A 55,033-nucleotide genomic window follows, 5' to 3' on the forward strand; every position below is an offset into this window, starting at 1 on the left:
ACCGGCTCCTGTAGTGTCAGGGGGCATCGTTCGACATTTCTACAGTCACAGTGGAGGCCCCCGGGTGGAGGTCCAGGAGACTCGGGTTCAGACTGACCGAATTTTCACCATTCCGAACATCCTGAGCATGGCGCGTCTCGCCGGCGTGCCGCTGTTCCTGTGGCTGATCCTGGCCGAGCACGACGGCTGGGCTCTTGCCGTCCTCATGCTCAGCGGGGTCAGCGACTACCTGGACGGGAAGCTCGCACGGCGCTGGAATCAGATCAGCAGCCTCGGTCGGCTGCTGGATCCCGCCGCGGACCGGCTCTACATCCTGTCCACCCTGTTCGGTCTCACGTACCGCGAGATTCTGCCGCTCTGGCTCACCGGAGCGCTTCTCGCGCGTGAGCTGATGCTGCTGGTCATGGTCTGGATCCTGCGCCGGCACGGCTATCCGCCGCCCCAGGTCAACTTCCTCGGGAAGGCCGCGACCTTCAACTTGATGTACGCGTTCCCCTTCCTCCTGGTGAGCACGTGGTCGGGTTGGTTGGCCTGGACGGGGTCAGTTTTCGGATGGGCGTTCGCGGGATGGGGTACAACGCTCTATTGGTGGGCAGGAGTCCTTTACGTGGTGCAAGTCCGCCGGCTGGTGAAGGCGGACGCCACGGCCGATTGAGCTCGCTCGGCGCCTGACTGACGCGGAGGAGTGTTCCAGTCACCGTCGGGACGGGTGAGATCGGCGATTACGCCGTCTCTCAAGGAGGACTCTTCCGACATGAAGGCCGTCGTGATGGCCGGTGGCGAAGGCACTCGGCTTCGTCCCATGACCTCAAGCATGCCCAAGCCGCTCCTGCCGGTGGCGAACCGGCCGATCATGGAGCACGTGCTCAGGCTGCTCAAGCGGCATGGGCTCAGCGAGACCGTGGTCACCGTGCAGTTCCTGGCATCACTCGTCAGGAACTATTTCGGTGACGGCGAGGAGCTCGGGATGGAGCTCACCTATGCCAACGAAGAGAAGCCGCTCGGTACCGCCGGCAGCGTGAAGAACGCCGAGGAGGCTCTGAAGGACGACACGTTCCTCGTCATCTCCGGTGACGCGCTCACCGACTTCGACCTGACCGACCTGATCCGTTTCCACAAGGAGAAGGGCGGTCTCGTCACGGTGTGCCTCACCCGGGTGCCGAATCCGCTGGAATTCGGCATCACCATCGTGGACGAGGAAGGCAAGGTCGAGCGTTTCCTGGAGAAGCCGACCTGGGGCCAGGTGTTCTCGGACACCATCAACACCGGCATCTACGTCATGGAGCCGGAGATCTTCGACTACGTGGACGCGGACGTCTCGGTGGACTGGTCCGGTGACGTCTTCCCCCAGTTGATGAAGGAAGGCCGGCCCATCTACGGCTACGTCGCCGAGGGCTACTGGGAGGACGTCGGCACCCACGAGAGCTACGTCAAGGCCCAGGCCGACGTACTCGAGGGCAAGGTCCAGGTCGACATGGACGGCTTCGAGATCTCCCCGGGCGTGTGGATCGCCGAAGGGGCCGAGGTGAGTCCGGACGCGGTGCTGCGCGGACCGCTGTACATCGGGGACTACGCCAAGGTCGAGGCCGGCGTGGAGATCCGCGAGCACACCGTCGTCGGATCGAACGTCGTCGTGAAGAGCGGTGCGTTCCTGCACAAGGCCGTCGTGCACGACAACGTGTACATCGGGCCGCACAGCAATCTCCGCGGCTGCGTCATCGGCAAGAACACCGACATCATGCGGGCGGCCCGGATCGAGGACGGGGCCGTCATCGGCGACGAGTGCCTCGTCGGCGAGGAATCGATCATCCAGGGGAACGTGCGCGTCTACCCCTTCAAGACGATCGAGGCGGGCGCCTTCGTCAACACCTCGGTCATCTGGGAGTCGCGGGGGCAGGCACATCTGTTCGGCGCGCGCGGCGTCACCGGGATCCTGAACGTGGAGATCACCCCGGAGCTGGTGGTCCGGCTGGCCGGTGCCTATGCGACGACCCTGAAGAAGGGGGCGACGGTCACCACGGCCCGCGACCACTCCCGAGGCGCGAGAGCGCTGAAGCGGGCCGTGATCTCGGCGCTCCAGGCCAGTGCCATCAACGTCCGGGACCTGGAGAACGTACCGCTGCCCGTGGCGCGGCAGCAGACCGCGCGCGGCAGTGCCGGCGGGATCGTGCTGCGGACCTCGCCGGGAGTTCCGGACTCTGTCGACATCATGTTCCTCGACGAGCGGGGGGCGGACCTCTCCCTCCAGCAGCAGCGCAAGCTCGACCGGGTCTACGCACGCCAGGAGTACCGGCGCGCGTTTCCCGGCGAGATCGGTGACCTGCAGTTCCCGGGAAGCGTCTTCGACGCCTACACCGGTTCGCTGCTGCGCCGGGTGGACACCACCGGAGTCGCGGACTCGGGGCTCAAGGTGGTCGTGGACGCTTCCAACGGCAGCGCCGGTCTGGTGCTGCCGAGCCTGCTGGGCCGGCTCGGAGTGGACGCCCTGACGGTGAACCCGGGGCTCGACGAGTCCCGGCCCACGGAGACCGCCGAATCCCGCCGGGCGGGACTGGTGCGGCTCGGGGAGATCGTGGCGTCCTCGCGGGCCGCCTTCGGAGTGCGCTTCGACCCGGTGGGCGAGCGGATCTCCCTGGTGGACGAGCGCGGCCGGATCATCGAGGACGACCGGGCGCTGCTGGTGCTGCTCGACCTGGTGGCCGCCGAGAAGCGCAGCGGCAAGGTGGCGCTGCCCGTGACCACGACCCGGATCGCCGAGCAGGTGGCGGCGTACCACGGCACCCAGGTGGAGTGGACGACGACCTCGCCCGACGATCTGACCCGGGTGGGCCGGGCGGAGAACACCATCTTCGGCGGGGACGGGCGGGGCGGATTCATCGTCCCCGAGTTCAGCAGCGTCTTCGACGGATCGGCCGCCTTCGTGCAGCTGATCGGGCTGGTGGCGCGGACGCAGCTCACGCTGAGCCAGATCGACGCCCGGATCCCGCGGGCGCACGTGCTCAAGCGGGACGTGCCGACCCCGTGGGCGGTGAAGGGGCTCGTCATGCGGCGGGTCGTGGAGGCGGCCGGGGACCGTCAGGTGGACACCACCGACGGGGTGCGGGTCGTGGAGGCCGACGGGCGGTGGGCCCTGGTGCTGCCGGACCCGGCGGAGGCGGTCACGCACCTGTGGGCCGAGGGTCCCGACGACGCGTCCGCGCAGGCGCTGCTGGACGGCTGGGCAGCGGTGGTGGACGGCGCCGGGCACTGAGGCACCCGTACGGGACGGCGTAGGCCGGACCGGGACGGCGTAGGGCCGGAAGTCCGGTGGAGCGGGCGGGGCGAAGGTCCCGGCCGGTCCGCCGGACGTCCGCATTCGGTGGGAGCGGGCGGGGCGAAGGTCCTGGCCGGTCCGCCGGGCGTCCGCATTCGGTGGGAGCGGCGCCGACATGCGACGATGTGCGGCATGTCGCAGCCGCCCCACAACCGCAGTTCGGCACCTCCGGCGCGGCCGGACGCCTCCATGTCGCTGCTGACGCACGTGATGGACCACTCCCTCGACGAGGGCTACGCGGAGGCTTCGGCCCGGCGCGAGGCCGAGGGAACGTCCGGCCTGCCGAGGACCCTCAAGGCCAAACTGGGTCTCGCCGCCGGGCTCGTGCTCGCCGCCATGGTCGTCACCCTGGGTGCAGCGCAGGCGCGGGCGACCGCTCCGGTGCTGGCCAAGGAGCGTCAGGAACTCATCGACCGGGTCGAGCGGGCCGACGCGCACGCGGACGGTCTGGAGCGGGACATCGACGGGTTGCGGGACACCGTCGCCGACCGGCAGCGCGAGGCGCTGAAGCAGCACGGTGGCGAACAGGGCCAGCTCGTGGAGCTGCTGTCCGGGGCCACCGAGGTGCACGGGCCCGGGATCAAGCTGACGGTGGACGACGCGAAGGGCTCGACGACCGGAAACGGCTCCAATCCGCGCGAGAGCGCCGGTTTCTCGGACACCGGGCGGCTCCGCGACCGCGATATGCAGAAGATCGTCAACGGGCTGTGGCAGTCGGGGGCGGAAGCGATCTCGATCAACGGGCAGCGGCTGACGTCGCTGTCGGCGATCCGGGCCGCGGGTGACGCGATACTGGTCGACAACAGGCCGCTGGTGCCCCCGTACGAAGTACTGGCGATCGGCGACAAGAAGCGTCTGGGGACCGCGTTCCAGGACTCGGCGGACGGCCAGTACCTGCACGTGCTGCAGGAGAACTACGGCATCCGCTACTCCTTGTCGTCCGAGGCCGAGGTGCGCCTTCCGGCCGCGTCGAGCCTGACCGTGCGTACGGCTACAGCAGCAGAGCAGCAGAAAGGTGCATCGTGATCGCGGTACTGGGCCTCGTGGTCGGAGTGGTGGTCGGACTTCTCGTCCGGCCCGAAGTGCCGGCCGTGGTGGAGCCTTATCTGCCGATCGCCGTGGTCGCGGCGCTGGACGCGGTGTTCGGAGGCCTGCGCGCGATGCTGGACGGCATCTTCGTGGACAAGGTCTTCGTGGTGTCGTTCCTGTCGAACGTGGTCGTGGCGGCGTTGATCGTCTTCCTCGGCGACAAGCTCGGGGTCGGCTCGCAGCTGTCCACGGGTGTGGTCGTCGTCCTCGGCATCCGCATCTTCTCCAACGCCGCGGCCATCCGCCGGCACGTGTTCCGGGCGTGAGGCCGATGAGTACGAACGACACCCCGCCCGAGGAGCCCGGCGCCGCGGCCCAGCGGCCGAAGGCGCAGCCTCCGCTGGAGCCGCCGGCCGCGCCCGTGGGCCACGAGCCCGGTGCCGGGGCCGAGGAGGGGGACCGGGAAGAGACCGGCGTCGCGCCGAGCGGGCCTGCGCCGGCCGGAGCGGCCCCGGCCGGCCCCGAACAGACCGGCCGGCAGCGGCTGGCGGCCGGACTGTGGCCGCCGCGGGTGAGCCGTGCCCAACTCATCGTCGCGGTGCTGCTGTTCGTGCTGGGGCTCGGCCTGGCCATCCAGGTACGGTCGAACAGCGACTCCAGCGCGCTGCGAGGTGCCCGTCAGGAGGACCTCGTACGGATCCTCGACGAGCTGGACGGCCGGACCAAGCGGCTGGAGGACGAGAAGCAGACGCTCGACGACCAGCGCCGGGAACTCGAGAGCAGCTCCAACCAGGCCGAGGAGGCCCGGAAGCAGACCGTGGAGAAGGAACGCCAACTCGGGATCCTGGCCGGTACGGTGGCCGCTCAAGGGCCGGGGATCGTGCTGAAGATCACGGACCCCAAGGGTCAGGTGCTGTCGGACAAGCTGCTGGACACGCTCCAGGAGCTGCGGGCGGCCGGGGCCGAGGCGATCCAGATCAACGGGGTGCGGATCGTGGCGGACTCGTACTTCTCGGACGAGGAGAACGGGGTCGCGATCGACGGTAGGAAGATCACACAGCCCTACGAGTTCAAGGTGATCGGCAAGCCGCAGGACCTGGAGCCGGCGCTCAACATTCCCGGTGGCGTCGTCCAGTCGCTGGAGAAGGAGCAGGCGGTCGTCAGCGTCACACGTCCGGCGAAGATCGTTGTGGATGCCTTGCGGGCTGCGAAGCAGCCTGACTACGCTCGGTCGTCATCGTCGTGATGCGGGAGGCGGGGGAGACCGGCTCACGCGGGCGAATGCCTGCGGGGGGTCGACGCACCGAAGTCGCGGTGCGTGGTGGAAACTGTCTGATGGTTACGGACGTTGTAGGTATGTCCGGGTCGGCAGGTGTTGCATTCGGAGTTCGTCCTGCCCCACGGGCGGGTCTGTTTCGGTCAAGGGGAATCGCCCGTGAAGTTGTTTGAGAAGTTGTTCGGCAAGAAGAACCGCGAGGAAAGCGGTGCGGCCAGGCACCGTGCGGGGCATGGAGACGTGGAAGGGCAGGGCGACCGGCCGCTCTTCCGCGACGAGGTCGCGGGGGCGGGTGACATTTCGGGCGCGCACGGCGCGTCGACTGTTGACCCTGCCGGTACCGGACGCATAGGTTTCGGTGAACCATCAACCTCAAGTACGGGTGGAGGGTTTGCCCCCGACCCGTATGCCACCAATGCCTCCGCGGGGCAGCCGCGGCGCGAGGAGCCGTCCATGTCGGCCGAGCAGATTTGCAGCAGGTGCGGGCACCGCAGCGATGCGGCGAGCCGGTTCTGCTCCAACTGCGGGGCGCCGCTGCGGGCGGGTCTGACGCCGGAGCGTGCCTCGGAGACCACGTCCACCATCTCGATCTCGGGCCTGGAGGCCTACGAGGCCGAGGTGTCGGGACAGACGCACGTGTCGTCCTCGCTGTCCCCCGAGGCCCAGGCCGCGGTGGAAGCGCTGCCTCCGGGCTCCGCACTGCTGATCGTGCGGCGCGGCCCGAACTCCGGCAGCCGGTTCCTCCTGGACGGTGAGCTGACGACGGCCGGCCGGCACCCGCAGAGCGACATCTTCCTGGACGACGTCACCGTCTCCCGGCGCCATGTCGAGTTCCGCAGGAGCCACGACGGTTTCACCGTCGCCGACGTCGGCAGCCTCAACGGCACGTACGTGAACCGTGAACCGATCGACTCCGTCTCCCTGCACAACGGCGACGAAGTGCAGATCGGCAAGTACCGGCTGGTCTTCTACGCGAGCCTGCGGGGGCACTGACCCTTCAAGGGAAGGTCCCATGCTGCGTATCCCGGCAGGCGGTGCCGCCAAGAGCGGCACCGCCGGCACCGCCTCCTCGGGCGTGCGGCTGGTGAGCATCGGCACGGTGCTCACGATGCTGCGTGACGAGTTCCCCGAAGTCACGATCTCGAAGATCCGTTTCCTGGAAGCGGAGGGGCTCGTCGAGCCCCGGCGCACACCTTCCGGATATCGCAAGTTCAGCACCGACGACGTGGAGCGCCTCGCCCACGTCCTGCGGCTCCAGCGCGACCACTACCTTCCGTTGAAGGTCATCCGCGATCAGCTCGACGCTCTCGCGCGCGGTGAGCAGATCCGCATCCCGTCGCCCACCGCGCACGGGGAGTCCGTCGACCCCACGAGCCCCGCCGCCCTCTACGGCGAGGTGGGCCGGGAGCGGCCGACCGTGGCCCGGGTCGGCCGGGACGAGCTGATCGCCGCCGCGGAGGTCGACGAGGTCCAGCTCGTGGAGTGGGAGTCGTACGGGCTCATCGCGGAGGCGCCCGGCGGCGGTTTCGACGCCGAGGCGGTCACTGTGGCCCGTCTGGTGGCCGATCTCGGCCGATTCGGTCTGGAGCCGCGTCACCTGCGCGCGATGAAGGCCGCCGCCGACCGGGAGGCCGGTCTGGTGGAGCAGGTCGTCTCGCCGCTGCGCCGGCACCGCAATCCGCAGACCAGGGCCCATGCGGAGGCCACCCTGAAGGAGCTTGCGGGGCTCTCCGTACGGCTGCACGAGGCCCTCGTACAGACGGCTCTCGGGGTGCGGCTGCACTGACCCGGACGGGTTTTCGGGCCGCCTCGGGCGACTGTCGGGGGGGCTTCGGGGCAGGCTTGGGGGAGCCCGACTACCCAAACCTGCCGGGCAGGTCCTAGGGTTGCTGTGTGAACGAGCTCGACGTTGTGGGTGTCCGGGTGGAAATGCCCTCGAACCAACCGATCGTGCTCCTGCGTGAAGTGGGAGGCGACCGGTACCTCCCCATCTGGATCGGACCAGGGGAGGCGACCGCCATTGCCTTCGCGCAGCAGGGGATGGCCCCTGCCCGGCCGCTGACGCACGACCTTTTCAAGGACGTGCTGGAGGCGATCGGCGAGGAGCTCACCGAAGTCCGGATCACGGATCTGCGGGAGGGCGTTTTCTACGCGGAGCTCGTCTTCGCCAGCGGAGTCGAGGTGAGCGCGCGGCCCTCCGACGCCATAGCGCTCGCCCTGCGGACCGGGACGCCGATCTACGGCAGCGACGGCGTGCTCGACGACGCCGGAATCGCGATCCCGGACGAGCAGGAGGACGAGGTGGAGAAGTTCCGCGAGTTCCTCGACCAGATCTCGCCAGAGGACTTCGGTACCGGCCCGCAGTGAGGCGCGGGTCGCGCCGTCCTCCCGGATATTTCAGCCCATTCGAGTAGCCTTTCCCCGCAATGGGGTACGGGAAACCACTCTCAGGGTGATTATCACTCGGCGTGCCGAGTGTGGCGATCGTTGACGCACCCCTGGTGACTGCCTACCTTCGAGGTGGCAGGTCAAGGACGGAGGGTCGGCGTGAGAGTCACGGGCGACGGTATGACCGGGGGCATCCCCGCACGGAGTGACGGTGGGCCGTACCCGCTGCACGGTGGTGCGGTGAACTCCGCGCGCCGTCAGCCGGAGCCCGCGCCGGTCGGTTCGGTGGGGCCGGTGGGGCCCCAGGGCGGTGAGTCCGCACCCGAGCAGGTCGGATACCGAGGGCCGACGGCGTGTGCCGCGGCCGGCATCACGTACCGGCAGCTCGACTACTGGGCGCGGACCGGGCTGGTGGAGCCCACGGTGCGTCCGGCGTACGGGTCGGGCACGCAACGGCTTTACAGCTTTCGGGACGTGGTCGTCCTCAAGATCGTGAAGCGCTTCCTGGACACCGGGGTGGCGCTGCAGAACATCCGCACCGCCGTGCAGCACCTGCGCGACCGGGGGTTCTCGGACCTGGAGCGGATGACGCTGATGAGCGACGGCGCCACCGTGTACGAGTGCACCTCGCCGGATCAGGTCGTGAGCCTGCTCCAGGGCGGCCAGGGCGTCTTCGGCATCGCCGTGGGCGTGGTCTGGCGCGATGTCGAGAATGCGCTCTCGCAACTGCACGGCGAGCGCGTGGACACCGGCGAGACGGTGGTCGGCCACAACCCGGCCGATGAGCTGGCCGCCCGGAGGAACCGGGCCGTCTGAGACGGATGGCTGGGGCGGGGCGGGGCTGGGCTGGCTGGCAGCGGAGGACGGGCCGGTGGTCCGGTCCTGGTGCCGGTCCCGGCCCCCGTCACGGTCCGGTCTGGTCTCTGCCCGGTCCCGGGCGGGGCTGCGGTCGTTGTCGGCGGGTCGCTCGGCTCGCCTGCTTCGGGTCGGGCCGATTGTCAGTGGCGTAGGGCAGCATCGGAGCTGTGAGAGCCGCGCCGACCATCCTGCACTTGGACATGGACGCCTTCTACGCTTCCGTGGAGCAGGCGTCGAAGCCGAGCCTGCGCGGCAAGGCCGTCATCGTCGGCGGGCTCGGGCCGCGCGGGGTCGTCGCCACCGCCTCGTACGAGGCCAGGCGCTTCGGGGTGCATTCGGCCATGCCGATGGCCCAGGCGCGGCGGCTCTGCCCGAACGGCGCGTGCCTGATTCCGCGCTTCAGCCTGTACCGCGAGGTCAGTGACACCGTCATGGGCATGCTCCGGGAGCTGTCTCCCCTCGTGGAGCCGCTGAGCCTGGACGAGGCCTTCGTGGACCTGGAGGCGGGCGGCGTCGCCTTCGACGCGGAGGCCGCGCGGGCCGTCGGGGAGCAGCTGAGGGCCGACATCGCCGCCGCGACCGGGCTGAGCGGGTCGGTGGGGCTCGCGGGATCCAAGATGCTGGCCAAGGTCGCCTCCGAGGAGGCCAAGCCGGCCGGGCTGCTGCTGATCGACGTCGGCACGGAGCGGGCGCACCTCGCACCGATGTCGGTACGGACCCTGCCCGGCGTGGGGCCCGCCACGGGGGAGCACCTGCGGCGGGCCGGGATCACCACGGTGGGGGAGCTGGCGGAGGCCGGCGAGGACGAGCTGGTCCGGATGGTGGGGCGCTCGCACGGGGTCGGGCTGTACCGGATGGCGCTGGGCGTGGACGAGCGGCCGGTGGTCGCGGAGCGCGATGCGAAGTCCGTGTCGGTGGAGGACACCTTCGACGTGGACCTGCACGACCGGGTGCGGATCAGGAACGAGGTGCAGCGGCTCGCGGACCGGTGCGTGGAGCGGCTGCGCGGATCGGGGCACTCGGGGCGGACCATCGTGCTCAAGGTCCGGCGCTACGACTTCTCCACGCTGACCCGGTCGGAAACCCTGCGGGGGCCCACGGACAACCCCGCGGTGGTGCGGGAGGCGGCGGCGCGGCTGCTGGAGGCCGTGGACACCACGGGTGGGGTGCGGCTGCTGGGGGTGGGTGTGACGGGGCTGGCGGACTACACGCAGGAGGACCTCTTCGCCTTCGCCGAGGCGATGGCCGGTGTATCCGGGGGCGGGGAGGCGGGGGGTCCGGGTGCCGGTGCCGGTGCCGGTGCCCGTGCGGGGGCTGGTTCGGATCAGGCCGACGGGGCTGCGTTGTCCGGTGGGGGCCCGGGGCGAGAGGTTGTCGGCGCTGAGGGGGGCCAGGAGGTCCCGGTCCGCGTCCAGGGCCAGGCCCTGGGGGAAGGTGCCGGTCGGGGGCCTGGGTCGGGTCAGGGACGGGATGCTCTGCGGGAGCGGGAGCGGGAGCGGGAGCGGGAGCGGGAGCGGGAGCGGGAGCAGGCGGAGGCCGGGGGGCAGGGCGCAGGGTCGGGGCAGGGGCAGAGCTTCGGGCAGGGGCAGGGCCGGGGCGCCCAGCAGGGCCCGGCCGCGGGGCGCGGGAAGGGTGAAGTCGCCGGGGTCGGCCCGAGTGCCGGATCGGGGCAAGAGGAGGGCGTCGTGCCGGGCCAGGCCGACCAGCAGGGTGAAGCTGCCGTGCAGGGTGCCGGGCGAGGGCAGGGTGAGGCTGCCGGGTCCGGCCAGGGGGAGAGTGTCGGGCAGGGTCAGGGGCGGGAGCCTGGCCAGGGCCAGGGCCAGGGCCAGGGCAAGGGCCAGGGCGAGGGCGAGGGGCGTGGGCCTGAGCACGCGCAGGGGCCTGGGCAGGGGGAGGGGCAGGGCGAGGGGCGTGGGCCTGAGCGAGCGCAGGGGCCTGGGCAGGGCGAGGGACAGGGTCAGTGGCACAGCGAGGGGCTGGAGCCTGGCGAGGGCGAGGGCGAGGGCGAGGGCGAGGGGAAGAGCGAGGGGCGTGGGCCTCGGCCTGAGCAAGCGCAGGGGCCTGGGCGAGCGCACGGGCAGCTTGGGCAGGGTCAAGGTGCCGGCTCGGGGGGAGGGGACAGTGCCGGGCACGGCCGGGCAGACCAGCAGGGGCAGGGGGCTGGGCAGGGTCGTGGGGACGGAGTGGGGCCGGGTGGTGCTGAAACTGTGCTTGAGCGGCGGTGGCCGGCCGGGAGCGATGTGCGGCATGCCGTGTACGGGCCCGGGTGGGTGCAGGGCAGCGGGGTCGGGCGGGTGACCGTACGGTTCGAGCAGCCGGGATCCGAACCGGGCCGGGTCCGGACGTTTCGGGTGGACGACCCGGAGCTGGAGCCGTCCGATCCGATGCCGCTGGTCGGGGACCGGGCCGTGGGGGTACGGGGCTCGAAGGCTCCGGAGCGAGCCTGAGCGGTGATTTCGCCGTGCAAGCTTGCCTGGCGCGCCCCGGGGCTGTTCGCTGCCCGGGTCCCGTGCGGGCCGGCAGCGCTTCGCTGCCGCCTGCCGCCGAGCGCCGAGTGCCGGCCGTCAGCCGCGGGGGTGCCGAGCGCCGAGTTGTCGGCCGGGGCCGTCATCCGCGTGGTGCCCGCCGTCAGCCGTCAGCCGTCAGCCGTCAGCCGCCGAGCGTCGAGTGCCAGCGGTCGCTGTGGAGGCGCCGAGCAACGAGTTGCCAGCCGCGGCCGTCACCGCGAGGTGTCGCGTGCCGGCCGTCAGCCTTCGGCCGCCTGCTGTGGGATGCCGGGTGTCGGGCTGGCCAGTGCCTGAGCGCCCGAGTGCGCCGGCTCGCTGTTCGAGTGCCGCTGTCTGCAACGCAGCCGGCAGGGAAGTGGTCCCTGCCCTTTGCCGGGTAGCGAGTGGACCTCCCACCCGTCGGGCGGCTGACTAGCCCCCGCCCGCAGCCGCTGGGGCTCTGCTGTCGCGGGTGCTCAAATGGCTGTTTCCCGGGCCCAGGTGTGGGGTCTGGTGGGGTTGGTCGGCGGGGCCGGTGTGGTCCTTCGTGGGGGGAGGTGGGGAGGGGGGCCGCTGCCCCGGTTCGGGGGGTGGGGCAGCGGGGGTGGTGGGTTAGGGGGCTTCGGGGGTTCTGGGGCCGAAGTCGTGTTGGAAGTCGGTCGGAAGTGCCAGGTCCAGGCCGTAGTGATGGTAGAGCTGCAGCTCCTGTTCGGGGGAGAGGTGGCGGCCGACGCCGAAGTCGGGGGCGTCCTTGATGAGGGAGCGTTCGAAGGGCACGCGCAGGGTGTCGCCCACCATCTCGCTGGGCTCCAGCGGGACGAAGGCGTCCCGGCTGAAGAGTCCGGTGCGTACGGCGGCCCATTCCGGGACGCCCGTGGCGTCGTCGAGGTAGACCTCGTCGACGGTGCCGATCTTGGTGCCATTGCGGTCGAACGCCTTGCGGCCGATCAGACTGCGGGGATCGATGTCGGTCTGCACGGTCCGGTCCCTCCGTTGGGGCGCAACTCCTCCGTAATGACTACAAAAGTGCATTTCCGGGGAGGGGGCCACTCGAGGGAGGCCCCCAGATCCTCGCTGGTAGGCTGGGTGATGGCTGTCGACCCTGTGCGGGAGAGTCCTCCGAGTGAGTGAGACGGAGGCGCCGAAGGAGCAAATCCTCCCCGGAATCTCTCAGGCATACGTACCGCACGTGGTGAGGCCACTCTGGAAAGTAGGGGCGGGTACCGGGCGCGCAGTGCCGGTCCCTCTCCTCACCGACGGTGAAAGCCGGACCTCGTGGGTGATCCCCGCGCGGCCCGGTGAAGCTCTCAGGTTGTGATGACAGAGGGGGAGGCCGTCCGGGTGCCCGCGCCGTGGTGCCCCTCGCAGGTCGTACGACCAGGAGGCCTCCGTACATGACCGCCAACCGCATTTCGCTCTCCCAGCTGGAGCGAGGCATCCCCTTCGAGCAGCGCCACATCGGCCCGGATGCCGAGGCGCAGGCGAAGATGCTCGCTCAGGTGGGCTACGGCTCCCTCGACGAGCTCACCGCCGCCGCGGTGCCGGATGTGATCAAGACCACCGCCGCGCTGAACCTGCCCGAGGCGCGGACCGAGGCCGAGGTGCTCGCCGAGCTGCGTCAGCTCGCCGACCGCAACCAGGTCCTCTCGTCGATGATCGGGCTGGGTTACTACGGCACGTTCACGCCGCCGGTGATCCTGCGCAACGTCATGGAGAACCCGTCCTGGTACACGGCCTACACGCCGTACCAGCCGGAGATCTCCCAGGGCCGCCTCGAAGCCCTGCTGAACTTCCAGACCGTCGTCGCCGAGCTGACGGGCCTGCCGACCTCCGGCGCCTCCCTGCTCGACGAGGGCACCGCCGCCGCCGAGGCCATGACGCTGGCCCGCCGGGTGGGCAAGGCCAAGGGCGACGTCTTCCTCGTCGACGCCGACGCGCTGCCGCAGACCATCGCGGTGATCGAGACGCGTGCCGAGCCGATCGGCATCGAGGTCGTGGTCGCGGACCTGTCGGACGGGATTCCGGCCGAGATCGCCGAGCGCGGCGTCTACGGCGTGCTCCTGCAGTACCCGGGTGCTTCCGGTGCCGTGCGGGAGATCAAGCCGGTCATCGAGCAGGCGCACGCGCTCGGCGCCATCGTCGCCGTCTCCGCCGACCTGCTCGCCCTGACCCTGCTGACCTCGCCGGGCGAGCTGGGCGCCGACATCGCGGTCGGCACCACCCAGCGCTTCGGCGTCCCGATGGGCTTCGGCGGACCGCACGCCGGCTACATGGCCGTCCAGGCCAAGCACGCCCGCTCGCTGCCCGGCCGCCTCGTCGGCGTCTCCGTGGACGCGGACGGCAACAAGGCGTACCGCCTGGCGCTGCAGACCCGTGAGCAGCACATCCGCCGCGAGAAGGCCACCAGCAACATCTGCACCGCGCAGGTGCTGCTCGCAGTCATGGCCGGCATGTACGCCGTCTACCACGGCCCGGACGGCCTGCGGACGATCGCCCGCCGCACCCACCGCTACGCCGCCCTGCTCGCCGCTGGCCTGCGGGCCGGCGGGGTCGAGATCGTGCACGGCGCCTACTTCGACACCGTCACCGCGCGCGTCCCCGGCCGGGCCGCAGAGGTAGTGGCCGCGGCCCGCGAGGGTGGGGTCAACCTGTACCAGGTCGACGCCGACCTGGTCTCCGCCGCCTGTGACGAGACCACCCTGCGCGCCGACGTGGAAGCGGTGTGGGCGGCCTTCGGGGTCACCACGGATCTGGAGGTGCTCGACGCCACCACGGCCGACGCGCTTCCCGAGGGCCTGCTGCGCGAGGACGCGTACCTGACCCACCCGGTCTTCCACCAGCACCGTTCCGAGACGGCGATGCTGCGCTACCTGCGCAAGCTCTCGGACAAGGACTACGCGCTGGACCGCGGCATGATCCCGCTGGGCTCTTGCACCATGAAGCTCAACGCGACCACCGAAATGGAGTCGGTCACCTGGCCCGAGTTCGGCCAGGTGCACCCGTTCGCCCCGGTCGAGCAGGCCGAGGGGTACCTCACGCTCATCACCGAGCTGGAGGAACGTCTCTGCGAGGTCACCGGCTACGACAAGGTCTCCATTCAGCCGAACGCCGGCTCCCAGGGTGAGCTCGCCGGCCTGCTGGCCGTCCGTGCGTACCACCGGGCGAACGGCAACGAGCAGCGCACCGTCTGCCTCATCCCGTCCTCCGCGCACGGCACCAACGCCGCCAGCGCCGTGATGGCCGGCATGAAGGTCGTCGTCGTCAAGACCGCCGACGACGGCGAGGTGGACGCGGACGACCTGCGCGCCAAGATCGAGCAGTACCGCGAAGAGCTCGCCGTGCTGATGATCACGTACCCCTCCACGCACGGTGTGTTCGAGGAGCACGTCGCCGACATCTGTGCCCAGGTGCACGACGCCGGCGGTCAGGTCTACGTGGACGGCGCCAACCTCAACGCCCTGGTGGGCCTGGCCAAGCCGGGTCACTTCGGCGGCGACGTCTCGCACCTGAACCTGCACAAGACCTTCTGCATCCCGCACGGCGGCGGCGGCCCGGGCGTCGGCCCGGTCGGTGTCCGGGCGCACCTGGCGCCGTACCTGCCCAACCATCCGCTCCAGCCGACCGCCGGCCCGGAGACGGGCGTCGGCCCGATCTCGGCCGCGCCGTGGGGCTCGGCGGGCATCCTGCCGATCTCCTGGTCGTACGTGCGCCTGATGGGCGGCGAGGGCCTCAAGCGCGCCACCCAGGTGGCGGTGCTCGGCGCGAACTACATCGCCAAGCGCCTCGAGCCGCACTACCCGGTGCTCTACACCGGCCCGGGCAACCTGGTCGCGCACGAGTGCATCATCGACATGCGCCCGCTGTCGAAGGCGACGGGCGTGAGCATCGACGACATCGCCAAGCGCCTGATCGACTACGGGTTCCACGCGCCGACCATGTCCTTCCCGGTCGCCGGCACCCTCATGATCGAGCCGACGGAGTCCGAGGACCTCGCCGAGATCGACCGCTTCTGCGACGCGATGATCGCCATCCGTGCCGAGATCGAGCGGGTCGCGGGCGGCGAGTGGCCGGTGGACGACAACCCGCTGGCCAACTCCCCGCACACGGCGGCGGCGCTGGGCGGCGAGTGGAACCACCCGTACACCCGCGACGAGGCCGTCTTCCCGGGCGGGGTGTCGGCCGCGGAGAAGTACTGGCCGCCGGTGCGCCGCATCGACGGCGCCTTCGGCGACCGGAACCTGGTGTGCTCCTGCCCGCCGCTGGACGAGTACGACAACTGATGAAGTGACCTGACGAATCGGCATGCCGAAGGGGCCGGTCCGGGAGTTCTCTCCTGGGCCGGCCCCCTTCGTTTCCGGCGACGGCTAGGCCGCCTTCATCACCTGCGTCGCCGCGAGCGGGCGGTGCGGGGCGATGATCTGGCCGTCCGGCAGCAGCTCACCGGTGTCCTCGAACAGCAGGACGCCGTTGCACAGCAGGCTCCAGCCCTGTTCCGGGTGAACGGCCACGGGGTGCGCGGCCTCCCGGTCGGCGGAGTCGGCGGACGGGCATGCTGGCTTGTGCTGGCACATGGATGCGTTCTTTCGCTGCGGTGTGGTCTGTGTGCTGCGGCTCGATGCGTTGTTCATGGCCGCCCCCCGTATCAACGACTTGGCTCGGTCAGGGTCCCCAGTCTTCCCCCACGGCACCGTGTCCGCAGGGATTTCCCGGCAGCTGTCCTCATAGATTGATGACGCATCACCCGTGCGGGCGGTTCAGGTCAACTCCCCTGTCATTTCGGATGGTTCGCTAGGGGCCCGAGTGGGCTAGGCCGAATGGGCAGATCCGGCCACGGGCCGGGTCAGGCGGCCGGGGCGGCCATGGAGGGCGGGACCGGGGGAGCCGTCGGCGTGAGCCGATGGGTCAGCACGGGCAGCAGTTCGGACACGGGGTGCGGGCGGTAGGCGGCGATGCCGGGCGGGGCGGGCGCCAGCGGGACCAGGAGGTCGGCGGCGGCCGGCAGCCCGGCGGAGGCGTCGGCGCCCACCGATCCGTGCAGCCACAGGGTCAGCATGTACAGCTCGGGTACGGAGAGCAGGCGCGGCTGGTAGTTCTTGCCGAGCGATTCGGCCTGGCGCAGCGCGCGTTCGGTGGCGGCGACGTAGGGGCCCTCGAAGAAGTGGGAGAAGGTCCACCCGTCCGCCGTCAGCCGGGTGTCGGCCGCCGCGACGTAGCGGTCCCCGCTGCGGATCAGGAACCGCCAGCCGGTCAGTCGGGTGCGCGGCGGCCTGCCGTCGGCGGTCAGGCCTGAGATGTGCAGCCGGTCCAAGACGTGCACGGGCAGCGGCAGTTCGGCGGTCATCGGCCCCTGGAGGGCGCGCAGGGCCGGGGTGTGCGCCTCATGGACGGCGGTGGGGGAACCGAGGGCCGCGAGGACACTGCGCAGGGCGGGCGCGGGAGCCGGAGGGACGTGCAGCGGCATGGTGGGTCGCCTCTCGCTTGGGAGACCTGTGGGACGGGGCGGGTGCGGGGGTGCGGACGACGCTGTCGCATTCTGGGGTCAGAGGGGGGCTGAGGGGCAATGGCCGCGCGCCCACTCTCTGCCTCGCATACGGAGTTTATCCGACATGTGTTCACGCAGTGTTTCGGCTAGCTGTCCCGTCTATTGCCGACAAGGCGCTTACCGGTCCCGCTGACGTGGCATTCATGCCGGGTGCGCGCAAATTTTCCGCGCTGACCTCGGAGGTTACCGGATGAGGGCTCGGCTGAAAAGCGTCGGTTATCGATAACCGGCAAGGTCTACGCTGTATTTGCGTTCGGGTGCTTGCCAGGTGAATGTGCCAAAGCGCCTGTCGGCCAAACCGGCGCGCGCTCCCCGCCAGTCACGCCCCTTCCGCGTTATCGATCACGCCGCCGGGGCATCATCGACCGTAACGCGCGCCCGGGTGGCGGATCCATTGAAACGCCGGCCGGGCCCAGTCGAGGAGGGACGCTCCGATGGGGGAGAAGGTCGTGGCGGGCGGATTCGACCTGTCCGATCGGCAACGGTACCGGAGGAAGCTTCACGAGTGCCTGGAGGTACTGGAGCGACTTCTGGAAGAGAAGAGGTTCGATCGCCCCAAGAACATGATGGGGCTGGAGATCGAGTTGAATCTCGCGGGTGCCGACGGGTTGCCGAGAATGGTGAATGCCCAGGTCCTCGAGCGTATTGCGAGCACCGATTTCCAGACCGAACTGGGAATGTTCAACCTGGAGGTGAACGTCCTCCCGCACCGGCTCGGCGGCCGGGTATTCGACCAGCTCGCCGAGGAACTGAGCGCGGGCCTCGGATATGCCCACCGGCAGGCGCAGGAGGTCGGCGCCGGGGTGGTCATGATCGGAATTCTGCCGACGATCTCCCGCACCGACCTGGTCACCGCCAACCTCTCGGCGGTGGACCGCTACTCCCTGCTCAACGAGCAGATCCTGACGATGCGGGGCGAGGACTTCGCGCTCGACATCGACGGGGTCGAGCGGCTGACCTGGACCTCCGGGTCGATCGTGCCGGAGGCCGCATGCACCTCCGTACAGCTGCACCTGCAGGTGACCCCGGCCCGGTTCGCGGACGTGTGGAACGCGGCCCAGGCGGTGGCGGCCGTACAGATAGCCGTCGGCGCCAACTCGCCCTTCCTCTTCGGGCGGGAGCTGTGGCGGGAGTCGCGGCCCCCGCTCTTCCAGCAGGCCACCGACACCCGGCCGCCCGAGCTCCAGGCACAAGGGGTGCGCCCGCGCACCTGGTTCGGCGAGCGGTGGGTGGACTCGCCGTACGAGCTCTTCGCCGAGAACGTCCGCTACTTCCCGGCCCTGCTGCCGATCTGCGACGAGGAGGAGCCGCTGCGGGTGCTCGCCGAGGGCGGGGTGCCGAGCCTGCAGGAGCTGGTGCTGCACAACGGCACCGTCTACCGCTGGAACCGGCCCGTCTACGGGGTCGCCGACGGGGTGCCGCACCTGCGCGTGGAGAACCGGGTCCTGCCCGCCGGCCCGACCGTGGCCGACGTCGTCGCCAACGCGGCCTTCTACTACGGGCTGGTACGGACCCTCGCGGACGAGCAGCGTCCGGTGTGGAGCCGGCTGCCCTTCGCGGAGGCCGAGGCCAACTTCGACGCGGCCTGCCGCTACGGCATCGACGCCCGGCTGCGCTGGCCGCGCCGGGGCCGGGGCGGGGGCGGGGGACTGGCGAGCGTGCCCGCGGTCCGGCTGGTGCTGGAGGAGCTGCTGCCGATGGCGGCCGCCGGACTGGACGCGTGGGGCATCGAGCCCGCCGACCGGGACCACTACCTCGGCATCATCGAGGAGCGGTGCCGGCGCCGGGTCAACGGAGCCACCTGGCAGGTGGACACGTACCACCGGGCGCTCGCGGGCGGGCTGGAGCGGGACGCGGCGCTGGCCGCGACCACGCGCCGCTACAGCGAGCTGAGCCACCGGGGCGATCCCGTGCACACCTGGCCGGTGGGCCCGGGGGGTGGCGCAGTGGCGGGCGGAGAGGCGGCCGAGGACTGATTCCGTGGCCCGCCCGGTCCCGCCCGGTGATCCCCTCGCCCCGTGGAGGGGGCAGTATGGGGTGATCGGGGCGGGAGGCCCCGCGAGAGGTCGCAGCGGTGGCGGGACGGGAGACGGGCGTGCGGACGGAGCCGGAACCGGTGGCCGGGGAACTCGAACTCGGCGAGGGCTCGAAGGAGCGCGGGATGCTGCGCTCCGAGACGCTGCTCGTGCTCGCGCTGTCCCTGGGCGCGAGCGGCGTCTCGGCGCTGATCAGCTTCATCGGCTCGCTGACCAAGCCGGGCGGGCTCAAGGACCAGGCCGCCACGCTCAACGGCTCGTACGCCCCCGGGCGGCCCTGGCTGGACCTGGCGTGGCAGCTCTTCGGTATCGCGAGCGCCCTCGTACCCGTCCTGCTCGTCGCGCACCTGCTGACCCGTGAGGGCGCGCCCGGACTGAAGGTGCTGGGCTTCGACCGCACCCGGCCCTGGTGGGACCTGGGCCGGGGCGCGCTCGTCGCCGCCGGCATCGGCAGCGCGGGACTGGCCTTCTACCTGGGGTCGCGGGCCGCCGGCTTCAACCTCACGGTGGTGCCGGAGGCGCTGCCCGACGTGTGGTGGAAGTTCCCCGTGCTGATCCTCTCCGCGGTGCAGAACTCCGTGGTGGAGGAGGTCATCGTGCTGGCCTACCTGCTGCGCAGGCTCGACCAGCTCGGCTGGTCGCCGACGGCCGCACTGCTCGCCAGCTCCGTGCTGCGCGGCTCGTACCACCTCTACCAGGGCATCGGCGGATTCATCGGCAACGTGGTGATGGGCGTGGTCTTCGTCCTCGCCTACCGGCGCTGGGGCCGGGTCGGTCCGCTCGTCGTCGCGCACGCGCTGCTCGACATCGTGGCCTTCGGCGGGTACGCCCTGCTGGCGGGCAAGGTGGGCTGGCTGCCCACCCCGTAGGCGTACCGCGCGGCTGCCTACGGCGCGCTGAGCAGCTCGCCGTCGATGACCGTGACCGCCCGCCCGATCAGCAGCGTGCGGTCGCCCTGCAGGCGGACCCGGACGAGGCCGGTGCGGGCGCCGCCCTGGAGGCCGACGAGCTCCGTGCGGCCCAGCCGCCGCGCCCAGAAGGGGGCCAGGGCGGTGTGGGCGCTGCCGGTGACCGGGTCCTCGTCGATGCCGAACGCGGGGAAGAAGCCGCGCGAGGCGAAGTCGTAGCCGCGGGAGGGGTCTTCGGCCGCCGCGGTCACGATGATCCCGCGCCGGGAGTAGCCGCGCAGGGCGGCCAGGTCCGGGGTGAGCTCCCGTACGGTCCGCTCGTCGGCCAGTTCCACCACGAGGTCGCCGATGTGCTCCGAGGTGTCGTGGACCGACTTGGCCGGGGCGCCGAGGGCGCGCTCCACGGCGGGGTCCGCCTCGACCTCGGTCAGGGAGGAGGTCGGGAAGTCCATGACCAGGGTCCCGTCCCCGGCGGCCGTGACCTCCAGGATTCCGCAGCGTGCCGCGAAGCGGACCGTCCCGGTGGTGAGGCCGTCGGTGGCCAGGACGTGGGCGGTGGCCAGGGTCGCGTGGCCGCACATGTCGACCTCGGCGGTCGGCGTGAACCAGCGCAGCGCCCAGTCCGCCTCGCCGCCGGGCGGGAGCGGATGGGCGAAGGCGGTCTCGGAGAGGTTGACCTCGGCGGCGACCTGCTGGAGCCAGGCGTCCGGGGGGAACCCGCCTTCGAGGAGCAGGACCCCGGCGGGGTTCCCGCCGAAGGGGCGGTCGGTGAAGGCGTCGACGATTCGGATGCGCATGGGGTCGACCGTAGGGACGCGGCGGAGTCGGCCGCAAAGGCCAATTCGGGATGACTGGACTGTTCGCGGCCGTCGGCCGTCGATCTGTGCCATCGAAGATGGGCAGTGTGCCACCGAAGCTGGACCACAGGCCGGTTTGGCCCGCGCCTACATGTCGGGTTTTACCTGGTGGGCGCGTGTCCACTGGTCCTCGAACTCGCGCTGGCTGATCTCCTGACCCGCCAGCGCAGGATCGAAGAGATCCACGATCGGCGGGTTGAAGGGCCAGTCGTCGGGGCCACTACGCAGGGCGGTTCCGTCCTCGGCGAGCTCCACCTGGCGAATCCGGCGTCCGTCGGACGCCACTTCCATCAGATGGACGACTGGTTCATCGTCCTCCTCGTCCCAGCGGCGCCGCAGGTGCACGATGTCCCTGTCCGCGAGTGCGCCGAAACCCTCACGCCCACGCTGCGCGTCGCGCTCGGCGCGGAGTCCCTCCAGCCCGGGAGGCATCAGGGAAGCGTCGATGTCGACTTCATCCAGCTCCTCGTCTTGGAACCGGGCCACCGTCTCGAGGTCGGTGACGACCTCGACCCAGGCGAACGTTTCGACGACATTCTGCGCAGACCGTGCGTGAACCCACCACCACGTGCCGCCCATGCCGTAGTCGTGTAGGACGAGGAAGCGGCGTTTGCCTGCGCTGTCGGTGCTGGTCATGGCGACTGAGCTTAACGAGGAAGGGCGGGGCTGCGAGGCTGGTCAAACTCACTTGGCAAACCGGTCAGTAGGCCTCAGAGTCCGGGCATTTCCATGAGGTGCACGTTGCGGGAGTCTCCACGCGTGGAGCGTGCAAGCTCGGAGACGTGTCGTGCCTGCTCGGCGGACAGACGCCGCACCTCCCACAGCAGGCCTGCGGTGTCCGCGGCCTCCGGGGCCGGGGGCGGTGGTACCTCATGCAGAATGACGCCCGTCAGCGCGGCCAGGTCGCGGGCATCGATCCCCAGCAGAGCAGCGATGTCCGTCACCAAGCGCGGGGTCAGCTCCTTGCGACCAGAGCCGATCACACCGTAAGTGGCCGCCGACAGGTAGGTGGGCGTCACGGACGCGAGCGCCTGCGCCATTCCCGACCAGTTCAGGTTGCGGTACTGGAGCATGCGGATGACCCAAGCGCCGGGGCCGCCCGCGAGGGCCGTGAGCGGTTTCGGGGCGAAGCTGAAACGCCGTTCCTCCTGTGGCAGCGAGCGGATCAGCTGCAGGAGTTCGCGGCGTTCCGCTGCGGGGAGACGCACCGTATCCGTCACCGTGTTCTTCACCCATATCGCGGCCGCGGCGTCCAACGGCGCCATGTCATCCGGGACCGCCAGCCCCGCGAGGATGAACAGATCGACAGCGTGGAAACCCAGCGCGGGTGCAAGCCGCCGGAGCAGTACCTCGTCGGGGCCATCTCCTGCGAGCGCTGCGCGGACCTCGTCTGCGCTCAGCCCAGCGCGGTCGGCCAATTCCTGCGCACCGAGCTCTCTGTGGTCCAGCAGCCACGTCAGCACCGTGCCGAACCCAGGGTGCTCCGTCATGCCCGCAGACTAGCCAGAAGCGCGAGTGGGATACAGCCGTCGTAGATGGCAGCACGGGTCGCCGGGGGCTCTATCGCCGGCTCGCCACGGTGCACACCAGATCATCTGAGACGGGACATTTGCCACTGGCGGTGGCCCCGGTCGGGAGACCCGATCCGGTGTTCATGGCGAACATCCGCTGGCCGAGCCGCTACCGGCGGATGCGCTGCGGCCGGCCCGGGGTCGTGGCCGACCGGGCAGAGCTTCGCGACGCGCAGGCCGGGACATGACTGGCTCACCTTCGTTGGCACAGCACTGACCCATCTTCGGTGGCGCGAAGCCGGCAAGTGGCTCAACTTCGACGACACGCATCCCAAGATCGCTGTCACAGGTCGGCCGTGCGGTGATCCGAGGTGTTCGTTGGAGAGTTTCCGATATATCGTTGACGCATCGCGATGGGTCGACGATAGTAGAGACATCGCATCAGCGACATTGAGACAACGGATGAGGAAAGGAGCGCAGTCATGCGTTCACGCGGACAGCACGGACACGACCACGGACATGAGCACGCCCGGGGTCACGGCCACTGCGGGCCGGACCGTCGGGAGGAGTTCCAGGGGCGGCGCGCCGCCTTCGGGCCGTTCGGGCCGCCCTTCGGCGGCGGGCCCTTCGGTGGGCGGGGCGGGCGCGGCGGGCCGCGCGGCCGGGCCCGGCGGGGTGATGTGCGCGCCTCCATCCTGGCGCTGCTCACCGACCGGCCGATGCACGGCTACGAGATGATCCAGGAGATCGGCGAGCGCAGCGGCGGGGCGTGGAAGCCCAGCCCGGGGTCGGTCTACCCGACCCTGCAGCTCCTGGAGGACGAGGGCCTCATCACCAATGAGACCGAGGGCGGCAAGAAGCTGTTCACGCTCACCGACGCCGGCCGCGCCGAAGCCGAGTCCGGCCCGGACGCCCCCTGGGCGGAGGCCGGCCGCGGCTTCGACTTCGAGGCGATGAACGAGGTCCGGACGGCCGGTTTCGGCCTGATGGAGGCGTACGGCCAGGTCTTCAAGACCGGCACCCCCGCGCAGCGGGAGAAGGCCCTCGCCGTCGTCAACGACGCCCGCAAGAAGCTCTACCTGATCCTGGCCGACGAGCACTGAGTACGGGTCGGCGGGACCTCCCGCACGCGACGGCGCGCCCCACGAGGTTCTCGTGGGGTGCGCCGTCGCGTGCGTGCGTGCGTACGGACCTGCTCGGCGGGGGTGCTGCCAGGTCAGGCGACCAGGCCGGAGAGCTTGCGGAGCGACTCGTTCAGTGCGGCGGTCGCCGAGTCCTTGAGCTTGCCCGCCATGAGGGAGACCGCGGCGCCGGTGAACTCGCCGTCGATGCGGACCGTGGTGGCCTCGCCGTCCGGGACCAGGGTGTAGCGGGTCAGGACGGCCACCCCCATCGGGCCCTTGCCGGTGATCGCGAAGACGCGCTCGTCCTCCAGCTCCGAGACCGTCCACAGGACCTCGGCCGGGAAGCCCATCATCTTCATGTTCTCGGCGAAGGTGGAGCCCACCGCGAGGGTCTCGGGGCCGCCCTTGGGGAAGTTGGTGTGGGTCATGCTCCACTCGCCGTATGCGTCCCAGTCGGTCAGCTGGGACCAGAGCTTCGCGGCGGACGCCTCGATGCGTGATTCCGCGGTGACTTCAGCCATGCGACCACCCCTTCTCGTCAGGTACGTGCGGCGGAAGGTAGCCCCGGCGGACGCAACATTCAAGACTGACGACCTGTCAGATATCGGCGAGCGGGGTGGGTGGGGGTCCGGCCGGTGTCGGCTCGGTCTCGGGAGCGTCTCAACAGGTGTCACGGTGTCTTCGCTCCTGACCGGCCCTGCCATGATGTCCGAATGCAAGCGTCAGGGAGACATGCCGGACTGGGCCTCGCCCTCATTTCGGCGATCGCGTTCGGTGGTTCGGGTGTGGCGGCGAAGCCGCTGATCGAGGCGGGTCTGGACCCGCTCCACATGGTCTGGCTCAGGGTGGCCGGGGCGGCGCTCGTGCTGTCCCCGCTGGCCTGGCGCCATCGCGATCTCGTACGCCGCAAACCCCTGCTGCTCGCGGGCTTCGGCCTCGTCGCCGTGGCCGGTGTCCAGGCCTTCTACTTCGCCTCGCTGTCCCGGATCCCGGTCGGTGTGGCCCTGCTGCTGGAGTACCTCGGCCCGGCGCTCCTGCTCGGCTGGATCCGCTTCGTGCAGCGCCGGCCCGTGACCCGGGCCGCCGCGGCCGGCGCCGCCGTGGCCGTCGTGGGCCTCGCCTGCGTGGTGCAGATCTGGGCCGGGCTGAGCCTCGACCCGCTCGGCGTCCTGCTCGGCCTCGCGGCGGCCTGCTGCCAGGCCTTCTACTTCGTCTTCGCCGACCAGGGCAGCGACGGGGACGACGTGCCCGACCCGATGGGCATGATCGCGCACGGCATGATCGTCGGCACCCTCGTGATGACCGTGATCGCCCGGCCCTGGCGGATGGACTGGCAGGTGCTGGGCGGGGACGCGGCGCTCGGGGACCTGATGGTGCCCGCGCCGGTGCTGCTCGGCTGGGTGGTGCTCATCGCGACCGTCTTCGCGTACCTGACCGGCGTGGTCTCCGTGCGCAAGCTGTCGCCGCAGGTCGCGGGCGTGGTGGCCTGCCTGGAAGCGGTCGTGGCGACCGTACTGGCCTGGGTGCTCCTCGGCGAGCACCTCGCGACCTGGCAGATCATCGGCGGTGCGCTGGTGCTGGGCGGGGCCTTCATCGCGCAGACCTCCCGGGGGCAGGCCGCGCCCGGGGTCGCGGAGCCGGTGGCCGCCCTGGACCGCGATCCGAGCAAGGTCTAGGATCGCGATCATGCTGTCGACCGTGCTTCCGCCGCCCGCCGCCTAGCGCGGGCGGCTGCCACCACGTAGAGAACCCGGCCCGGGCCGTGACCCGGGCCGATTCGCGCTGCCCGCGAAGCGATGACCTGCACCTTTCATCCTTCACGCACGCGCGGAGACCTCTCGTGTCGATCCAGTCGGACCAAACGCCCGCCACCGGGCGCAGCCTGCTCTTCCTCGTCATCGCCGGAACCGCCTGGGGCACCGCGGGGGCGGCGGCCTCGCTGCTCTTCCTCGCCAGTGACCTCGGCCCGCTCGCCCTGTCGTTCTGGCGGTGCGCGGGCGGGCTCGCGGTGCTGCTCGCGGTTCTCGCCGTACGAGGCCCCCGGCGGGGCGGCGGTGCACGGCGGAGTGCCGTCGGGGCGGGCGACGGCCGGGCGGGCGGCGTCAGGGCGGGCGCCGTCCGGCAGCGGGCCTCGGTGGGGTCGCTGATCGGGACCGGGCTGCTGTTCACCCTCTTCCAGTCCGCGTACTTCGCCGCCGTGCGCGAGACCGGCCTCGCCGTGGGCACCGTGGTCACCCTCGGATCCGGGCCCGTGCTCATCGCGCTCGGGGCCCGGTACTGGATGGGGGAGCGGCTCGGCCGGGGCGGGACCGTCGCGGTCGGCGGGGCGCTGGCCGGGCTGGCCGTACTCGTCCTCGGCAGCGGCGGCGGCGAGGTGCGGCCGCTCGGCGTCGGCTGGGCGCTGCTCTCGGCCGCCGGCTACGGGGCCATGACCCTGCGGGCCAGGCTGCTCGGGCGGCGCGGGACCGGCGGGGACCCGCTGGTCACCACCGTCTGGTCGGTCGGGGTGGGCACGGTGTGCCTGCTGCCCCTCGCCCTGGTGGAAGGGCTGATGCCGCACACGGCGGAGCCCGTCCGGGTGCTCTGGCTGCTCGCCTACATGGCCACCGTGCCGACCGCGCTGGCCTACGCGCTCTACTTCAGCGGGGCCGCCGCGGTGCGGGCCGCCACGGTGTCCGTGATCATGCTGATCGAGCCCGTCGGTGCGGCGGCGATCGCCGTCCTGGTGCTCGGGGAGCGGCTGACCGGGCCGGTGGCGCTGGGCACCGTACTCCTGCTGTCGGCGGTGGGGGCACTGATCGCCGCCGAGTGGCGGCGGCCGGCGGACGGCCTGGAGGCCGACGCGCGGGAGGGCGGGCCGCAGGTCCGGCCCGCCCCTGCCGCCGAGGCGGCCGTCAGAGCGCGCTGATGTGGTCCGGGACGGCGATGCCGGCGGCGAGGTCGGCGGCCGGGACCGGGGTCCCGTACGCCGGCGCGACCGGGACCACGCCCGCCCAGAACGGCAGCCCGAGGTCCTCGGGGTCGTCGTTCGGGCCGCCGTCGCGGACCTTGGCGGACACCTCGTCCAGGTCCAGGCGGATCACGGCGGTGGCCGCGAGCTCCTTGGCGCTCGCCGGCCGGGAACCGGCCGAGCGGCCCGGGACGACCTGGTCGACGAGGGCGGCGAGCGCGATCCGGCGCTCCTGCGGATCGGTCACCTCGTAGGCGGTGCCGTGGACGACCACCGAGCGGTAGTTGAGCGAGTGGTGGAACGCGGAGCGGGCCAGGACCAGGCCGTCGAGGTGGGTCACGGTCAGGCAGACCGGCAGCCCCGGGTCGGCCTTGCCGGCCGCGAGGAGCGGGCGCGAGCCGGTGGACCCGTGCACGTAGAGGGTCTGGCCGACCCGGCCGAAGAGGGTCGGCAGGACCACCGGAGCGCCGTCGCGGACGAAGCCGAGGTGGCAGAGGTAGGCCGCGTCGAGTATCGAGTGCACCGTCTCGTGGTCGTAGTGCGCACGGTCGCGGTACCGGCTGGGGACGGTACGTTCGGTGGGCGCGTACCCGGCGGCCGTCGCCTCCGGGGAAGCGATCGCGACCGCTGCCGCCGACGTCTCCGTGGTGGTCTCGGGGGCAGGCGTGACGCTCATTGCGGACTCCATTGTATTAGTGCATACTTGACTTTGTGCTAGAAGAGTATCTGATCATCGGGCGGCGCGCATCGGAAATCGCCGCGAGTGTGGAAGCGGGCGTCGCCTCCGGCGGGCTCGCGCCGGGAGCGCTGTTGCCGCCGATGCGGGAGCTCGCCGGAGTGCTGGGGGTGAACCCCAATACCGTGGCCGCGGCGTACCGCACGCTGCGCGAGCGCGGGGTCATCGAGACCGACGGGCGGCGCGGCAGCAGGGTGCGGGCCCGCCCGGCGACCGCGCCGCGCGACCAGCTGCGGATGGCCGTCCCGGCGGGGGTGCGCGGCATCGCCTCCGGCAACCCGGACCTGCGGCTGCTGCCCGCGCTGGACGCCGCGCTGGCGGGCGCGGCGCGCCGGTACGCGGCGGAACCGACGCTCTACGGCCATGACCCGGTGGTTCCGGAGCTGGCGCGGCTCGCCCGGGCCGCCTTCGACGCGGACGGGGTGCCGGCCGGGGAGGTGGCGGTGACTTCGGGCGCGCTGGACGGCATCGAACGGGTGCTGGCGGCGCACCTGCGGCCCGGGGACGCGGTGGCGGTCGAGGACCCGGGATGGGGGAGCGTGCTCGACCTCGTCCCGGCACTGGGGCTGCGGGTGGTGCCGGTGGCCGTGGACGACGACGGACCGCTGCCCGGATCGGTGGAACGGGCACTGGCGCAGGGGGTGCGGGCGCTGCTCGTGACGGCCCGGGCGCAGAACCCGACCGGGGCGGTGGTGAGCCCGGAGCGGGCCGCGGAGCTGCGGGCGGTGCTCGCCGGGTACCCGGAGGTGCTGGTCATCGACGACGACCACGGACACGGGATCGTGGACCTGCCGCTGAACGTGCTGGGCGGGGCGACCCGCCACTGGGTGCTGATCCGCTCCACCGCGAAGGCGTACGGGCCGGACCTGCGGCTCGCCGTTCTGACCGGGGACGGGGTCACGCTCGACCGGGTCCGGGGGCGGCAGCGGCTGGGCCCGGGGTGGGTGAGCAGGCTGCTGCAGTACGCGGTGGTGGAGCTGTGGCAGGCCGGGGCGGTCGACCCCGTGGCGGTCGCGCGGTCGTACGGGGAGCGCCGGGACGGGCTGGTCGCGGCGCTGGCCCGGCGCGGGGTGCGCGCGCACGGGCGGAGCGGGATGAACGTGTGGGTGCCGGTCGCCGAGGAGGCGGCGGTGGTGGCGCGGCTGCTGGGCGCGGGCTGGGCGGTCGCTCCGGGGGCCCGGTTCCGGGTGGAGTCCGGGCCGGCGGTGCGGATGACGATGTCGACGCTGTCCCTGGCGGACGTACCGGTGCTGGCGGCAGCCGTGGCCTCGGCGGTCCGCCCGGCGGCCGGGGGACGGCTCGACTGACGGCCGGGGCGCGGTGTCGGCCTAGCGGCGCCGGGTCTGGGTGAGGGCCGCGCCGGCCAGGACGACGGCCGCGCCCACCGGCGTGTTCCAGTGGAGCTGTTCGTCCAGGAGGAGGACGCCGGCCGTCGTCGCGATGACCGGGATGAAGTACGTGACCATCTGCGCGGTGGTCGGTCCGATCTCCGTGACCAGGCCGTACTGCATCTGGAGGGCCATGCCGGTGCCCAGGGCGCCCAGGGCGATCACCGACAGGGTCGGCCAGAGCGGGAACGAGCTCGGGGCCGAGGTGAACAGGGCGCTGACCGCGGCTAGTTGCAGGGTCGAGATCAGGAGCTGGGCGCCGGTCAGGGCGACCGGGGAGCCCGGGGTGGAGGCCAGCGTGCGGCGTACGTAGATCCAGCCGATCGGGTAGCAGAGCGCGGCCAGCAGGGCGAGCGCGGTGCCCTTGGCGTCGAGACCCGAGAAGCCCTGCCAGGCGCCGAGGACGGTCAGGACGCCGAGGAAGCCCAGACCCAGGCCGGCGAACCGGCGGCGCGTCGGGCGGTCCTCGGAGAGGGCGACCAGCGAGAGTGCCATGCCCCACAGCGGCGAGGTGGCGTTGCAGATGCCCGCCAGGCTCGACGGGATGCTCAGTTCCGCGTACGCGAAGAGGGAGAAGGGGGCGCTGTTGAGCAGCAGCGCCGCCACCGACAGGTGGGCCCAGGTGCGCCGGCCCCGGGGGAGCGGTTCGCGGCGGATCAGGAGCACCGTGAGCAGGGCGAGCGCGCCGAAGAAGACCCGGCCGAGGGCGACCTGGAACGGGGCGTACGCCTCCGTGCCCACCTTGATCAGCAGGAAGCTGAAGCCCCAGATCACCGAGAGGACCGCGAAGCGCAGGCGCCAGTCCAGCCGGGTGGTGGCGCGAGCCTTCGCGGCGGGGGCCGGGCCCGCGGTGCGGGCGGCGGCCGGGGACAGGGGCGGGATCGGGATGCTCGGCGTCACCGGGGTGCTGGGTGGGACCGGGGTGCTGGGGGCGCTCATGACAGAAACTCTGGCCCTCACAACCTCGTAGGACAAGCGAAAGTTGTTGGGCGTGACGTCGTAGGATTGCTTACATGTTGAACCTGGAGCGGCTGCGCACCCTCGACGCCCTCGCCCGCCACGGCTCCGTCAGCGGCGCCGCCGACGGGCTCCATGTCACCACCTCCGCCGTGTCCCAGCAGATGGCGAAACTGGAACGGGAGGTCGGTCAGCCGCTCCTGGCCAAGAACGGGCGCGGGGTCCGACTCACCGATGCCGGCAGGCTCCTCGCCGACCACGCGGCCCGGATCATCTCCCAGGTCGAGCTCGCCCAGGCCGACGTCGAGGCGCGGCGCGGGTGCGCGGTCGGCGAGCTGCGGATCGGCGCCTTCCCGACCGCCATGCGCGGGCTGCTGCCGCAGGTGCTGGCGGAGTTGCGTGCCGCGCACCCCGAACTGCGCCCGCGGGTAAGGGAGCAGGAACCGGAGGAGAGCATGACCGCCGTGGTGCGGGGCGACCTCGACATGGCCCTCGCCATCGACTGGCACAACAAGCGGATGCCCGTGCCGGCCGAGCTCGCGCGGGCCCACCTCCTGGACGACTCCATGGACATCGCGGTGCCGGCCGGCCATCCGCTGGCCGGCCGCGCCGGGATCTCGCTCGCCGAGTTCGGCGGGGACGACTGGATCTCCTGGACCGAGGGGCAGTTCTGCCACGAGTGGCTCGTCTCCACCCTGCGCGGCACCGGCATCGAGCCCCGGATCGCGCACATCGCGGAGGAGCACCACACCCAACTGGCCTTCGTCGAGGCCGGGCTGGGCGTGTGCGTGGCGCCCCGGCTGGGACGCGGACCGGTGCCGCCGGGGGTCCGGCTGCTCCCGGTGTGCGACACCGTCCGGCGCCACGTGTACGTCGTCTGGCGGGCGGACGCCGATCGCCGGCCGTCGATCCGGGCCGCCGTGGAGGCGTTGAGGAGGGCGGCCTCAGCCGCTGCCGCGGCGGGGTGAGCGCCCGGCGGGGAAGGCCGGGCGGCCGGCGGGGGCGCCCGAGGGGGCGCCCTAGATCTTGCGGAAGTCCCAGGACACGATCGAGTCCGGGGTCAGCCGGATCCAGGCGTGCCGTCCGTCGTGCGGCATCTCCGTGATGCCGAAGTTCTTGACCGGGAAGAGCCGCTCCGCCTCCGCCAGTTCCTCGCACGGCTCGCCCGTACGGGGGGCCTCGCCCACGAAGACGGCCGTGCCGGACAGTTCCACCCCGCGCAGTTCGTCGTAGGCCTCACCGGCGTCGACGACCACCGAGACGCGGGGGTCCTTGCGGAGGTCGGACCAGCGGCGGCTGCGGGTGATCGAGTACAGCCACAGGGAGGTGCCGTCCCAGACGAACCAGAGCGCGCCCACGTGCGGGCGGCCGTCGGGGGAGACCGTGGCCACTCGGCAGGTGCGCTGCTCGCGCAGGAAGGCGTCCGTTTCCTCGTCGGTCATCATGATGCGGCGGCCGCGCCGCTGCGCCCCGTCCACGGGTGTGCTGTCCATATGGTCCGCGCCCCTTCACATCTGACTATGTGTCAGGAATCATGCGTGCTCTTCCGTCGCCACGCCAGGGGGAGCCATGGCCGATCTCGATCCCGCCACCACCGCACTGCTCACCGTCGAGTGCCAGAACGGTGTCGTCGGCGAGGAGAGCGCCCTTCCGGAGCTCGCGAAGGAGGCGCGGGACTCCGGCATGCTGGACCGGGTCGCCGCGCTGGTCGAGGCCGCGCGCGGGGCCGGGGTGCAGGTGCTCCACGCGGTGGCCGAGCGACGGCCGGACGGGCTCGGGGCCAACACCAACGCGCGGCTGTTCCGCGCCGCGGAAAGGCTGCCGGTGCGGCAGCTGACCGGCAGTCCGGCCGTGGACGTCGCCGCGCCGATCGCCGTCGCCGAGCAGGACCTCGTGGTGCGCCGGCTGCACGGGCTCTCCCCCATGGCCGGCACCGACCTGGACGCCCTGCTGCGCAACCTCGGCGTCCGCACCCTCGTCGTCACCGGGGTCTCCTCCAACATCGCGATCCCGAACACCGTCTTCGACGCGGTGAACCTCGGCTACCGGGTGGTGGTTCCCTCCGACGCCATCGCCGGGGTGCCCGCCGCCTGCACCGCCGAGGTCATCCGCAACTCCCTCTCCCTCGTCGCGGAGATCACCACGGCCGAAGCCCTCCTGGCCCAGTGGGCCCCGGCGCGGTAGGTGCCGGGTCGGCCTGCCGCGCGCCCTGGAGTGGAGCCGCCGCCGTGATGACGAGGAGGATGAAGGCGATCTGCGAGGCACCGGCACGGATCCGTCAGGGCGGATGCCTACCGGGTCGAGGCCTTCCGGCAGATCATGTGCCCCTGCGGAGAGGCGGTGCGTTCATGGAAGACGAGGCGGCGGACGTGGTGGCCACGGCCACGGTGATCGTGCGTGCGGCGGCGGCCAGGCGGGCGCGGCAGGACTCCGTCGTGCGTGCGGGGGCTCGGCTGGCGGCCGCGGTGTTCCTGGCCGGCTGCCCGTCCGGTCTCTGGTGGCAGGGGGACCGGGCGACCATCCCGCTCGTCGGACGGGTGCTCGCGGGCTGGGGACCGGGCGGCGCGATGCCCTATCCCACCGGCCTGGTCGGGCTGCTGCTGCTGGTGTTCGCGGCCCTCTTCGGGGCCGTCGGGGTCGGCGCCCTCTGGTGGGGCGCCGCCGACGTGGCCCGTCGTGAGAGCCCGTTCGCCCGGTACGACCGCGACCGCTACCGCTACCGGGGCGGCCGGGGGTCCGGTCCGGACAGGGTGAAGGAGCCGCCGACGTAGCGCGCGTCCACGTGGCCGGGGCCGAGCTCGCCGTGCGCGGCGAGCAGCGCCCGCGCGTACGCCTCCGCGTCGTCCCGGGGTTCGTAGCCCAGGGCCCGCGCCGTCGTGAGGTCCCACCAGGCACGGGTGTTGGCGCTGATCCCGTTCACCACGGTGTGCCCGACGTCCGGTGCGGTCAGGGCGGCGTGGTGTCCGGCCGGGCGGGGACCGCGCTGCCGATCGGAACGTCACCGTCGAGCGGCACGTACCCGACCGCGTGGTTGCTGCCGGCGAACACGACCCGGCGCACGCCTTCCGCGCGCACCGCCTCGTACAGGTGGTACGTCCCGCGGACATTCGCTTCGAGCAGGGCCTCGAAGCGGGATTCCAGGGAGATCCCGCCGACGTGCACGACCGCGTCGACCCCGCGGACCGCGGACCGCGGAACGCACCGCGTCGGCGTCGGCCAGGTCGAAGACCAGGGACCCGGCGCCGTCGGGCCCCTCGACCGGCTTCAGGTCCGCGAGACGCAGCGTGTAGCCGTAGCGGGGCAGGCTCGTGCGCAGGAAGGTGCCGATGCCGCCCGCGGCGCCGGTGAGGAGAAGGGTGCGGGGCTGGTTCACGAGCGGAACTCCTTTGTCAGATCGGCCAGTAGCGGGAGCCGCCCCCTGGGGCAGCAGGCCGAGGTGGTACAGGCTCAGCCGGCTCGCCCCGGCGGCGCGCAGCCTTCGTACGTGGGCGGGCAGCAGCGCGGGGTCGGCCGGCGGCCGGGCGGTCACGTACGCGTCCACCGGCAGCCCGTGCCGGGCCGCCCGACAGACCAGCTCCGCGCTCTCGGGGCCGGTCGGCCGGCACGGCACCAGTCGGGTGTCCACCTGTGCGGCGGCCCGGTCCGTGAGGCCCGGCGAGGGGCCGGGTTACGGGACCCAGTGGTTGCCGGAGGCCGTGATCATGACCTGGAGCTGGATGCTCGCCGAGAAGTAGCTGCCGGTGTCGATGGGGGTGGCCAGCATCTTGTTCCAGAGGGCGTCCAGCCACGCCTGGCTGCCCGGGTCGGTCATGGCCGCCAGCGTGAACGGCGCGAAGTACGCCGCCTCGCTGCCCGCGGAGATCTGCGTGCCGTCGAGCTTGTAGCCGATGGCGATCCTGTTCGGGTCGCCGCCCGTCTTGGCCTTGATCCAGTTGTTGAGCTTCCGCGCCGACGCGAGGGACTTGGCGTCTCCGCTGGTCACCGCGTCGTCCGCGATGCGCCACGGGGTCCGGCAGGCGTTCCACCAGTAGGCGCCGTCGTTCGGGTCCTCCAGGACCTGACCCGGGGCTGGCTTGGGGGTGGTGTTGGTGGTGACGACGAAGTCGGGCAGGAGCCCGGTGTTCGGCGCGTACGTCGCCTGCAGGCTGGTGATCTGGTTCTGGTGCGCGGTGCGGATGGTGTCCCAGGCCGCGTCGCCCGTAGCCGACCGGAAGGCCCGGAAGTGGTCCACCATCCAGTCCGAGGTGCGGGAGATGTAGTAGTACTGGTCGCCCGAGCTGCTCCAGTCGCCCAGTTTCAGCAGGTTGGTGGTGGGGTTGAGCTCGTCCTTCTTGATCGCGTTGATGTGCTTGATCGCGAGGGCCTTGTAGTTGTACGTGCCCGTGCTGCCCCACTGCTTGTCGGCGAGCAGCAGCCCGTAGGCCACGTCCATGTCGCCGTCGGTCGCGCCGTCGCCGCCGTTGACGCTCCGGCAGGCGGTGTCCTGCTCGGCGGCCAGCAGGTCCGAGTTGATCGCCGACGGGTGGTCGATCATCCACTTGGTCAGACCGTCGAAGATCTTCTTCGCGTCCGGGTCGGCGCCCGCCATCGTCGCGGCGATGACCATGCCGTACCCCTGGGCCTCGGCGACGTACGGGTGGTCCGCGTCGGGGGAGATGACCTGGTACCAGCCGTTGCCGCAGTTCTGCCGGACGAACGCGGACTTCCAGGTGTTGTAGTACTCGACGGTCTTCTGGTCGAGGGTGCCCTGCGTGCCGGACGGCTTCAGCGTTCCGGCGGCGTAGGGCCGGGTGTGACTGCCGAACGGGACGGCGGGGCCGGTGCCGCCGGCGGGGGCGGTGGAGACGCTGAGCGTGCCGCTCGCCGCGGAGGCGTTGCCGGCCGCGTCGCGGGCCTTGACGGTGTACGCGTAGGCGGTGGACGCCGTGAGGCCGGTGTCCGTGTAGGAGGTCCCGGTGGCGCTCCCCACGAGCGAGCCGCCACGGTAGACGTCGTAGCCGGTGACGCCGACGTTGTCGATGGCCGCGTTCCAGGCGAGCGAGACGCTGTTCGCGGTGGTGGCCGTCGAGCGCAGGCTCCCGGGTGCGGTCGGCGGGGTGGTGTCACTGCCGCCGGAGGCGGGGTTGCCGTAGACCTCGAACTCGAAGAGGGAGTAGCCGTAGCCGGTGCCCCGGGCCGTTCCGTACACGCGGACGTAGCGGCCGGTACCGGTGAGGGCCAGGTCGTCGGTGGCGCCGTTTCCGGTGCTGGTCGAGTAGACGTCGGTCCAGGCCGAGCCGTCGGCCGAGGTCTGGATCCTGTACGCCTTCCCGTACGCGGCCTCCCAGGCGAGCTTCACCCGGCTGATGGTGTGGGCCGCGCCGAGGTCGATGCGGATCCACTGCGGGTCCACTCCCTCCAAGCTGGCCCAGCGCGACGCGGCGTTGCCGTCCACGGCCTTCCCGGCCTCGAAGCCGGCCGCCTCGACCGAGGACGAGGTCGCCGGCCTGCCCTGCGAGACCAGGACGGGGGTGGGGGCGCCGGCGCCCGGGGCGGGCGGCGTGCCGGTGGACTTCAGGAAGAGGGAGCCGGAGGCGTCCGTCTTGGAGGCGTTCACACCGGCGTTCGGCGACCGGGAGTAGTCGAGCCCCTCCTTGCCGGCCCAGTCGGCGATCGGCGAGCCGCCCTCCGTCAGGTGCTGGTACTTCGACGGGTCGGCCGCCGTTACGGGGGCGCGGCGGTTGGCGCTGGTCAGGTCGGGGATGACGGCGGCGGCGCCGAAGGCCGCTGCGGCCCCGCGGGTGGCGGAGCCCTCGGAAGCCGTCGCGGCCGTCGCGGCCGGGGCGCTGAGGCCGGTGAGCCCCGCCACGGCGGAGGCGAGGGCGGCGAGACCCGCCAGCGGACGGTGCCAGCGGGGAGGGCGGCGGTCTCTGTGCGCGGAAGGTTGCTGATGTGCTTGTGACATCGGGCGTCCTCGGGTGAGTGCTGCGCGAGTGGGGGAGCGGCCGGTTCGCGGCCGGTTCGCGGCCGGTTCGGAGCGTCGGCTAATGGTTAGGAATAGTTCCTAACCATTGGCCGGGAGAGTAGGAACGGAACAGGGTGTCGCGCAAGACCCTGGGCGCGATCCATCAGTGCGATTCACATCCACGTATGTGGCTGAAGACCCGTGCGCGGGTGGTGTGTTGGGGGTGGGGGCGGGCGCGGAGGCGACCACGACGACTCTGCGCGGCACCCCGCGCGGCGTCCGCGCGGCGTCCGCGGGGCTTTGCACGGAGCGGCCGGGGAAAACCGTAGATCGTGAACCGTGATCGCCGGATAGCCTGGGAAAATGCTCACAGAAGTGATCGCGACCCGTTACGTCACGCCTTTGCGGGAGGGCGGCTCGCTCCCCGGAATCGTCGAGGCCGACGACCTCGGTACCTACGTCATGAAGTTCACCGGAGCCGGCCAGGGCCGCAAGACGCTGGTCGCCGAGGTGGTCTGCGGCCGGCTGGCCCAGCGGCTGGGGCTGCGCGTCCCCAGGCTGGTGCAGATGCAGCTCGACCCGGTCATCGGGCTCGGCGAGCCGGACCAGGAGGTGCAGGAGCTGCTCAAGGCCAGCGGCGGGCTGAACCTCGGGATGGACTACCTCCCCGGCTCGATCGGCTTCGACCCCCTCGCGTACCAGGTGGACCCCGTGGAGGCGGGGCGCGTGGTCTGGTTCGACGCCCTGATCAACAACGTCGACCGGTCCTGGCGCAATCCGAACATGCTGGTCTGGCACGGGGACCTCTGGCTCATCGACCACGGCGCCACCATGATCTGGCACCACAACTGGCCCACCGCCGAGAGCGCCGCCGCCAAGCCGTACAACGCCTCCGACCACGTACTGGCCCCGGTCGGCCCGGACATCGCCGCGGCGGCGGCCGCGCTCGCGCCGCTGGTCACCGAGGAGCTGCTGACCGAGGTCGCGGCCGACGTGCCCGACGAGTGGCTGGTCGACGAGCCGGGCTTCGACTCCACCGACGCGCTGCGCCGCGCCTACGTGGAGGCCCTGCTGCCGCGTGCGGCCACGATCCACGAGAGGATCACCATGGAGGCCGAGGCGAAGGTCCGGTCGGGTCCGCCCGGCTGGCTCGCCGACCGCCTCGACCCCCGTCCCCGGAAGATGAAGAGCGACAGCGAGTGATCAAGCGGGACGTGTTCGAGTACGCGCTGGTGCGTGTGGTGCCCCGCATGGAGCGCGGCGAGTGTTTCAACGCCGGCGTGATCGTCTACTGCCGGGCGCGCTCGTACGTCGCCGCGCGCACCCATCTGGACGAGGCCAAGCTCCTCGTACTGGATCCGGAGGCCGACGTGGCCGGGGTGCGGGCCGCGTTGCGCGGGGTCGAGGGCGTGTGTGCGGGCGGCGAGTTCGCGGGGCAGGCGGCTGGTGACGACGCGGGGCGGCGGTTCCGGTGGCTGATCGCACCACGGAGCACCGTCGTGCAGCCGGGCCCGGTGCACATCGGCCTGACGGCCGATCCCGCCGTGGAGGTGGAGCGGCTGCTGGACCTGCTGGTCCGGTAGCCCGCCGACGGGGCTGGATCCGCTCCCCGTTGACACGGAGTGCCAGGGCTCCTAGCGTCTCCTCAGCTGAAGCTACTAAGCGGTTGCTCACCTCTGGGGGGCCGCTTTCCGAGGGCGAGGAGATCCAGCATGTCCACCACCGAGCAGCGCGTCGCGATCGTGACCGGGGCGGCCCGGGGCATCGGCGCGGCCACCGCCGTACGCCTGGCCGCCGAGGGACGGGCGGTCGCCGTACTCGACCTGGACGAGGCGGCCTGCAAGGACACCGTGGAGACGATCACGGCGGCCGGCGGCACGGCCGTCGCGATCGGCTGCGACGTCTCCGACAGCGCGCAGGTGGAGGCGGCCGTCGAGCGGGTGGCGAGCCTGCTCGGCGCCCCGACCATCCTGGTCAACAATGCGGGTGTGCTGCGGGACAACCTGCTCTTCAAGATGAGCGACACCGACTGGGACACCGTCATGAACGTGCACCTGCGCGGTGCGTTCCTGATGTCGAAGGCCTGTCAGAAGCACATGGTCGCCGCCAAGTTCGGCCGGATCGTGAGCCTCTCCAGCAGCTCCGCCCTCGGCAACCGCGGCCAGGCCAACTACTCGGCGGCCAAGGCCGGCCTGCAGGGCTTCACCAAGACCCTGGCCATCGAGCTCGGCAAGTTCGGCATCACCGCGAACGCCGTCGCGCCCGGCTTCATCGTCACCGAGATGACCGCCCACACGGCCGCCCGGGTCGGCATGGACTTCGAGGACTTCCAGGCCGCGGCCGCCACCCAGATCCCGGTGCAGCGCGTCGGGCGCCCGGACGACGTGGCCAACGCCATCGCCTTCTTCACGGGCGAGGCCGCCGGCTTCGTCTCCGGCCAGGTCATGTACGTGGCCGGCGGCCCGCTCAGCTGACGAGAGGCAGGGCGCACGACATGACGTACGACGGAACGGACAGCGGCAAGGTCGCGCTGATCACCGGGGCGAGCCGGGGCATCGGCTACGGCATCGCCGAGGCCCTGGTGGCGCGCGGCGACCGGCTCTGCATCACCGGACGGAACGAGGAGGCCCTCAAGGAGGCCGTCGAGCGGCTCGGCGCGGACCGGGTGATCGCGGTCGCGGGCAAGGCGCACGACGAGGCCCACCAGGCCGTCGCCGTGGAACGCACGATGGAGGCCTTCGGCCGCGTCGACTTCCTGATCAACAACGCGGGGACCAATCCGGTCTTCGGGCCGATCGCGGACCTGGACCTCGGGGTCGCCCGCAAGGTCTTCGAGACCAACGTGGTCTCGGCGCTCGGCTTCGCCCAGCGCACCTGGCACGCCTGGCAGAAGGAGAACGGCGGGGCGATCGTCAACATCGCCTCGATCGCCGGCGTCTCCGCCTCGCCCTTCATCGGGGCGTACGGGATGAGCAAGGCCGCCATGGTCAACCTGACCCTCCAGCTCGCCCACGAGATGGCCCCGGGGGTCCGGGTCAACGCGATCGCGCCCGCGGTCGTGAAGACCCGGTTCGCGCAGGCGCTCTACGAGGGCCGGGAGCAGGAGGCGGCGGCGGCCTATCCGCTGGGCCGGCTCGGGCTCCCGGAGGACATCGGCGGGGCCGCCGCGTTTCTCACATCTGCACAAGCGGAATGGATCACGGGGCAAACTCTCGTGGTTGACGGGGGAATGTTCCTCAATGCCGGAGTGCACTGACCGATAATCGGACGCATTTGCCTCTCAAGGGGAGGCAAATGCGTACCGAATGGGCACGTAATCGGTCAAGTGCCGCACGAAACCTACCCATTGGTTTTGTGAGGCTCTGCGGTAGGGTCTGCCGCACCCCTGGCTGATCGAGGAGCGTGCACGTGTTCAACCGGACCAGATGCCTGCAGATCACTGCGGCCCTTGCGTCCATATCCCTGCTCTCCGGATGCGGCCTGTTCTCGGACGACGGCGGCAATGGAGAAGAGCGGATTGTCGTCGGAACGACGAGCGCACCCACGACCCTCGATCCGGCCGCGGCGTGGGACGGCTCCTGGGAGCTCTACCGGAACGTCTACCAGACCCTGCTGGCGTTCCCCACGGGTGCCACCAAGCCCCAGCCGGACGCCGCCCAGAGCTGCGAGTTCACCGACTCCGGCAACGAGTCGTACCGCTGCACCGTGCGCAAGGGCCTGAAGTTCTCCGACGGTGAGCCGCTCGACGCCAAGGCCGTCAAGCACTCCCTCGACCGGATCATGGCCATCAACGCGCCGTCCGGCCCCAAGGCCCTCTTCGGCAGCCTGGACAAGATCGAGACGCCGGACTCGCACACGGTGGTCTTCCACCTGAACACTCCGGACGCCACCTTCCCCTTCGTGCTCGGCTCCCCGGCCGCCTCGCTGGTCTCGCCGAAGCAGTACCCGGCGGACAAGCTGCGCGACGGCGACAAGGTCACCGGCTCCGGCCCGTACACCCTGGAGTCGTACAAAGAGGCCGGCGAGGCGGTCCTGAACCGCAACGGGAGCTACAACGGCTTCGCCAACCGCCGCAACGGCGGGGTCACGATCCGCTACTTCGCGGACTCCAAGAAGATGATCGCCGCCCTCAAGGGCAAGGAGATCGACGCGACCTACCGCGGCCTCTCCGCCGACGAGGTCAAGGACCTCCAGGCCCCCGCGTCGGCGGACGCGGGCGTCCAGGTCGTCGAGAACGTCGGCTCGGAGATCCGCTACCTGATCTTCAACCCGAAGGACCCGCAGGTCGCGAAGGTCCAGGTGCGCCAGGCGATCGCGCAGATCGTCGACCGCGGGGCGCTCGTCTCGAAGGTCTACCAGGGCACCGCCGAGCCGCTCTACTCGATGGTCCCCAAGGGGGTCGTCGGGCACAAGACGCCGTTCTACGACACCTACGGCCAGCCGGACGTGGCCAAGGCCAAGAAGACCCTCAAGGACGCCGGCATCCCCACGCCCGTGGACCTGACCTTCTGGTACACCACCGACCGCTACGGCGCCTCCACCGCGGACGAGTTCACCGAGCTCAAGCGCCAGCTCGACGAGAGCGGGCTCTTCAGGATCACTCTGCGCGGGCAGCCCTGGAAGGCCTTCCAGGAGGGCTACAAGAAGGGCGAGTACCCGGTCTTCGGCCGCGGCTGGTTCCCCGACTTCCCGGACCCGGACAACTTCATCGCGCCGTTCGTCGGCAAGGAGAACGCGGTCGGCACCCCGTACGAGTCCAACGAGATCCTGAGCGTGATCCTGCCCAAGTCCCGCCGCGAGAGCGACCGGTCGGCCGGCATCCACGAGTTCGAGAAGGCCCAGCAGATCTTCGCCGACGACGTCCGGCTGCTGCCCCTGTGGCAGGGCAAGCTGTACGTCGCCGCCCGCGACGACATCGCCGGCGCGGAGCGGGCGCTCGACCCGCAGACCGTCATGCAGGTGTGGGAGCTGTACCGCAAGACGAGCTGGTAGCAGGCCCGTACGCCGCCCCGCCCGTCCGCCCCGCCCACCCGGGCGGGGCGGGCGGGCGCCGCGTTGTCAGTGGCCCCCGGTAAGTTCTTGTCCGCCGCGCGAAGCAGTTGCGCGGGCGCGGAGACGCGCAGACGCGAAGTCTCGAACAACGTGTACCGGAGGTTGTCGCCGTGACCCAGATGCTGCCCGAGTCCTGGCTCCCCGTCCTCGGCGGAGAGCTGGAGCAGCCCTACTTCAAAGAACTCACCGAGTTCGTCGAGAAGGAGCGGGCGAACGGGCCGGTCTACCCGCCCCGCGAGCAGGTCTTCGCGGCCCTGGAGGCCACGGCGTTCGACCAGGTGAAGGTCCTGGTCCTGGGCCAGGACCCGTACCACGGCGCGGGCCAGGGCCACGGGCTGTGCTTCTCGGTGCAGCCCGGTGTGAAGACCCCGCCCTCGCTGCGCAACATCTACAAGGAGATGCACGCCGAGCTCGGCACCCCCATCCCGGACAACGGCTACCTGATGCCGTGGGCCGAGCAGGGCGTCCTGCTGCTCAACGCCGTGCTCACCGTCCGCGAGGCCGAGCCCAACTCGCACAAGGGCAAGGGCTGGGAGAGGTTCACCGACGCGGTGATCCGCGCGGTGGCCGAGCGTCCCGACCCGGCCGTGTTCGTCCTCTGGGGGGCGTACGCGCAGAAGAAGCTCCCGCTGATCGACGAGGAGCGGCACGCGGTCGTGAAGGGTGCCCACCCGTCCCCGCTGTCGGCCAAGAAGTTCTTCGGCTCCCGGCCCTTCACCCAGATCAACGAGGCCGTCGCCGCCCAGGGCCATGCGCCGATCGACTGGAGGATCCCGGACCTGGGCCGATGACCGACCGCGCCTAGGCGGCATTGCAGGTGCCTCCGGCTAGCGTCTTGATGATCAGACCGGAGCAGGTCTGACGGGAACAAGCCGGAGGCCGCGTTGACCGAGCAGCAGGAGGCGTCTGAGGACGCCGTCATGACCAGGATCGGCCAAGCGGCCATCCTGCTGCACGCCGGCGACCGCGAGGAGGCCCGCAACCGGCTCGGCGAGATCTGGTCCGAGATCGGCACGGAGGGCGACTCCCTGCACCGCTGCACGCTCGCGCACTACCTCGCCGACGCGCAGGACGACCCCGCCGAGGAGCTGGCCTGGGACCTGCGGGCGCTGGCCGCCGCGCACGCCGACTCCGACGGTCCCGGTCCGCCCCCGGCCGTACGGGTCTTCTACCCGTCGCTGCACCTGAGCCTGGCCGCCGACTACGTGAAGCTACGGCGTCCGGCGGCGGCCCGGATCCACCTGGCACGGGCCCGCGCCGCCACCGGGGCCCTGGGCGACGACGGGTACGGGAACGGCGTACGGGCCGCCATCGCCCGACTGGAGCGGCGGCTCGCGGCGGAACCGGGGGAGGGGCCCCGCCCGTTCCCGGAGCAGAACCAGTAGCCGGCCCGCGCAGCCGGGCCGCGTCGGGCCGTCAGCCGCCCTGGACGCCCGCGCAGATCCGGGCCTCGGGGCTGTCCGGGTGCCAGCGCCCGTGCCGGCGGCCCAGCGCGCACACGTCGGCCGGCCGCACCGGCAGCTCCCGCACCAGTTCGCGCGGCACCTCGCCGCCCTCGGAGCGGGGCCGGCCGGGGTGCGGCCCGCCCGGACGCCCGTCGGCGCGGTCCCCGTGCCCGCCGGGCTGCCGGGGCCCCGGGATGTCCGGGACCGGCGCGGCTGCCGCCGGCCCTCCGCGGTATCCCGGCCGGCCGTCCCGCGCCGCCTCCGCGGCGGGGACCCCGGCCCGCGGGACGGCGGCCCGGCCGGAAGCGGAGGGGGCCGGCCCGGCCGGCTGTCCCGGCACTGCCTCCACTGCCTCCAGCGCCTCCAGGACGGGTGCCCTGACGACCACCGGCGCGGACCCCGGCCCGCCGCGGGGCTCGTGCCGGGGCGGCGCCCCCGAGGTGCCGGGGGCGGCCGCGGGCTGCAGGGAGGCCGGGGACACGTTCACGCAGCCGGAGACGGCCGAGACCGCACAGGCGACGCCGAGCAGCAGCTTTGTCGTGGTTCGGGTTGGATGCACTCACACAACTCTGCTGTGCGAGGACCCCGTTGCGAAAACCCGGAGCCGATATTCACCCCGCACGGGTGACGGCTACTCGCCCGTGGCGCCGTCGATGTGCTCCCGGAGCAGGTCCGCGTGGCCGTTGTGGCGCGCGTACTCCTCGATCATGTGGTGGTAGACCCAGCGCAGGCTGAACACCTCGCCCCGGCGGTGGCTCTCGGGCTTCGAGGCGTGGTCCAGGGAGCGGCCGGACACGGCCTGCCGGGCCAGCTCGATCTCGGTCTGCCACACCTGCTCGGCCCCGCCCCAGGTGTCCTCGTCCGCGAAGTGGAAGTCCCCGTCCGGGTTCTCGTGGGTGCAGTACAGCTCGGGCAGCTCCTCGTCCAGCATGATCTCCCGGAACCAGTACCGCTCCACCTCCGCCATGTGGCGCACCAGCCCCAGCAGACTCAGTTCGGACGGCACGAGCGGGGTGGTGCGGAGCTGTGCGTCGGACAGCCCCTCGCACTTCCAGGCCAGGGTGGAGCGGTGGTAGTCGAGCCAACCGTCGAGCATCTCGCGCTCGTCGGCCGTGGTGGAGGGTTCTGCGCGGTGGGATCCGCTGGTGATCGTCATGGTCCCCATCCTGGTCGAACACGCCCGTGGCCACCACCGATTAGGCTGCGTACTCCCACACGCAACACACCTGGAGGTCCCGGTGAAGGTCGGCTGCATCGGACTCGGCGATATCGCGCAGAAGGCGTACCTGCCCGTCCTGACCACCCGCCCGGGGCTCGAACTGCACCTGCAGACCCGGACCCCGGCCACCCTCGAACGGATCGGGGCCCACCACCGCGTCCCGGCCGAACGCCTGCACGCCGACCTCGACTCGCTGCTCGCGCAGAAGCTCGACGCGGCCTTCGTGCACGCCCCGACCGCCGTCCACCCCGAGATCGTGGAACGGCTGCTGGAAGCGGGCGTGCCCACGTACGTCGACAAGCCGATCGCCTACGAGATCGCGGAATCGCGGCGCCTGGTCGAACTGGCCGAAGAGCGCGGGGTCTCCCTCGCCGTCGGCTTCAACCGCCGCCACGCGCCCGGCTACGCGCAGTGCGCCGACCACGCGCGGGACCTGATCGTCATGCAGAAGAACCGGGTCGGGCTGCCCGAGGACGTACGGACCTTCGTCCTGGACGACTTCATCCACGTCGTCGACACGCTGCGCTTCCTGCTGCCCGGCGAGGCCGACCAGGTCGACGTACGGGCCGTGGTGCGGGACGGCCTGATGAGCCAGGTGGTGCTCCAGCTGTCTGGCAGGGGCTTCACCGCGCTCGGCATCATGAACCGGCTCTCCGGTTCCACGGAGGAGGTGCTGGAGGTCTCCGGGCAGGACACCAAGCGCCAGGTCGTCAACCTCGCGGAGATCATCGACCACAAGGGCCAGCCCACGGTCCGGCGGCGCGGGGACTGGGTGTCCGTGGCCCGCCAGCGCGGTATCGAGCAGGTCGTCGACGCCTTCCTGGAAGCCGTCGCCACCGGCACGACCCTCAGCGCGCGCGACGCGCTGCTGACCCACGAACTGTGCGAGCGGGTGGTGCGCTCCGCTCTGGAGCAGGCGTCCTGATCGGCCGTGTTCCGGGCGGCCGCCCGGCCTGCTATCCGGGCGGCGTCCGAGGGGTCCCGAGGGGCGCCCGGCTGGGCCTCCCGAGCCGCACGGAGCGGGCGCCCGCAGCCGCGCCGTAGACGGCCAGAGCGGCCAGCGCGGCGCCCACGGGCCAGTCCCCGAAGCGGACGTACGGGGTCGTGCCGCGCGCCAGCGGGACCTCGTACACGCGCGCCGTGCTCGCCGAGGTGGGCAACGCCGGCCCGATCCGCTCGCCGGACGGGCCGCGCACCTCGCTGATGCCGGTGAGGGTGGCGTGGACCACGGGACGGCCGGTCTCGGCGGCGCGCAGCGCGGACAGCGAGGCGTGCTGGGCCGGCGCCCAGCTGTCCTGGAAGGTGGACGTGGCCGACTGGTCGACCAGCAGGGCCGCCCCCTCGCGGGCGAGGTGGCGGCTCATGTCGGGGAACGCCGACTCGAAGCAGACCAGTGGGCCGACCCGGACGCCGGCCCGGCCCGGCAGGTCCATCAGGACCGGCGCGCTGCCCGGGACGCGGTTCTCGTCCGCCGCCTTGCCGACCGAGGTGGCCCAGCCCAGCAGCGCGCGGGCCGGCACGTACTCGCCGAACGGCACCAGGCGCATCTTGTCGTACTGGTCACCGGTCGGGCCCCCGGGACCGACGAGCACCGCCGATTTGCGGATCCCCGGCCGGTCGGCGGCCCGCGCGTCCACGTTGACCAGCAGCGGAGCCCCCACCCGGGCCGACACGGCGGCGAGCCGCCGGGCCAGGTCCGGGCGGGCCGTCAGGTCCTCGCCGACACTGCTCTCCCCCCACACCACGAGGTCCGGGCGCGGTCCGGCCAGGGTCCCGGTCAGGTGCTCCCCGACGGCGAAGCGCCGCTCCGCGCTGTCCGCGGAGTCCGGGAGCAGGCCCGGCTGAACGAGGGCGACCCGCAGCGAGCCCGCCGGCTCCGGGAGGGGCGCCCACAGCCACACCACCCCCGTCAGCACCGCGCAGCCCGTCACCCCGGCCAGCGCCGGCAGCCGCGCCCCCGGCCCGGTGATCAGCAGCACCAGCGCGCAGTTCACCGCCACGACCAGCAGGCCGACCAGCCAGACCCCGCCCACCGAAGCCAGCCGCAGCGCGGGCGCCACCTGCCACTGACTGGCGCCGAGCAGCCCCCACGGCCCGCCCAGCCCCTGCCAGGACCGGGCCAGCTCCGACAGCAGCCAGCCCGCCGGTACGAGGACCAGCGCGGCCATCGCCCGGCCCCCGCCGGGCCTCCCGCCGAGGAACTCCCGTACCAGCAGAGCCCAGGGAATCCAGAACAGGCCCACGAGCGCCGCCACGGCGAAGAGGAACACGTGCAGGCTGGGCAGCAGCCAGTGGTGGACGGCGAAGACGAAGCCGGCGCCGCCGAGCCAGCCCTCCAGGGCCGCGCGCCGGCCGGTGGGGGCCGACCTCAGCAGCAGGATCCAGGGCACGAGGGCGACGTAGGCGAACCACCACAGCGCGGGTGCGGGGAAGGCGAGGCAGGGCAGGGCTCCCGCCGTGAACGCCGCCACCGCACGCCACCACGGGGGCCGCTTCGAGACCGCCGGGACCGTCGGGACCATCAGCATGAGGTAGGGCCTCCGCTTCCAGTGTGGAACACCCCTGCCGGTCGAACCATCAGAACGACATGTGCCGCCACTTCTCGTGGACGGTGACGCGCGAGAGCCGCCAGCCGGACCGGGCGGTACGGGCGACGGCGAAGGTGTAGCGGCCCGCCGCGACGAAGTTGGGCGCCGTGACGGCCGGGCCGCCGGCATCGGCGGAGCCCGACTCCTCACCGGCCAGCCGCATGGGATTGAGGAAGTCCGCGCGTACCTCCGCGGTGTCACCGGGGGAGCCGCCCACGTCCGCGATCCGGATCAGCCGGTTGACGATGAGGTGCTGGCGCACCGGAAACAGCTTCATCGTCTCCGCGAGCCAGTCCGCGACCTCCCCGGCCGGGCCCTCGATCCCGCCGGCCGAGGCGTAGTCGGCCCGCCCGCCCGGGGCGAACAGGGCACGGTACGCGTCCCAGTCGCCGTCGTCCACGGCGATGGCGTACTCCGTGACCAGCTCGTCGATCGCCAGTCGGTCCATCACGCCCGCAAGGTCCACACGCTGCGTCATCGGGACAGTGTGCGGGCGCGGGGCGCGGAGGCCAAGGGGCGTGCGCGGCCCGGACGCCCCGCCACCGGCTCAGTGACCGGAACGCGCCTCCCGGGGACGGACCACCACGAGGTACGCGTCGCTGGCCAGATCCATCACCACCTCGGCCGGCACGCCCTCGCGCGTCCGCTGCGCCGCGTACTCCTCCGCCGGCCAACTCCCCCTCGGACTTCCGGCCGGAAACCGCTCCAGCACCACTCGACCCATGGGACACCCCCTGCTGCTCGCCTTCAGGTCTCTCCCAGCACAACGACGCGGAGGCCGCCCGGGAACGTTCCCGAGCGGCCTCCGGTTCGTACGAAGCGGTGAGCGGTATCGCTTTCCCCTGAGAACGGGGTCTAGCCGGCCGACTCGCCGGCGTGCGGGCTGAGGACACCCATGCCGATCAGGACGAACAGCAGGATGCCGAGCAGGACCCGGTAGATCACGAACGGCATGAAGCTCTTGCTGGAGATGAACTTCATGAACCAGGCGATGACCGCGTAGCCGACGAGGAAGGCGACGACCGTGGCGAAGATCGTCTGACTCCAGGCGATGTGGCCCGGGTTCTCCACCACGTCCATGATCTCGAACAGGCCCGAGGCCAGCACGGCCGGGATGGCGAGGAGGAAGGAGTAGCGGGCCGCGGCCTCGCGGGTGAAGCCCAGCAGCAGACCGCCGGAGAGCGTCGCACCCGACCGGGACACACCCGGGATCAGGGCCAACGCCTGGCAGAGACCGAAGATGAGGCCGTCCTTGACGCCCAGTTGCTTCAAGGTCTTGCGCTCGCGGATGGCGCGGTGCCGGCCGCCCTCCTCGTCGCGCGCGGCCAGCCGGTCGGCGATGCCGAGCACGATGCCCATCACGATGAGGGTGGTGGCGATCAGCCGCAGGTCACGGAACGGGCCTTCGATCTGGTCCTTGAAGGCGAGGCCGAGGACGCCGATCGGGATCGAGCCGACGATCACCAGCCAGCCCATCTTGGCTTCCTGCTCGGAGCGCAGCGCCTTCGTGTACAGCGAGCGGGACCAGGTGGAGATGATCTTCGCGATGTCCTTGCGGAAGTAGATCAGCACGGCGGCCTCGGTGCCGATCTGCGTGATGGCGGTGAAGGCCGCTCCCGGATCGTGCCAGCCGGCGAACGCCGCGGTCAGCCGCAGATGGGCGCTGGAGGAGATCGGGAGGAACTCCGTAAGCCCCTGGACGAGACCGAGGATTAGGGATTCGAACCAGCTCATGTCGGGGTGCGCTCGTCCTTGTGATCGTCGGGCAGTTCGCGTCCGATGCTAGGGCCCGTGCGGAGCGGCCGTGACCACAGGGGGGTGTACGGCCGTCAGTTCCCGCGCCGGCACGGTTCGCTCGGGCCTGCGTACGGGCGCCAGCCGGTGCCGCTTGCGCCAGGCGACGACCGCCGCACCCACCGCGGAGAGGGCGATGAAGCCGAACGAGGCGAGGAACGCGGGGGAGGTCGGGGAGGACGCGCTGGCCCCCGCGATCACGTACGCGGCGGTGTTCGGGACCACGCCGATCGCGGTGGCGAGGAGGAAGGGGAGCCAGCCGCAGCGGGACAGCGCGGCGGCGTAGTTGGCCACCGCGAAGGGCAGACCGGGGAAGATCCGGACCGCCAGCATCGAGCGGAAGCCGTGCCGGGCCAGCTGGTCGTCGGCCGCCTGCAGCCAGCGGCCGCGGATCAGCGGACGCAGGGCGCCCTGGCCCATCATCCGGCCGAGGCCGAAGGCGATCCCCGCGCCGATGACCGAGCCTCCGACGGCCGCGACCAGGCCGAACTGGGAGCCGAAGAGCGCCCCGGAGGCCAGGTTCAGCAGCGGGCGAGGCACCAGGGCGGCCGTGCACACCCCGTACGCCGCGGCGAAGAGCAGGACCGCGGTGCCCACCGGGAGTCCCGGGGGCCAGCCCTCCGCGAGGAGACGCTGGGGCTCGTACAGCACGACGCAGACGCCGGCCGCGAGGAGCAGCACGACGAGCAGCGAGAGCCGGGTCCACGGCGCGAGGAGGAGGGACATTCCGGGAGACTAACCGACCGTCCTGGCCGAGCGCCGTAATCTGGGCCTCATGCAGTCGAACGACCGGCGGCCTCCGCCGGTTCCGCACAGCGCCCTCGCCGAGCTGTTGGTCGCGCGGCTCACCGAGTCCTACGGCGCCGCGGCCGACGTGGGGCGGGCCGGGCCCATGGCCGCGTACATGAAAGACGTCTCGCCCTTCCTCGGGATCCCCACCCCGCTGCGCCGCGAGCTGTCGAAGGCCGTGACCAAAAACACCCCGAAACCATCCGAAACGGACTGCGTGGCGCTCGCACTGCGCTGCTGGGGGCTTCCCGAGCGCGAGTACCGTTACTTCGCCGTCGACTACCTGCGCCGGCACGTCTCCCGCTGCTCCTCCGGCATCCTGCCCGTGGTCCGGCACCTGATCGTGACCGGCTCCTGGTGGGACACCGTCGACCTGCTCGCCGCGCACACGGTCGGCCCGCTCGTGGCGGCGGACCCGGCGCTCGCGGCCGTCATGGACGAGTGGATCGAGGACGGAGACCCGTGGGTGGCCCGCACCGCCCTGCTCCACCAGCTCCGCTTCACGTCCGCGACCGACACCGATCGGCTCTTCGCGTACTGCCGCCACCAGGGCGGCCACCCCGACTTCTTCGTCCGCAAAGCCATCGGCTGGTGCCTGCGCGAGTACGCCAAGACGGACCCCGCGGCCGTACGCGCCTTCGTCACCGCCGAGCGGGAGTCGCTGTCCCCGCTCTCGGTGCGCGAGGCCCTCAAGAACATCGGCGGCACCCCGGGGACGAGCTGACTCGCCCGAGTCCAGTCGACGCCCGCGAGGGCGGGCGCACCGGAGGGGCCGGGACGGTGACCGAGGTCGGGTAGTGGCCGCGCAGGCCGTGGAGGGCCCGCTGTGGTGGCGGTGGCCGGCTTGCGCCAGACTGCCGCCATCACTGGCATGCGGGGAGGGAGCGGTTCATGGGCGGCGGGAGCGGCAGCGGTAGCGGGGAAGGCAAGGGCACGGCTCTGGTGCTCGGCGGCGGCGGGCTGACCGGCGTCGGCTGGGAGGCCGGGATGCTCTACGGGCTCGCCCGCGCGGGCGTCGACCTGACCGGGGCCGACCTCGTCGTCGGGACCTCGGCCGGCTCGGTCGTCGGCGCGCAGCTCACTTCAGGACTGCTCACCCCGCAGGAGCTGTACGAGCGCCAGCTCGGCGACCCCGGCGGGGAGCTCCCCGCGAAGCTGGGGGCTTCCCTGATCGGGCGGTACGCCGTCGCGATGGTCCGCTCCCGCGACGCGAAGTCCTACCGGCGCCGGATAGGAGCCTTCGCGCTCGCCGCCGACACGGAGCCGGAGGCGGTGCGCCGCAAGGTGCTCGAAGCCCGGCTGGTGTCCCACGACTGGCCCTCGCGGCGCCTCGTCGTCGCCGCGGTGGACGCGCTGACCGGCGAACTCGCGGCCTTCGAGCGGGGGAGCGAGGCCGGACTGGTCGATGCCGTCTCGGCGAGCTGCGCCGTACCCGGGGTGTGGCCGCCCGTGACGGTCGCGGGGCGGCGGTTCATCGACGGCGGGATCCGCTCCGCGACCAACGCCGATCTCGCCGCCGGCTACGCGCGCGTGGTGATCCTCGCGCCGATGGCCACGGGCGCCGGGCTGATCCCCTCGCCCGCGGCGCAGGCCGCGCGCCTGCGGGAGGCCGGGGCGAAGGTGCTGCTGATCACCCCCTCCGCGGGGGCCCGCAAGGTCTTCGGGCGCAACGTACTGGACCCCGCGCGCCGCGATCCCGCCGCGCGGGCGGGGCTGGAGCAGGCCGCGGTCCACGTGGAGCAGGCGCGCGAGGTGTGGGCGGCTCCGGGGGCCTGACAATGGTCCGGTGAGTGACGAACAGATCCCGGTGGTCCGGGACGTGGCCCAGGGCACCGCCAAACTGATGCCGGACATCGACCGGGAGCGGGCCTGGCTGCTCACCGTGGACGGGGCGCCTCAGTCGTACGTGGACCTCGACGACCCGGAGCACCTGGAGTTCGAGTACGTACGCCGCCTCGCACACGTCCTGGACTGCGTGGGCGAGCCGGGGGCCGCGCTGGACCTGCTGCACCTGGGCGGCGGAGCGCTGACCCTGCCGCGGTACGCGGCGGCGGGCCGGCCGGGGTCGCGGCAGGACGTGGTCGAGTTCGACGCCGGCCTCGTCGCGCTGGTCGGGGAGTTCCTGCCGGTCGCGGCCGGGAGCGGCATCACCGTGCACGTCGCCGACGCGCGGGCCTGGCTGGCCGCGGCGCCGGACGCGAGCGCGGACGTCGTGGTGGGGGACGTCTTCGGTGGGTCCCGGGTGCCGGCTTCGCTGGCCTCGGTGGAGTACGCGCGGGAGGTGGCGCGGGTGCTGAGGTCCGGCGGGGTGTACGTGGCGAACCTCGCCGACGGGGCGCCGTTCGATTTCCTGCGGGGGCAGCTCGCGAACTTCGGGGCGGTCTTCGGGGAGTTGGCGCTGATCGCGGAGCCGGGGGTGCTGCGGGGGCGGCGGTTCGGGAACGCGGTGCTGCTGGCTTCGGAACGGGGGCTGCCGGTGGCGGCGCTTTCGAGGGTGTGCGCGGGTGACGTGTTTCCCGCGCGGGTGGAGGCGGGGGCGGCCCTCGCGCGGCTGATGCGGGGGGCTCGGCCGGTGGCCGACTCCGAGGCGGTGGCTTCGCCCGAGCCGCCGGAGGGGGCGTTCAGCCTCGGCTGAGGGGGCTCGCGGGCCGCTGCGCGGGGCGGCTTGTCCCCTGCCCGCCCTTCCCCCGTTCCCCGGGCTGCGCCCGGACCCCCGGGCTCCGCCCCAGACCCGCGCCTCACACGCCGGCGGGGCTGGATTCGGCGGAGGCGGGTCGGGTGGGGCCCGGTGCGGCGGGCTCGGCGTCGGCGGGGCCCGATGTGGTGAGGGTGGCAGGCGGTTTGCGGGTCATGCGGCGGACGTCCGGGACCAGGAGGACGGCTGCCGTCACCACGATCACGAGCGCCGCGCAGCCCCAGAGGGCCGAGGTGCGGCCGATCGCGGACTCGACCGGGCCGGCCACCGCCGTGGCCAGCGGGAGCATCGAGAGCGAGCCGAACCAGTCGTAGGCGGAGACGCGGGAGAACATCTCCTCCGGGATCTCCTGGTGCATCGTCGTCATCCAGCTCACGCCGAACACCTCGATGGCCACGCCGCTCACGAACATCACGGCGCACAGTCCCCACACCGGCAGCGGCACCGCCAGCCCCGCCGAGGGGAGCGCCAGCGGGAACACGCACAGGGTGCCGACCAACAGCAGGCGGCGCGGTTTCCAGGCCATCATCAAGACGGCCCCGCCGATGGTGCCGAGGCCGAAGAAGGCCAGGGCCACGCCCCACGGAGCCGCCCCGCCCAGTTGCTCCAGCGCGACCAGGGGCCCGTAGACCGCCTCCGCGGCGCCGACGACGGCCACGACGACGGAGAACTGGAGCACGATGCTCCACAGCCAGGGGCGGCTCCTGAACTCCACCCAGCCCTCGCGCAGATCGGCCAGCAGTCCGCCGCCGGGAGCGCGCTCGGCGATGTGGCCGACATCGAGGAAGGCCCGCAGGGCTCCGGCCGCGGCGAAGGCGGCCGCGTCCACGGCGAGCACCCAGCCGGGGCCCATGAAGGCCACCGTGGCCCCGCCGAGGGCCGCTCCGCCGACGCTGGCGCCGTTCATCGCCATCCGGAAGAGGGCGAAGGCGCGGTTCGCCTGCGGGCCCGAGACGCTGGCCATGAGCATGCCCTCGGCGGCCGGGTTGAAGAAGGCCGTGCCGGTGCCGCACAGCGCGGTCAGCAGCATCATCTGCCACAGCTTGGGGTCACCGGTCAGGACGAGGGTGGCGAAGGCGGCCTGCGAGAGGCAGTTGAGGACGTTGGCCGAGACCATGACGCGGTGGCGGGGGATCCGGTCGGCGACCGCTCCGCCGATGAGCAGGAATGAGGACGAGCGGCAGCGTACGGGCGGCGGCCACCAGGCCGAGGTCGCCGGCGGAGCCGCCTGCCTGGGCGACCGCGAAGGCGGTCGCGATGAGCGCTCCGTGGCTCCCGAGGTTCGTGATGACCGCGGCACCCGTCAGCAGGGTGTAGTTGCGGCCGGCCCACTCCGGCCTGCGGCGGGAGGAGGACGGACGGGCGGTCCCGGGGGAGGGGGAGGGGGCGGGGGAGGAGCTCACCCCGGGACTATCCCCGCCCCGGGCCGGGAATCCAAGCGGATATCCGGCCCGGGAGGCGGGGCGGCGGAGATCACTCCGCCTGGAGGCGGACGCTGCTCAGGATCTTCTCGTAGGTCTCCTTGGTCACTTCGCCCGGGACGCCCGCGACGCCGTAGAGGACCCAGGTGGAGAGGTCACCCTTGGCGGTCGTGAAGCTGAAGGCGACCGACTTGCCGTCGGTGGAGCACTTGTTCTCCTTGGGCAGGCCGCTGACGGTCGCGGTCGCCATGTGGCCCTTGAGTCCGGAGGAGGTCGTGTACTCCTTCGCCTCGGTGACCTTGGTGGTGCCCTTCGGCGCCTTCTGGGCGTACGCGGCGAAGGCCCAGTTGCCGGCCTCGTTGTACGCGGCCTCGGCGGTGCCCTTCGCGCCCATGCCGCCCTTGGTGGCGGTGCCCGCCAGTTCGGTCGACTCCTCCTTGCCGTCCTTGTTGGCGTCGACCTTGCACCAGTCCTCCTTGAGGAAGGCCGGTGCGGACATCATCACGAGGGGCGATCCGTCGTTCTTGGAGTCGTCCTCGAAGCCGATGGACAGGCCCGAGGACTTGACCTCCCAGTCCGGCGGGACGTCGAAGGCGGTGCCGTACTTCGGGTTGAGGACGACCTTCCAGCCGGGGATGACCGGCTTGGCGTCGGCCCCGCCGCGCGGGTTGGCGCTCGGGCTCGCCGGGGCGGGCGCGGCGGAGGAGGCCGGGGCGGAGGGGGAGGAGCTCGGCTTGCCGTCCGCCTGGTCGGCGGCCTTGTCGTCCCGGGTCAGGACGAACGCCCCGGTGCCGACGGCCGCCACGACGACGGCCGTGGCCGCGACGATGGCCACGGTCCTGGTCGAGAAGGGGCTACCGCCGCGCGGGGGCGGGGGCGGCGGGGTGCCGCCCCACTGGGGTACGGGAACGGTCGGGGGCTGCTGGCCCCACGCCTGAGGAGCGGGGGGCTGCTGCGGGTACCCGTAGCCGGGCTGCTGCTGCTCCCCGTACGCCGCCGTCGGCGGCTGCTGCTGGTACGGGTTCGGCGTTCCCGGCTGCTGCTGCTGGTACGGGTTCTGATGCGCGTCCTGGGGGTTGGGTTCTCCCCCGGGCGGCTGCTGCTGTCCTGGCCACATGGCCGGTAACGATAGTGGGAGTACGGGCGGGGAGCCACGGCCGCCCCCGTACGGGTCTGGCCAACGCCTACTACTCGCGGGTAACATCGCGTTCCATGAGCGCTGAACAGATGAACGTGGGCGAACTGCTCGCCGCGACCGTGCCGATGGCCAAGACCCTGAATCTCCAGTTCCTGGAGACCACCCCCGAGCGCGCCGTCGTCCGGCTCCCGGATCAGGCGGAGTTCCACAACCACCTCGGCGGCCCGCACGCCGGCGCCATGTTCACCCTCGCCGAATCCGCGAGCGGCGCGATCGTCCTGGCCGCCTTCGGCGACCAGCTCTCGCGCGCCGTGCCCCTCGCGGTCAGCGCGGAGATCGGCTACAAGAAGCTCGCCAAGGGCGTCGTCACGGCCACCGCCACCCTCGGCCGCCCCGCCGCCGAGATCGTCGCCGAACTCGACGCGGGCGGCCGCCCCGAGTTCCCCGTGACCATCGCCATCCAGCGCGAGGACGAGGCCGTGACGGGCGAGATGACCGTGGTCTGGACACTGCGCCCCAACGCCTGACCCCGCTAGAGTCCCTGCTCCGACGACGGATGGAGGGGGTCCCGTGCCGGGCCGAGCCAAGATCAGCATCAGCCTCGACGCCGAGTTCGTGGTGGAGGTGATGGTCCTCGCCGGGATCGGGTCGCCCCAGGACGCGGTGGAAGCCGTCGTACGGGACTACATCGAGCGCGGCCACCGCACCGAGGCCCGGGTCCAGCTCCAGGACGAGCCCCGGCGCGAGGCCGGCCCCGACCGGCGGCCGCCGCAGGGCTGAACATCGGCGACGCGGTGGCGCGCCTGAAGCGGGGCCGGGCGGCGGTCGGCGCACAGTGGGTGGCGGGAGCGGTCCGGCGCGGGCCGCTCCCGCCACCTGACGCCGATGCCCACGCCGCAGGGAGCGCCCATGAGCGAGGCCGTGTCCAGACGCCGTGCGATGTGCCTCCTCGGGGGGATGGGCGCCGCCCTCGGCGCGGCCGGCTGCGTACCGGCGCCGCCGCCCGGCGCGCAGCCCCGTAAGACCGCCGCGGCCGCCCCCGCCGCCGCGCCGGCGGCCGGCCGGAGCGCCCGGATCGACGCGCTGCTGGACCGGCTCACCCTGGAGGAGAAGACCGTCCTGCTGCACGGCGGCCCGGATCCGGACCCGCTCGGCCAGGCCGGCTACGTACCCGGCATCCCGCGCCTGGGCATCCCGGCGCTCCGCCTCGCCGACGGTCCGGCCGGGGTCCGCGTCGCCAGGCCCGCCACCGCGCTGCCCGCGCCGGTCCTGCTCGCCTCCGCCTTCGACCCGGCGCTCGCCCGCGCCTACGGGCGGGTCCTCGGCCGCGAGGGCCGCGCGCTCGGCATCGACGTGCTCCTCTCGCCGATGGCCAACCTCATCCGCACCCCGTACGCCGGACGGAACTTCGAGACGTTCTCGGAGGATCCGAAGCTGACGGCCGACCTGGTCGCCGAGGTCGTCCGGGGCATCCAGGACGAGGGCCTCATCGCCACCGTCAAGCACTTCGCGCTCAACAACCAGGAGAAGGGCCGCGACACCGTCGACGTGATCGCCGCCGAACAGACCCTCCACGAGACGGAGCTGCG

The 55,033-nt window shown here is 72.0% G+C and carries 53 protein-coding genes, 2 pseudogenes and 1 riboswitch (1 of these 56 cut by a window edge); of the genes and pseudogenes, 34 read left to right on the forward strand and 21 right to left on the reverse strand.

What is annotated here, in order from left to right:
- Positions 1-64: 64 nt before the first annotated feature.
- From clsA to AC6CKD_RS30730, 10 genes are all read left to right on the forward strand, one after another.
- Entirely contained in the window at positions 65-655 is a 591-nt protein-coding gene (gene clsA, locus AC6CKD_RS30685) for a cardiolipin synthase ClsA (RefSeq protein ID WP_478690762.1), read from the forward strand.
- Positions 656-754: 99 nt separating this feature from the next.
- Entirely contained in the window at positions 755-3,250 is a 2,496-nt protein-coding gene (locus tag AC6CKD_RS30690) for a sugar phosphate nucleotidyltransferase (protein WP_489409245.1), read from the forward strand.
- Positions 3,251-3,436: 186 nt separating this feature from the next.
- Positions 3,437-4,339: a DUF881 domain-containing protein gene (locus AC6CKD_RS30695; RefSeq protein ID WP_498331858.1), complete on the forward strand. Its 903-nt coding sequence runs from the start codon at positions 3,437-3,439 to the stop codon at positions 4,337-4,339.
- Entirely contained in the window at positions 4,336-4,668 is a 333-nt protein-coding gene (locus AC6CKD_RS30700; protein ID WP_112452698.1) for a small basic family protein, read from the forward strand. Before AC6CKD_RS30695 ends, AC6CKD_RS30700 begins: the two co-directional genes overlap by 4 nt.
- A 5-nt stretch (positions 4,669-4,673) precedes the next feature.
- The gene (locus tag AC6CKD_RS30705) at positions 4,674-5,588 is read left to right on the forward strand and encodes a DUF881 domain-containing protein (RefSeq protein ID WP_498331860.1); all 915 of its coding nucleotides are present in this window, start codon (positions 4,674-4,676) and stop codon (positions 5,586-5,588) included.
- A gap of 483 nt (positions 5,589-6,071) precedes the next feature.
- Positions 6,072-6,611 (forward strand): FHA domain-containing protein, encoded by a 540-nt coding sequence (locus tag AC6CKD_RS30710; protein WP_498331862.1) that lies wholly within the window; start codon positions 6,072-6,074, stop codon positions 6,609-6,611.
- A gap of 19 nt (positions 6,612-6,630) precedes the next feature.
- Positions 6,631-7,404 (forward strand): transcriptional regulator FtsR, encoded by a 774-nt coding sequence (gene ftsR / locus AC6CKD_RS30715; protein ID WP_498331863.1) that lies wholly within the window; start codon positions 6,631-6,633, stop codon positions 7,402-7,404.
- A gap of 107 nt (positions 7,405-7,511) precedes the next feature.
- A complete protein-coding gene (locus tag AC6CKD_RS30720; protein ID WP_030009777.1) occupies positions 7,512-7,985 on the forward strand; it encodes a bifunctional nuclease family protein in 474 nt (157 codons plus the stop codon).
- A gap of 180 nt (positions 7,986-8,165) precedes the next feature.
- A complete protein-coding gene (locus AC6CKD_RS30725) occupies positions 8,166-8,822 on the forward strand; it encodes a MerR family transcriptional regulator (protein ID WP_374325766.1) in 657 nt (218 codons plus the stop codon).
- 209 nt (positions 8,823-9,031) lie between these two features.
- The gene (locus AC6CKD_RS30730; RefSeq protein ID WP_498331866.1) at positions 9,032-11,311 is read left to right on the forward strand and encodes a DNA polymerase IV; all 2,280 of its coding nucleotides are present in this window, start codon (positions 9,032-9,034) and stop codon (positions 11,309-11,311) included.
- 651 nt (positions 11,312-11,962) lie between these two features.
- On the opposite strand, the gene AC6CKD_RS30735 is transcribed toward AC6CKD_RS30730, so the two are convergent.
- Entirely contained in the window at positions 11,963-12,328 is a 366-nt protein-coding gene (locus AC6CKD_RS30735; RefSeq protein WP_498331867.1) for a PRC-barrel domain-containing protein, read from the reverse strand.
- A 119-nt stretch (positions 12,329-12,447) separates the two neighbouring features.
- Positions 12,448-12,546: riboswitch (glycine riboswitch) on the forward strand.
- A gap of 198 nt (positions 12,547-12,744) precedes the next feature.
- On the opposite strand from AC6CKD_RS30735, the gene gcvP reads away from it, so the two are divergent.
- The gene (gcvP, locus tag AC6CKD_RS30740) at positions 12,745-15,630 is read left to right on the forward strand and encodes an aminomethyl-transferring glycine dehydrogenase (RefSeq protein ID WP_498331869.1); all 2,886 of its coding nucleotides are present in this window, start codon (positions 12,745-12,747) and stop codon (positions 15,628-15,630) included.
- Between the two features lie 84 nt (positions 15,631-15,714).
- Here gcvP and AC6CKD_RS30745 read toward each other — a convergent pair whose 3' ends face one another.
- Both AC6CKD_RS30745 and AC6CKD_RS30750 read right to left on the reverse strand, forming a co-directional pair.
- A complete protein-coding gene (locus AC6CKD_RS30745; RefSeq protein WP_112451479.1) occupies positions 15,715-15,921 on the reverse strand; it encodes a DUF5999 family protein in 207 nt (68 codons plus the stop codon).
- Between the two features lie 269 nt (positions 15,922-16,190).
- A complete protein-coding gene (locus AC6CKD_RS30750; RefSeq protein WP_498331870.1) occupies positions 16,191-16,811 on the reverse strand; it encodes a hypothetical protein in 621 nt (206 codons plus the stop codon).
- A gap of 515 nt (positions 16,812-17,326) precedes the next feature.
- Between AC6CKD_RS30750 and AC6CKD_RS30755 the strand changes: the two genes are divergently transcribed.
- Together AC6CKD_RS30755 and AC6CKD_RS30760 are read left to right on the forward strand one after the other, a co-directional pair.
- On the forward strand, positions 17,327-18,868 hold the full coding sequence (locus AC6CKD_RS30755) for a glutamate-cysteine ligase family protein (protein WP_498331872.1): 1,542 nt from the start codon (positions 17,327-17,329) through the stop codon (positions 18,866-18,868).
- Positions 18,869-19,053: 185 nt separating this feature from the next.
- Positions 19,054-19,797 (forward strand): CPBP family intramembrane glutamic endopeptidase, encoded by a 744-nt coding sequence (locus tag AC6CKD_RS30760; RefSeq protein WP_498332032.1) that lies wholly within the window; start codon positions 19,054-19,056, stop codon positions 19,795-19,797.
- 17 nt (positions 19,798-19,814) lie between these two features.
- Here AC6CKD_RS30760 and AC6CKD_RS30765 read toward each other — a convergent pair whose 3' ends face one another.
- The 3 genes from AC6CKD_RS30765 to AC6CKD_RS30775 form a co-directional block, all read right to left on the reverse strand.
- Complete coding sequence (locus tag AC6CKD_RS30765) at positions 19,815-20,633, reverse strand: PhzF family phenazine biosynthesis protein (protein WP_498331873.1); 819 nt, start codon at positions 20,631-20,633, stop codon at positions 19,815-19,817.
- Between the two features lie 147 nt (positions 20,634-20,780).
- Positions 20,781-21,329, reverse strand: a complete 549-nt coding sequence (locus AC6CKD_RS30770; RefSeq protein WP_498331875.1) for a hypothetical protein — start codon at positions 21,327-21,329, stop codon at positions 20,781-20,783.
- A 74-nt stretch (positions 21,330-21,403) separates the two neighbouring features.
- Positions 21,404-22,183 carry a hypothetical protein gene (locus AC6CKD_RS30775; protein ID WP_498331876.1) on the reverse strand — a complete coding sequence of 260 codons (780 nt, stop codon included), beginning with the start codon at positions 22,181-22,183 and terminating at the stop codon, positions 21,404-21,406.
- Positions 22,184-22,686: 503 nt separating this feature from the next.
- Here AC6CKD_RS30775 and AC6CKD_RS30780 point away from each other — a divergent pair.
- The gene (locus tag AC6CKD_RS30780) at positions 22,687-23,307 is read left to right on the forward strand and encodes a PadR family transcriptional regulator (protein WP_498331877.1); all 621 of its coding nucleotides are present in this window, start codon (positions 22,687-22,689) and stop codon (positions 23,305-23,307) included.
- A gap of 113 nt (positions 23,308-23,420) precedes the next feature.
- Here AC6CKD_RS30780 and AC6CKD_RS30785 read toward each other — a convergent pair whose 3' ends face one another.
- Positions 23,421-23,849 carry a type II toxin-antitoxin system Rv0910 family toxin gene (locus AC6CKD_RS30785; RefSeq protein WP_498331879.1) on the reverse strand — a complete coding sequence of 143 codons (429 nt, stop codon included), beginning with the start codon at positions 23,847-23,849 and terminating at the stop codon, positions 23,421-23,423.
- A 192-nt stretch (positions 23,850-24,041) separates the two neighbouring features.
- On the opposite strand from AC6CKD_RS30785, the gene AC6CKD_RS30790 reads away from it, so the two are divergent.
- Positions 24,042-25,004, forward strand: a complete 963-nt coding sequence (locus AC6CKD_RS30790) for an EamA family transporter (RefSeq protein ID WP_498331880.1) — start codon at positions 24,042-24,044, stop codon at positions 25,002-25,004.
- Between the two features lie 164 nt (positions 25,005-25,168).
- Positions 25,169-26,236: a DMT family transporter gene (locus tag AC6CKD_RS30795; protein ID WP_498331881.1), complete on the forward strand. Its 1,068-nt coding sequence runs from the start codon at positions 25,169-25,171 to the stop codon at positions 26,234-26,236.
- Here the strand turns inward: AC6CKD_RS30795 and AC6CKD_RS30800 are convergent.
- The gene (locus AC6CKD_RS30800; RefSeq protein ID WP_498331883.1) at positions 26,223-26,966 is read right to left on the reverse strand and encodes a pyridoxamine 5'-phosphate oxidase family protein; all 744 of its coding nucleotides are present in this window, start codon (positions 26,964-26,966) and stop codon (positions 26,223-26,225) included. The two genes, AC6CKD_RS30795 and AC6CKD_RS30800, sit on opposite strands and share 14 nt — an antisense overlap.
- A gap of 23 nt (positions 26,967-26,989) precedes the next feature.
- Between AC6CKD_RS30800 and AC6CKD_RS30805 the strand changes: the two genes are divergently transcribed.
- Complete coding sequence (locus AC6CKD_RS30805) at positions 26,990-28,321, forward strand: aminotransferase class I/II-fold pyridoxal phosphate-dependent enzyme (protein ID WP_498331885.1); 1,332 nt, start codon at positions 26,990-26,992, stop codon at positions 28,319-28,321.
- 21 nt (positions 28,322-28,342) lie between these two features.
- Here the strand turns inward: AC6CKD_RS30805 and AC6CKD_RS30810 are convergent, their stop codons facing one another.
- Positions 28,343-29,341, reverse strand: coding sequence for a DMT family transporter (locus AC6CKD_RS30810; RefSeq protein ID WP_498331886.1), 999 nt, complete (start codon positions 29,339-29,341; stop codon positions 28,343-28,345).
- A gap of 74 nt (positions 29,342-29,415) precedes the next feature.
- On the opposite strand from AC6CKD_RS30810, the gene AC6CKD_RS30815 reads away from it, so the two are divergent.
- A complete protein-coding gene (locus AC6CKD_RS30815) occupies positions 29,416-30,327 on the forward strand; it encodes a LysR family transcriptional regulator (protein ID WP_498331888.1) in 912 nt (303 codons plus the stop codon).
- Positions 30,328-30,378: 51 nt separating this feature from the next.
- On the opposite strand, the gene AC6CKD_RS30820 is transcribed toward AC6CKD_RS30815, so the two are convergent.
- Positions 30,379-30,837 (reverse strand): pyridoxamine 5'-phosphate oxidase family protein, encoded by a 459-nt coding sequence (locus AC6CKD_RS30820; RefSeq protein WP_498332033.1) that lies wholly within the window; start codon positions 30,835-30,837, stop codon positions 30,379-30,381.
- 91 nt (positions 30,838-30,928) lie between these two features.
- Between AC6CKD_RS30820 and AC6CKD_RS30825 the strand changes: the two genes are divergently transcribed.
- Positions 30,929-31,543, forward strand: a complete 615-nt coding sequence (locus AC6CKD_RS30825; protein ID WP_498331890.1) for a cysteine hydrolase family protein — start codon at positions 30,929-30,931, stop codon at positions 31,541-31,543.
- Between the two features lie 164 nt (positions 31,544-31,707).
- Positions 31,708-32,130: a hypothetical protein gene (locus AC6CKD_RS30830; RefSeq protein ID WP_498331892.1), complete on the forward strand. Its 423-nt coding sequence runs from the start codon at positions 31,708-31,710 to the stop codon at positions 32,128-32,130.
- Here the strand turns inward: AC6CKD_RS30830 and AC6CKD_RS30835 are convergent.
- Both AC6CKD_RS30835 and AC6CKD_RS30840 read right to left on the reverse strand, forming a co-directional pair.
- Positions 32,076-32,732 (reverse strand): annotated as a pseudogene (locus tag AC6CKD_RS30835) (NAD-dependent epimerase/dehydratase family protein). The gene AC6CKD_RS30830 and the pseudogene AC6CKD_RS30835 sit on opposite strands and share 55 nt — an antisense overlap.
- A 294-nt stretch (positions 32,733-33,026) precedes the next feature.
- Positions 33,027-35,303 carry a glycosyl hydrolase family 8 gene (locus AC6CKD_RS30840; RefSeq protein WP_498331893.1) on the reverse strand — a complete coding sequence of 759 codons (2,277 nt, stop codon included), beginning with the start codon at positions 35,301-35,303 and terminating at the stop codon, positions 33,027-33,029.
- 363 nt (positions 35,304-35,666) lie between these two features.
- Between AC6CKD_RS30840 and AC6CKD_RS30845 the strand changes: the two genes are divergently transcribed.
- The 7 genes from AC6CKD_RS30845 (at position 35,667) to AC6CKD_RS30875 (ending at position 41,740) form a co-directional block, all read left to right on the forward strand.
- On the forward strand, positions 35,667-36,506 hold the full coding sequence (locus AC6CKD_RS30845) for a HipA family kinase (protein WP_498331895.1): 840 nt from the start codon (positions 35,667-35,669) through the stop codon (positions 36,504-36,506).
- A complete protein-coding gene (locus tag AC6CKD_RS30850; RefSeq protein ID WP_498331897.1) occupies positions 36,503-36,886 on the forward strand; it encodes a DUF3037 domain-containing protein in 384 nt (127 codons plus the stop codon). The genes AC6CKD_RS30845 and AC6CKD_RS30850 overlap by 4 nt, the downstream gene beginning before the upstream one ends.
- A gap of 129 nt (positions 36,887-37,015) precedes the next feature.
- Positions 37,016-37,777: a 3-oxoacyl-ACP reductase FabG gene (fabG, locus tag AC6CKD_RS30855; RefSeq protein WP_266876359.1), complete on the forward strand. Its 762-nt coding sequence runs from the start codon at positions 37,016-37,018 to the stop codon at positions 37,775-37,777.
- A gap of 20 nt (positions 37,778-37,797) precedes the next feature.
- Positions 37,798-38,559 (forward strand): SDR family oxidoreductase, encoded by a 762-nt coding sequence (locus AC6CKD_RS30860; RefSeq protein WP_498331899.1) that lies wholly within the window; start codon positions 37,798-37,800, stop codon positions 38,557-38,559.
- Between the two features lie 152 nt (positions 38,560-38,711).
- On the forward strand, positions 38,712-40,295 hold the full coding sequence (locus AC6CKD_RS30865) for an ABC transporter substrate-binding protein (RefSeq protein ID WP_498331901.1): 1,584 nt from the start codon (positions 38,712-38,714) through the stop codon (positions 40,293-40,295).
- A 179-nt stretch (positions 40,296-40,474) separates the two neighbouring features.
- A complete protein-coding gene (locus AC6CKD_RS30870) occupies positions 40,475-41,146 on the forward strand; it encodes a uracil-DNA glycosylase (RefSeq protein WP_498332035.1) in 672 nt (223 codons plus the stop codon).
- A 129-nt stretch (positions 41,147-41,275) separates the two neighbouring features.
- On the forward strand, positions 41,276-41,740 hold the full coding sequence (locus AC6CKD_RS30875; protein WP_498331902.1) for a hypothetical protein: 465 nt from the start codon (positions 41,276-41,278) through the stop codon (positions 41,738-41,740).
- A 31-nt stretch (positions 41,741-41,771) separates the two neighbouring features.
- Here the strand turns inward: AC6CKD_RS30875 and AC6CKD_RS30880 are convergent, their stop codons facing one another.
- Together AC6CKD_RS30880 and AC6CKD_RS30885 are read right to left on the reverse strand one after the other, a co-directional pair.
- Positions 41,772-42,359, reverse strand: a complete 588-nt coding sequence (locus AC6CKD_RS30880) for a hypothetical protein (protein ID WP_498331904.1) — start codon at positions 42,357-42,359, stop codon at positions 41,772-41,774.
- Between the two features lie 72 nt (positions 42,360-42,431).
- Positions 42,432-42,956, reverse strand: coding sequence for a DinB family protein (locus AC6CKD_RS30885; protein WP_498331905.1), 525 nt, complete (start codon positions 42,954-42,956; stop codon positions 42,432-42,434).
- A gap of 82 nt (positions 42,957-43,038) precedes the next feature.
- Between AC6CKD_RS30885 and AC6CKD_RS30890 the strand changes: the two genes are divergently transcribed.
- Positions 43,039-43,944 (forward strand): Gfo/Idh/MocA family protein, encoded by a 906-nt coding sequence (locus AC6CKD_RS30890; RefSeq protein ID WP_498331906.1) that lies wholly within the window; start codon positions 43,039-43,041, stop codon positions 43,942-43,944.
- A gap of 31 nt (positions 43,945-43,975) precedes the next feature.
- Here AC6CKD_RS30890 and lnt read toward each other — a convergent pair whose 3' ends face one another.
- The 5 genes from lnt to AC6CKD_RS30915 all read right to left on the reverse strand — a co-directional run bounded on the left by lnt (position 43,976) and on the right by AC6CKD_RS30915 (position 48,127).
- A complete protein-coding gene (lnt, locus tag AC6CKD_RS30895; RefSeq protein WP_498331908.1) occupies positions 43,976-45,547 on the reverse strand; it encodes an apolipoprotein N-acyltransferase in 1,572 nt (523 codons plus the stop codon).
- Positions 45,548-45,596: 49 nt separating this feature from the next.
- Positions 45,597-46,085 carry a nuclear transport factor 2 family protein gene (locus AC6CKD_RS30900; RefSeq protein WP_498331910.1) on the reverse strand — a complete coding sequence of 163 codons (489 nt, stop codon included), beginning with the start codon at positions 46,083-46,085 and terminating at the stop codon, positions 45,597-45,599.
- Between the two features lie 69 nt (positions 46,086-46,154).
- Entirely contained in the window at positions 46,155-46,331 is a 177-nt protein-coding gene (locus AC6CKD_RS30905) for a DUF8839 family protein (RefSeq protein ID WP_266876352.1), read from the reverse strand.
- A gap of 131 nt (positions 46,332-46,462) precedes the next feature.
- On the reverse strand, positions 46,463-47,341 hold the full coding sequence (locus AC6CKD_RS30910) for an undecaprenyl-diphosphate phosphatase (protein WP_498331912.1): 879 nt from the start codon (positions 47,339-47,341) through the stop codon (positions 46,463-46,465).
- Between the two features lie 48 nt (positions 47,342-47,389).
- Positions 47,390-48,127, reverse strand: a complete 738-nt coding sequence (locus AC6CKD_RS30915; RefSeq protein WP_498331913.1) for a TVP38/TMEM64 family protein — start codon at positions 48,125-48,127, stop codon at positions 47,390-47,392.
- A gap of 49 nt (positions 48,128-48,176) precedes the next feature.
- Here AC6CKD_RS30915 and AC6CKD_RS30920 point away from each other — a divergent pair, with 49 nt between their 5' ends.
- The 3 genes from AC6CKD_RS30920 to AC6CKD_RS30930 all read left to right on the forward strand — a co-directional run bounded on the left by AC6CKD_RS30920 (position 48,177) and on the right by AC6CKD_RS30930 (position 50,825).
- Entirely contained in the window at positions 48,177-48,914 is a 738-nt protein-coding gene (locus AC6CKD_RS30920; protein WP_498331914.1) for a DNA alkylation repair protein, read from the forward strand.
- Positions 48,915-49,081: 167 nt separating this feature from the next.
- Positions 49,082-49,966: a patatin-like phospholipase family protein gene (locus AC6CKD_RS30925; RefSeq protein ID WP_498331916.1), complete on the forward strand. Its 885-nt coding sequence runs from the start codon at positions 49,082-49,084 to the stop codon at positions 49,964-49,966.
- Between the two features lie 67 nt (positions 49,967-50,033).
- Positions 50,034-50,825, forward strand: coding sequence for a spermidine synthase (locus AC6CKD_RS30930; RefSeq protein WP_498332036.1), 792 nt, complete (start codon positions 50,034-50,036; stop codon positions 50,823-50,825).
- A gap of 103 nt (positions 50,826-50,928) precedes the next feature.
- Here AC6CKD_RS30930 and AC6CKD_RS30935 read toward each other — a convergent pair.
- Both AC6CKD_RS30935 and AC6CKD_RS30940 read right to left on the reverse strand, forming a co-directional pair.
- Positions 50,929-52,288, reverse strand: a pseudogene (locus AC6CKD_RS30935) (MFS transporter).
- A 70-nt stretch (positions 52,289-52,358) separates the two neighbouring features.
- Positions 52,359-53,423 carry a DUF8017 domain-containing protein gene (locus AC6CKD_RS30940; RefSeq protein WP_498331918.1) on the reverse strand — a complete coding sequence of 355 codons (1,065 nt, stop codon included), beginning with the start codon at positions 53,421-53,423 and terminating at the stop codon, positions 52,359-52,361.
- Positions 53,424-53,518: 95 nt separating this feature from the next.
- On the opposite strand from AC6CKD_RS30940, the gene AC6CKD_RS30945 reads away from it, so the two are divergent.
- The 3 genes from AC6CKD_RS30945 to AC6CKD_RS30955 all read left to right on the forward strand — a co-directional run.
- The gene (locus AC6CKD_RS30945; protein WP_498331920.1) at positions 53,519-53,971 is read left to right on the forward strand and encodes a DUF4442 domain-containing protein; all 453 of its coding nucleotides are present in this window, start codon (positions 53,519-53,521) and stop codon (positions 53,969-53,971) included.
- A 100-nt stretch (positions 53,972-54,071) separates the two neighbouring features.
- Positions 54,072-54,224, forward strand: a complete 153-nt coding sequence (locus AC6CKD_RS30950) for a DUF2191 domain-containing protein (RefSeq protein WP_498332037.1) — start codon at positions 54,072-54,074, stop codon at positions 54,222-54,224.
- Positions 54,225-54,353: 129 nt separating this feature from the next.
- Positions 54,354-55,033: the 5' end (the start) of a beta-glucosidase family protein gene (locus AC6CKD_RS30955; protein ID WP_498331921.1), read on the forward strand. 1,840 nt of this gene lie beyond the right edge of the window; only the first 680 of its 2,520 coding nucleotides appear in the window; the start codon lies at positions 54,354-54,356; its stop codon lies off the right edge, out of view.

It is taken from the genome of Streptomyces sp. GQ60 (assembly GCF_059758875.1).

What these genes read in the sequence shown, in the direction of transcription:
- AC6CKD_RS30690 (WP_489409245.1), top strand. Translation starts at nt 755, where the DNA reads ATGAAGGCCGTCGTGATGGCCGGTGGCGAAGGCACTCGGCTTCGTCCC.
- AC6CKD_RS30695 (WP_498331858.1), top strand. Translation starts at nt 3,437, where the DNA reads ATGTGCGGCATGTCGCAGCCGCCCCACAACCGCAGTTCGGCACCTCCG.
- AC6CKD_RS30705 (WP_498331860.1), top strand. Translation starts at nt 4,674, where the DNA reads ATGAGTACGAACGACACCCCGCCCGAGGAGCCCGGCGCCGCGGCCCAG.
- AC6CKD_RS30710 (WP_498331862.1), top strand. Translation starts at nt 6,072, where the DNA reads ATGTCGGCCGAGCAGATTTGCAGCAGGTGCGGGCACCGCAGCGATGCG.
- ftsR (WP_498331863.1), top strand. Translation starts at nt 6,631, where the DNA reads ATGCTGCGTATCCCGGCAGGCGGTGCCGCCAAGAGCGGCACCGCCGGC.
- gcvP (WP_498331869.1), top strand. Translation starts at nt 12,745, where the DNA reads ATGACCGCCAACCGCATTTCGCTCTCCCAGCTGGAGCGAGGCATCCCC.
- AC6CKD_RS30745 (WP_112451479.1), bottom strand. Translation starts at nt 15,921, where the DNA reads ATGTGCCAGCACAAGCCAGCATGCCCGTCCGCCGACTCCGCCGACCGG.
- AC6CKD_RS30750 (WP_498331870.1), bottom strand. Translation starts at nt 16,811, where the DNA reads ATGCCGCTGCACGTCCCTCCGGCTCCCGCGCCCGCCCTGCGCAGTGTC.
- AC6CKD_RS30755 (WP_498331872.1), top strand. Translation starts at nt 17,327, where the DNA reads ATGGGGGAGAAGGTCGTGGCGGGCGGATTCGACCTGTCCGATCGGCAA.
- AC6CKD_RS30760 (WP_498332032.1), top strand. Translation starts at nt 19,054, where the DNA reads ATGCTGCGCTCCGAGACGCTGCTCGTGCTCGCGCTGTCCCTGGGCGCG.
- AC6CKD_RS30765 (WP_498331873.1), bottom strand. Translation starts at nt 20,633, where the DNA reads ATGCGCATCCGAATCGTCGACGCCTTCACCGACCGCCCCTTCGGCGGG.
- AC6CKD_RS30770 (WP_498331875.1), bottom strand. Translation starts at nt 21,329, where the DNA reads ATGACCAGCACCGACAGCGCAGGCAAACGCCGCTTCCTCGTCCTACAC.
- AC6CKD_RS30775 (WP_498331876.1), bottom strand. Translation starts at nt 22,183, where the DNA reads ATGACGGAGCACCCTGGGTTCGGCACGGTGCTGACGTGGCTGCTGGAC.
- AC6CKD_RS30780 (WP_498331877.1), top strand. Translation starts at nt 22,687, where the DNA reads ATGCGTTCACGCGGACAGCACGGACACGACCACGGACATGAGCACGCC.
- AC6CKD_RS30785 (WP_498331879.1), bottom strand. Translation starts at nt 23,849, where the DNA reads ATGGCTGAAGTCACCGCGGAATCACGCATCGAGGCGTCCGCCGCGAAG.
- AC6CKD_RS30790 (WP_498331880.1), top strand. Translation starts at nt 24,042, where the DNA reads ATGCAAGCGTCAGGGAGACATGCCGGACTGGGCCTCGCCCTCATTTCG.
- AC6CKD_RS30800 (WP_498331883.1), bottom strand. Translation starts at nt 26,966, where the DNA reads ATGGAGTCCGCAATGAGCGTCACGCCTGCCCCCGAGACCACCACGGAG.
- AC6CKD_RS30810 (WP_498331886.1), bottom strand. Translation starts at nt 29,341, where the DNA reads ATGAGCGCCCCCAGCACCCCGGTCCCACCCAGCACCCCGGTGACGCCG.
- AC6CKD_RS30815 (WP_498331888.1), top strand. Translation starts at nt 29,416, where the DNA reads ATGTTGAACCTGGAGCGGCTGCGCACCCTCGACGCCCTCGCCCGCCAC.
- AC6CKD_RS30825 (WP_498331890.1), top strand. Translation starts at nt 30,929, where the DNA reads ATGGCCGATCTCGATCCCGCCACCACCGCACTGCTCACCGTCGAGTGC.
- AC6CKD_RS30830 (WP_498331892.1), top strand. Translation starts at nt 31,708, where the DNA reads ATGGAAGACGAGGCGGCGGACGTGGTGGCCACGGCCACGGTGATCGTG.
- AC6CKD_RS30840 (WP_498331893.1), bottom strand. Translation starts at nt 35,303, where the DNA reads ATGTCACAAGCACATCAGCAACCTTCCGCGCACAGAGACCGCCGCCCT.
- AC6CKD_RS30845 (WP_498331895.1), top strand. Translation starts at nt 35,667, where the DNA reads ATGCTCACAGAAGTGATCGCGACCCGTTACGTCACGCCTTTGCGGGAG.
- fabG (WP_266876359.1), top strand. Translation starts at nt 37,016, where the DNA reads ATGTCCACCACCGAGCAGCGCGTCGCGATCGTGACCGGGGCGGCCCGG.
- AC6CKD_RS30860 (WP_498331899.1), top strand. Translation starts at nt 37,798, where the DNA reads ATGACGTACGACGGAACGGACAGCGGCAAGGTCGCGCTGATCACCGGG.
- AC6CKD_RS30870 (WP_498332035.1), top strand. Translation starts at nt 40,475, where the DNA reads ATGCTGCCCGAGTCCTGGCTCCCCGTCCTCGGCGGAGAGCTGGAGCAG.
- AC6CKD_RS30875 (WP_498331902.1), top strand. Translation starts at nt 41,276, where the DNA reads ATGACCAGGATCGGCCAAGCGGCCATCCTGCTGCACGCCGGCGACCGC.
- AC6CKD_RS30885 (WP_498331905.1), bottom strand. Translation starts at nt 42,956, where the DNA reads ATGACGATCACCAGCGGATCCCACCGCGCAGAACCCTCCACCACGGCC.
- lnt (WP_498331908.1), bottom strand. Translation starts at nt 45,547, where the DNA reads ATGCTGATGGTCCCGACGGTCCCGGCGGTCTCGAAGCGGCCCCCGTGG.
- AC6CKD_RS30900 (WP_498331910.1), bottom strand. Translation starts at nt 46,085, where the DNA reads ATGACGCAGCGTGTGGACCTTGCGGGCGTGATGGACCGACTGGCGATC.
- AC6CKD_RS30905 (WP_266876352.1), bottom strand. Translation starts at nt 46,331, where the DNA reads ATGGGTCGAGTGGTGCTGGAGCGGTTTCCGGCCGGAAGTCCGAGGGGG.
- AC6CKD_RS30910 (WP_498331912.1), bottom strand. Translation starts at nt 47,341, where the DNA reads ATGAGCTGGTTCGAATCCCTAATCCTCGGTCTCGTCCAGGGGCTTACG.
- AC6CKD_RS30915 (WP_498331913.1), bottom strand. Translation starts at nt 48,127, where the DNA reads ATGTCCCTCCTCCTCGCGCCGTGGACCCGGCTCTCGCTGCTCGTCGTG.
- AC6CKD_RS30920 (WP_498331914.1), top strand. Translation starts at nt 48,177, where the DNA reads ATGCAGTCGAACGACCGGCGGCCTCCGCCGGTTCCGCACAGCGCCCTC.
- AC6CKD_RS30925 (WP_498331916.1), top strand. Translation starts at nt 49,082, where the DNA reads ATGGGCGGCGGGAGCGGCAGCGGTAGCGGGGAAGGCAAGGGCACGGCT.
- AC6CKD_RS30930 (WP_498332036.1), top strand. Translation starts at nt 50,034, where the DNA reads ATGCCGGACATCGACCGGGAGCGGGCCTGGCTGCTCACCGTGGACGGG.
- AC6CKD_RS30940 (WP_498331918.1), bottom strand. Translation starts at nt 53,423, where the DNA reads ATGTGGCCAGGACAGCAGCAGCCGCCCGGGGGAGAACCCAACCCCCAG.
- AC6CKD_RS30945 (WP_498331920.1), top strand. Translation starts at nt 53,519, where the DNA reads ATGAGCGCTGAACAGATGAACGTGGGCGAACTGCTCGCCGCGACCGTG.
- AC6CKD_RS30950 (WP_498332037.1), top strand. Translation starts at nt 54,072, where the DNA reads ATGGTCCTCGCCGGGATCGGGTCGCCCCAGGACGCGGTGGAAGCCGTC.